Annotated in this window: 41 protein-coding genes and 5 pseudogenes (1 of these 46 running past the window's edge); 18 read left to right on the plus strand and 28 right to left on the minus strand. The window is 65.0% G+C overall.

All coding sequences use genetic code 11. From position 1 onward, the window contains the following. Positions 1-121: 121 nt before the first annotated feature. From B3547_RS02335 to B3547_RS02385, 11 genes and pseudogenes are all read right to left on the minus strand, one after another. Positions 122-583, minus strand: coding sequence for a MucR family transcriptional regulator (locus B3547_RS02335; RefSeq protein ID WP_292959817.1), 462 nt, complete (start codon positions 581-583; stop codon positions 122-124). Positions 584-834: 251 nt separating this feature from the next. Then, positions 835-1,305: pseudogene (locus tag B3547_RS02340) on the minus strand (integrase core domain-containing protein); the annotation flags it as partial. Then, a pseudogene (locus B3547_RS02345) lies at positions 1,298-1,769 on the minus strand (helix-turn-helix domain-containing protein); the annotation flags it as partial. The pseudogenes B3547_RS02340 and B3547_RS02345, both read right to left, overlap by 8 nt. A gap of 238 nt (positions 1,770-2,007) precedes the next feature. Beyond that, positions 2,008-3,774 carry a peptidase M61 gene (locus tag B3547_RS02350; protein WP_292959818.1) on the minus strand — a complete coding sequence of 589 codons (1,767 nt, stop codon included), beginning with the start codon at positions 3,772-3,774 and terminating at the stop codon, positions 2,008-2,010. A 113-nt stretch (positions 3,775-3,887) separates the two neighbouring features. Next, positions 3,888-6,149, minus strand: coding sequence for a TonB-dependent receptor (locus B3547_RS02355; RefSeq protein ID WP_292959819.1), 2,262 nt, complete (start codon positions 6,147-6,149; stop codon positions 3,888-3,890). Between the two features lie 270 nt (positions 6,150-6,419). Further along, complete coding sequence (locus tag B3547_RS02360) at positions 6,420-7,640, minus strand: pyridoxal phosphate-dependent aminotransferase (RefSeq protein ID WP_292959820.1); 1,221 nt, start codon at positions 7,638-7,640, stop codon at positions 6,420-6,422. Between the two features lie 81 nt (positions 7,641-7,721). Further along, complete coding sequence (locus B3547_RS02365; protein WP_292959821.1) at positions 7,722-9,056, minus strand: APC family permease; 1,335 nt, start codon at positions 9,054-9,056, stop codon at positions 7,722-7,724. Then, entirely contained in the window at positions 9,053-10,450 is a 1,398-nt protein-coding gene (locus B3547_RS02370; RefSeq protein ID WP_292959822.1) for a S10 family peptidase, read from the minus strand. The genes B3547_RS02365 and B3547_RS02370 overlap by 4 nt, the downstream gene beginning before the upstream one ends. Before the next feature lie 85 nt (positions 10,451-10,535). Next, positions 10,536-12,644 carry an amidohydrolase family protein gene (locus tag B3547_RS02375; protein ID WP_292959823.1) on the minus strand — a complete coding sequence of 703 codons (2,109 nt, stop codon included), beginning with the start codon at positions 12,642-12,644 and terminating at the stop codon, positions 10,536-10,538. Further along, complete coding sequence (locus B3547_RS02380) at positions 12,641-13,624, minus strand: ornithine cyclodeaminase family protein (RefSeq protein WP_292959825.1); 984 nt, start codon at positions 13,622-13,624, stop codon at positions 12,641-12,643. The genes B3547_RS02375 and B3547_RS02380 overlap by 4 nt, the downstream gene beginning before the upstream one ends. A 17-nt stretch (positions 13,625-13,641) precedes the next feature. After that, positions 13,642-15,171 carry a S10 family peptidase gene (locus tag B3547_RS02385; RefSeq protein ID WP_292959827.1) on the minus strand — a complete coding sequence of 510 codons (1,530 nt, stop codon included), beginning with the start codon at positions 15,169-15,171 and terminating at the stop codon, positions 13,642-13,644. A gap of 301 nt (positions 15,172-15,472) precedes the next feature. On the opposite strand from B3547_RS02385, the gene B3547_RS02390 reads away from it, so the two are divergent. Beyond that, positions 15,473-15,943, plus strand: coding sequence for an Lrp/AsnC family transcriptional regulator (locus B3547_RS02390; RefSeq protein ID WP_292959828.1), 471 nt, complete (start codon positions 15,473-15,475; stop codon positions 15,941-15,943). 705 nt (positions 15,944-16,648) lie between these two features. Here the strand turns inward: B3547_RS02390 and istB are convergent. From istB to B3547_RS02415, 5 genes and pseudogenes are all read right to left on the minus strand, one after another. After that, positions 16,649-17,377: an IS21-like element helper ATPase IstB gene (gene istB / locus B3547_RS02395; protein WP_292959862.1), complete on the minus strand. Its 729-nt coding sequence runs from the start codon at positions 17,375-17,377 to the stop codon at positions 16,649-16,651. A gap of 2 nt (positions 17,378-17,379) precedes the next feature. Next, a pseudogene (gene istA / locus B3547_RS02400) lies at positions 17,380-18,891 on the minus strand (IS21 family transposase). A 261-nt stretch (positions 18,892-19,152) separates the two neighbouring features. Continuing rightward, positions 19,153-20,442 (minus strand): MFS transporter, encoded by a 1,290-nt coding sequence (locus B3547_RS02405; RefSeq protein WP_292959829.1) that lies wholly within the window; start codon positions 20,440-20,442, stop codon positions 19,153-19,155. 82 nt (positions 20,443-20,524) lie between these two features. After that, positions 20,525-21,334: a 2-keto-4-pentenoate hydratase gene (locus B3547_RS02410; protein ID WP_292959830.1), complete on the minus strand. Its 810-nt coding sequence runs from the start codon at positions 21,332-21,334 to the stop codon at positions 20,525-20,527. A gap of 79 nt (positions 21,335-21,413) precedes the next feature. Continuing rightward, complete coding sequence (locus B3547_RS02415; protein WP_292959831.1) at positions 21,414-22,928, minus strand: UxaA family hydrolase; 1,515 nt, start codon at positions 22,926-22,928, stop codon at positions 21,414-21,416. Between the two features lie 160 nt (positions 22,929-23,088). Between B3547_RS02415 and B3547_RS02420 the strand changes: the two genes are divergently transcribed. From B3547_RS02420 to B3547_RS02440, 5 genes are all read left to right on the plus strand, one after another. Continuing rightward, complete coding sequence (locus tag B3547_RS02420) at positions 23,089-24,111, plus strand: LacI family DNA-binding transcriptional regulator (RefSeq protein ID WP_292959833.1); 1,023 nt, start codon at positions 23,089-23,091, stop codon at positions 24,109-24,111. Between the two features lie 112 nt (positions 24,112-24,223). After that, positions 24,224-25,060, plus strand: coding sequence for a 5-dehydro-4-deoxy-D-glucuronate isomerase (gene kduI, locus B3547_RS02425; protein WP_292959834.1), 837 nt, complete (start codon positions 24,224-24,226; stop codon positions 25,058-25,060). 26 nt (positions 25,061-25,086) lie between these two features. Further along, positions 25,087-25,854 carry a 2-dehydro-3-deoxy-D-gluconate 5-dehydrogenase KduD gene (kduD, locus tag B3547_RS02430; protein WP_292959835.1) on the plus strand — a complete coding sequence of 256 codons (768 nt, stop codon included), beginning with the start codon at positions 25,087-25,089 and terminating at the stop codon, positions 25,852-25,854. A 2-nt stretch (positions 25,855-25,856) separates the two neighbouring features. Continuing rightward, positions 25,857-26,867, plus strand: coding sequence for a sugar kinase (locus tag B3547_RS02435; RefSeq protein ID WP_292959863.1), 1,011 nt, complete (start codon positions 25,857-25,859; stop codon positions 26,865-26,867). Next, positions 26,830-28,404 (plus strand): carboxylesterase/lipase family protein, encoded by a 1,575-nt coding sequence (locus tag B3547_RS02440; RefSeq protein WP_292959836.1) that lies wholly within the window; start codon positions 26,830-26,832, stop codon positions 28,402-28,404. The genes B3547_RS02435 and B3547_RS02440 overlap by 38 nt, the downstream gene beginning before the upstream one ends. Positions 28,405-28,416: 12 nt before the next feature. On the opposite strand, the gene B3547_RS02445 is transcribed toward B3547_RS02440, so the two are convergent. Continuing rightward, complete coding sequence (locus B3547_RS02445) at positions 28,417-28,842, minus strand: cupin domain-containing protein (protein ID WP_292959837.1); 426 nt, start codon at positions 28,840-28,842, stop codon at positions 28,417-28,419. Then, complete coding sequence (locus tag B3547_RS02450) at positions 28,839-30,140, minus strand: pectate lyase family protein (RefSeq protein ID WP_292959865.1); 1,302 nt, start codon at positions 30,138-30,140, stop codon at positions 28,839-28,841. The genes B3547_RS02445 and B3547_RS02450 overlap by 4 nt, the downstream gene beginning before the upstream one ends. A gap of 325 nt (positions 30,141-30,465) precedes the next feature. Between B3547_RS02450 and B3547_RS02455 the strand changes: the two genes are divergently transcribed. The 3 genes from B3547_RS02455 to B3547_RS02465 are packed head-to-tail and all read left to right on the plus strand — an operon-like array spanning position 30,466 to position 36,041. Further along, a complete protein-coding gene (locus B3547_RS02455) occupies positions 30,466-33,357 on the plus strand; it encodes a TonB-dependent receptor (protein WP_292959838.1) in 2,892 nt (963 codons plus the stop codon). Between the two features lie 44 nt (positions 33,358-33,401). Then, positions 33,402-34,415: an alpha/beta hydrolase gene (locus B3547_RS02460; RefSeq protein WP_292959839.1), complete on the plus strand. Its 1,014-nt coding sequence runs from the start codon at positions 33,402-33,404 to the stop codon at positions 34,413-34,415. A gap of 15 nt (positions 34,416-34,430) precedes the next feature. Then, positions 34,431-36,041, plus strand: a complete 1,611-nt coding sequence (locus B3547_RS02465; RefSeq protein ID WP_292959840.1) for a family 43 glycosylhydrolase — start codon at positions 34,431-34,433, stop codon at positions 36,039-36,041. A gap of 177 nt (positions 36,042-36,218) precedes the next feature. Here the strand turns inward: B3547_RS02465 and B3547_RS02470 are convergent. Continuing rightward, a pseudogene (locus tag B3547_RS02470) lies at positions 36,219-36,443 on the minus strand (integrase); the annotation flags it as partial. 46 nt (positions 36,444-36,489) lie between these two features. Next, positions 36,490-38,160, minus strand: coding sequence for a M28 family metallopeptidase (locus B3547_RS02475; protein ID WP_414690482.1), 1,671 nt, complete (start codon positions 38,158-38,160; stop codon positions 36,490-36,492). A 169-nt stretch (positions 38,161-38,329) separates the two neighbouring features. On the opposite strand from B3547_RS02475, the gene B3547_RS02480 reads away from it, so the two are divergent. The 4 genes from B3547_RS02480 (at position 38,330) to B3547_RS02495 (ending at position 44,919) form a co-directional block, all read left to right on the plus strand. Further along, on the plus strand, positions 38,330-38,896 hold the full coding sequence (locus B3547_RS02480; RefSeq protein WP_292959842.1) for an RNA polymerase sigma factor: 567 nt from the start codon (positions 38,330-38,332) through the stop codon (positions 38,894-38,896). Beyond that, positions 38,887-39,948: a FecR family protein gene (locus B3547_RS02485; protein ID WP_292959843.1), complete on the plus strand. Its 1,062-nt coding sequence runs from the start codon at positions 38,887-38,889 to the stop codon at positions 39,946-39,948. Before B3547_RS02480 ends, B3547_RS02485 begins: the two co-directional genes overlap by 10 nt. A 111-nt stretch (positions 39,949-40,059) precedes the next feature. Further along, the gene (locus B3547_RS02490; RefSeq protein ID WP_292959844.1) at positions 40,060-43,209 is read left to right on the plus strand and encodes a TonB-dependent receptor; all 3,150 of its coding nucleotides are present in this window, start codon (positions 40,060-40,062) and stop codon (positions 43,207-43,209) included. A 21-nt stretch (positions 43,210-43,230) separates the two neighbouring features. Beyond that, positions 43,231-44,919, plus strand: a complete 1,689-nt coding sequence (locus B3547_RS02495; protein ID WP_292959845.1) for an amidase — start codon at positions 43,231-43,233, stop codon at positions 44,917-44,919. A gap of 41 nt (positions 44,920-44,960) precedes the next feature. On the opposite strand, the gene B3547_RS02500 is transcribed toward B3547_RS02495, so the two are convergent. The 3 genes and pseudogenes from B3547_RS02500 to B3547_RS22025 all read right to left on the minus strand — a co-directional run. Further along, positions 44,961-45,311 (minus strand): hypothetical protein, encoded by a 351-nt coding sequence (locus B3547_RS02500; RefSeq protein WP_292959846.1) that lies wholly within the window; start codon positions 45,309-45,311, stop codon positions 44,961-44,963. A gap of 83 nt (positions 45,312-45,394) precedes the next feature. Next, positions 45,395-45,868, minus strand: coding sequence for an acyl-CoA dehydrogenase family protein (locus B3547_RS02505; RefSeq protein ID WP_292959847.1), 474 nt, complete (start codon positions 45,866-45,868; stop codon positions 45,395-45,397). Between the two features lie 81 nt (positions 45,869-45,949). Further along, a pseudogene (locus B3547_RS22025) lies at positions 45,950-46,507 on the minus strand (acyl-CoA dehydrogenase family protein); the annotation flags it as partial. Positions 46,508-46,643: 136 nt separating this feature from the next. On the opposite strand from B3547_RS22025, the gene B3547_RS02515 reads away from it, so the two are divergent. Beyond that, positions 46,644-47,867: an acyl-CoA dehydrogenase family protein gene (locus tag B3547_RS02515; RefSeq protein ID WP_292959849.1), complete on the plus strand. Its 1,224-nt coding sequence runs from the start codon at positions 46,644-46,646 to the stop codon at positions 47,865-47,867. A gap of 113 nt (positions 47,868-47,980) precedes the next feature. Further along, positions 47,981-48,334 (plus strand): GFA family protein, encoded by a 354-nt coding sequence (locus B3547_RS02520; protein ID WP_292959851.1) that lies wholly within the window; start codon positions 47,981-47,983, stop codon positions 48,332-48,334. Between the two features lie 64 nt (positions 48,335-48,398). Here B3547_RS02520 and B3547_RS02525 read toward each other — a convergent pair whose 3' ends face one another. Next, entirely contained in the window at positions 48,399-49,589 is a 1,191-nt protein-coding gene (locus B3547_RS02525; RefSeq protein WP_292959852.1) for an aromatic ring-hydroxylating oxygenase subunit alpha, read from the minus strand. 157 nt (positions 49,590-49,746) lie between these two features. Between B3547_RS02525 and B3547_RS02530 the strand changes: the two genes are divergently transcribed. Continuing rightward, a complete protein-coding gene (locus tag B3547_RS02530) occupies positions 49,747-51,240 on the plus strand; it encodes an aldehyde dehydrogenase (protein ID WP_292959853.1) in 1,494 nt (497 codons plus the stop codon). A 52-nt stretch (positions 51,241-51,292) separates the two neighbouring features. Here the strand turns inward: B3547_RS02530 and B3547_RS02535 are convergent, their stop codons facing one another. Genes B3547_RS02535 through B3547_RS02550 form a run of 4 tightly spaced genes read right to left on the minus strand, consistent with a single transcriptional unit; the run spans position 51,293 to position 55,607 of the window. After that, entirely contained in the window at positions 51,293-52,462 is a 1,170-nt protein-coding gene (locus B3547_RS02535) for a thiolase C-terminal domain-containing protein (RefSeq protein ID WP_292959854.1), read from the minus strand. Continuing rightward, complete coding sequence (locus B3547_RS02540; protein WP_292959855.1) at positions 52,459-52,863, minus strand: Zn-ribbon domain-containing OB-fold protein; 405 nt, start codon at positions 52,861-52,863, stop codon at positions 52,459-52,461. Before B3547_RS02540 ends, B3547_RS02535 begins: the two co-directional genes overlap by 4 nt. After that, the gene (locus B3547_RS02545; RefSeq protein WP_292959856.1) at positions 52,860-54,083 is read right to left on the minus strand and encodes a cytochrome P450; all 1,224 of its coding nucleotides are present in this window, start codon (positions 54,081-54,083) and stop codon (positions 52,860-52,862) included. Before B3547_RS02545 ends, B3547_RS02540 begins: the two co-directional genes overlap by 4 nt. Positions 54,084-54,107: 24 nt before the next feature. Further along, a complete protein-coding gene (locus B3547_RS02550) occupies positions 54,108-55,607 on the minus strand; it encodes a class I adenylate-forming enzyme family protein (protein WP_292959857.1) in 1,500 nt (499 codons plus the stop codon). Positions 55,608-55,803: 196 nt separating this feature from the next. Between B3547_RS02550 and B3547_RS02555 the strand changes: the two genes are divergently transcribed. Further along, entirely contained in the window at positions 55,804-57,423 is a 1,620-nt protein-coding gene (locus B3547_RS02555) for a GMC family oxidoreductase (RefSeq protein ID WP_292959858.1), read from the plus strand. Positions 57,424-57,573: 150 nt separating this feature from the next. Then, positions 57,574-57,671, plus strand: partial view of a TonB-dependent receptor gene (locus B3547_RS02560; RefSeq protein ID WP_292959859.1) — the beginning only. It continues 2,365 nt past the right edge of the window; 98 of the gene's 2,463 nt are visible here — the first part of the coding sequence; the start codon lies at positions 57,574-57,576; its stop codon lies off the right edge, out of view.

The following is a 57,671-nucleotide window of genomic DNA, read 5'->3' on the forward strand; positions in this document are numbered from 1 at the left end:
TTTCAGGGCCGGCGTTGAACGCGCGAGAGACCCCGGCGTCAAAATCCTCGACGATCTCTTCGAGAGATGGGCGCTCGTAGCGATTGCACATCCCCCTGGCCTTCCCTCGTTGCGCCGGCGATCAGCTCGGCGCTTTGGTGCTCTTGCGCGGCGCCCGCTTCTTCGGCGCCACGGGGGCCGCTGGAGCAGCAGCTTCTGCCTTGGCGACACGCTTGCGGCCCAGACCAATGCTCTTGGCCAGTTCACGGCGACGCTCGCTGTAGCCCGGCGCGGTCATCGGATAGTCCGCCGGCAGTTTCCAGCGCGCACGATACTGATCGGGCGTGAGATCGTACTGGCTCCGGAGATGGCGCGTGAGCATTTTGAGCTTCTTGCCATCCTCGAGACAGACGATGTAGTCCGGCTTCACCGAGGCGCGGATCGATACCGCGGGAACGAGCTCTTCCTCGACCGGCAGCTTTTCCGCTCCGAGGGCGGTCAGCGACGCATAGACCGACTTGATCAGTTCCGGCATGTCCGCGACGGCAACGCTGTTGTTCCCGACATGAGCCGCAACGATATCCGACGTCAGGGTCAGCAGCATTTCATACGGTTGATTTGTTTCCATAGGAGAGCTCTTTTCTAGTTGGCACCGAGTTGACCCCATCAACGTTATCGTACCGTTACAAAGGGGGCTTGTAGACTCTTGAGATCTTCTCGTCGAGTTCAGTTGAGAGGTAGAGTGAGCGCATCCCGTCATTTGGCAATGAGCAGATATCTTTGTCCCTCGTTAGAACATTCGGCACATCTCGCGACGTAAATTAGCGGAGTGCTGAGCTTGTCTAGTGGTTTATGTTAGGCGGCAAGCTTGCGGTGCTGCAAGCGCCGATATTCGATGGTCTGTCGCTTGATCCTTTCGCGCTGTTCGATGATGGCCGGAGCCCTGCCGAAGTAGGTATCGGCGGGCGTCACGTTGGCCAGGCTCTCGTGGTAACGCTGGTGGGTGTAGTGCTCGACGAAGGCCTCGATCTGGGCTTCGAGATCGCCGGACAGGAAGTAGTTTTCCAGCAGGATGCGGTTCTTCAGGGTCTGGTGCCAGCGCTCGATCTTGCCCTAGGTCTGCGGATGGCACGGCGCACCGCGGACATGGCTCATCTTGTTGGCCTCGATGTATTCGGCCAGTTCGGCGGCGATGTAGCTGGGACCGTTGTCGCTGAGTAGCCGCAGCTTGTGCAGCACAGTGGCATGATCGCAGTCGGAAGCCGCGAGCGCGAGGTCCAGCGTGTCGGTGACGTCCTCGGCTCGCATGTTCGTGCACAGCGTCCAATCGCCATGAACATGTACAGTCTACCCTGTTCGGTCCGAACCTCGGCAATGTCGATGTGGAAGTACCCGATAGGATATGAGCGGAACTTGCTCCGCTTTGGCTTGTCGCCTTCGACTTCCGGCAGCCGAGAGACGTCGTGCCGTTGGAAGCAGCGGTGCAGCGACGATCGTGTCAGGTGCAGGATCGTCGCCTGCAGGGCATACAGGCAGTCATCCAGCGACAGCAGCGTATGCCTGCGGAAAGCGACAATGATCGCCTCTTCTTCGACCGACAGCACGGTCGACCTCGGCTCCTTCGGTCCTGTCTTCCGGTCTTCGAGAGATCGACGCTGGCGCCACTTGGCCACTGTCTTGGGGTTGATCCCGTGTCGCTTTGCGAGAGCTCTCAGGCTCTCTTGACCATCTTGTATTGCTCGACGGACTGCCGCTATCGTGCGGGCGCTCCCGTGAAGATATTGACCCATAGTGCATCCTTCCATTCCCGGTCGAATAATGCACAATCAAATCACCAGACCAAACATATAAATCACAACCTCAAATCTTCTTAATTGGCGCCGGCAGCGGAAAATTTACGCCGCGATACGTTATGAAGAAGGGCAAAATAATCAAATAATATTATGAGGATAAATAAATATAATGTCATAAATATTATAGTGTCGGACCACAAATCAGCGAAAAGTACTCGTCCTGCTTGGACGATGTTTACAATGCGCAGGTGGGAGCCTGCGCGCCAGGAATCCGTTCCCATTGCCAGGCGTCAACGGTTTCGCCCCGCGGCAAATAGGTGATCGGAATGACGCGCCCATCGCGGCGCACCCGCAGCGTCAGCAACTGATCCTGTTCGCCCTGGATGCCATCCTGCGGCACCGGGTCTACGATCTCGTCCCCGTCGCGCAATCCGGCCAGCACCGCCGCCGATCCCGGCGCCAGCCCCCGCACCACGCGGCGTGGTTCGGACAGCACGTCGGTCAGGAAGCCAAGCTCATACCGCCGCAGCGGCTTCGCCACGCGCCGGAAGCAGGGGCCGAAAGCATCGGACGCCGGAACCGGCATGGTGCCTTCCAGAAAAGCCCGGAAATCCGTCACCGCCTGTTCACCAAGATGCTGGCGCAGCAGCATTTCCCAGTCCGCGTCGGTTGTCGCCTTACCCTGATGCTCCAGCGCCAGCATGGCCATCACGAGATCATCTAGCGAGGTCTCGCCGGCCGACGCCTTGCGCAATGCGTCATCGACAGTCGCGAAATAGAGCATCCCGCGATCGTAGGGCAGCGTGCGCACGCGCGTATCGGCCCAGAAGCGCGCCGGCACCACGCTGTTGGGCACGCGCGCCATGCTGCTGGTGTAATAGCGCGCGGCGGTCCAGTTGATATCGGCAAGATAATCGTCCGGTGTCAGCATCCCGAAGCGGAATGGCAGGCGCGCCTGATAGAACGTGGCCAGCCCCTCGCCAAACCATGACGATTCCAGCCCCCCCGGCTGGCTGAGGAACGGCTGGAAGGTATGGAACATCTCGTGCGCCAGGGTGATGCGTATCCTGCCGACATCGCTTCCCCTGCCTTTGCCGAAAGTCGTGACGAACGCATGGTAGAGACCTACGCCGCCGCCCGCATTGACAGGATTGTAGCGCAGGAACACGCCATAGGGGGCCGATTGGCGCTGCCCGAAGAAGCGCGCATAGTGATCGTAGAGCGTGCCGGTCCAGCCGAGCAGCTCCGCCGCGTCAAACGCCGGCACGCCTTGCCAAGCCCCGAAGAAGCCGCGCGCGGGTACGGGCGACGGCCAGGTTCCGATACGGCCGCCCATGAAGAAGCTCATGCGCAATTGCGCGCCATCGAGCGGTTCGGCCGCCGTCACGCGCCCCTCGCCAAGCGAGCTGACGCCCCGGCTGCCACTGGGCGCGCGGCTGAGATCCCAGCCATAGGTCGCGCGGTAACGCAGGTCGCCGGGCGGCAGCAACAGGAACACATGGCCCGCCGCCGAAACGCCACCGCCATCGGCGGAGAAGGAAAACGGTGGAGCCGGCCCTCTCGGTGGGAGCGTGGCTTCGGCCGGCACGGTATATGTCACCGTCACCGGCCCGCTGGTGGCGCGATCGGCAATCCATGCGCGCGAAGGACCACCGGCCACGGCATCGCGCATCCCGGCTTCGGGCAAGGTCACGTCCCGTACGGAGAGGTGCAGCGCACCGCGCCCGTCGCGCACGGCCATGCCCGACAGCACCGTGGCTACGGTGTCGACATTGCTGGCGACCAGCGGCAGCAACAGCAGCGGCTCACCGCGCTTTGCCGCAATCCCGTCGAAACGCAGGGTCACGCGCACGGTGCCGATGGCTGCCGGATCACGCGGGGCCACGATCGGCGTCAGCGTGACATCGATCGACGGTTCTGGTGGCGAAGGTTCGGGTGATGCCGCCAGGACCGTGGCCGGCAGAAAGGCCGCGGCAAGCATCGGTATCACCAGACCAGTCATCCGCACCATGCCATGAACCCCAAACCAAAGACGCGCGGGAACATGGCCCGCGCGTCTTCTCATCCGTATATGGCGGCCGCCCATTTTCCTGGGAAATTGGGTGGCCGCATCGATCAGAACGTCCGCGCCAGCGTTATGCCGAACGTGCGCGGCTGAATGAACAGCGCGGTGGGCACGTTCGCCCCATTCCGGTTCTGCGCTGCCGTGATGCCGCGTTCATCGAACAGGTTGCGGATATAGAGGCTCAGGCTCCAGTCCTTGTCATAGACAAGGCCACCGCGCAGATCGAACACCTTGTATCCCGGGATCAGGATGCGCGGGCGGGTGGCGCTGGCGGAGTTGGTCTGGAACGCGGCGGCGCGATCGCCGATATAGGCCAGTGCGAAACCGAAGTTGCCTTCCAGCTTTTCCGCAATATCGAAGTTCTGCTGCGCGGAAAGGCTGGCTGTGACCTTGGCCGTGAAGGGCAGGCGATCGCCGGCATACCCGCGGAACCCGGCCCCGCCCTGCAACGACAGGATATTCTGCGTGATAGTGGCGTCGGTAAAGGTCAGATTGCCGTCGATCGTCATACCCCGCCACGGCGTCAGGCTCGCAGCGAATTCGATGCCACGGCTGCGCGCCTTGCCGCCGTTCGCCACGAACGTCAGCGAGGTCACCGGATCGGTGCCCTGCAACTGCACGTCGCGCCAGTCGATCTGGAACAGCGCGGTATCGATCGTCAGCAGGCCCGGCACGACCTTGCCCTTGAAACCGACTTCGTAGTTGACCACGCGATCGGGACCGAAGGAGGCCGGAGCGCCGGGAGGCGAACCGATGTTGGGACCACCGGGGCGATAACCGCTTGCCACACGCGCATAGGCCATGATGTCCGGCGTGAAATGATAGCTGGGCGAGATCAGCCAGGTGAAGGCATTGTCGTCGGACTTGGCCGAAATCGTCCCCGTCGAACCGAAAACACCTTCGACCTGACTCGATAGCACCAGATTGGTAAAGTTCTGTTGCTTGTTGTGCGCATAACGACCGCCGAACTGGACATCGAGCTTGTCCGTGGCGTGCCATGTCAGATCGGCGAAGCCGGCGTATTCGCGGTAGGTCGACGGACCGGTGCCGACATAGGGCGTGCCAGTCAGGCTGCCGCTGGCGATCAGCGTCTGGTCGGTCGAGGCATGTTCGACGGTGTAGAACCCGCCCACAAGCCAGCTGAAGGCGCCCGTATCACTGCTCAAGCGCAGTTCCTGCGAGAACTTGTGCGTGTGATCGGCATTGGCGATCTGGATGTTCGGCGTCGTGCTCAGCCCGTACCGCGAACGGATCAGCCCCCCGAATACCGCGGTGACATCGCTGGTGATGACGTTATCGGCGCGGCTCCATGCGCTGATCGACGTAACCTTCACACCACCGAGGTCCAGTTCCGCGCGGCCGGTATAGAGCTGAAACTTGGCCGAATTGACCGAATCCAGCGAACGGATGGTGAGATCGCCGTAAACGGGTTCGAAGGTGGTCACGGCGGTTGAGGCATTCGCGCCCGTGTAACACGTCGCGCAGACCGGCACGCCGCCCGACGTGATCGCGAGGTCGCTGTTCAGCGCATCCTGCTTCTGGTTAAGCGCGGAAAAGACGAACCGGAAATTGTCGGTGGGCTTCACCAGCACGGCGCCCCGGAAGCCCCACACATCGCGCGTGTTGACGTCCCTGTGCTTGGTCACGCTGGGGTGGGCGTTGTCGAGATAGGGTGCATCGTCGCGCTTGAAGCCGCTTCCGCTGATCGCCAGCCAGTCGGTGATGGGAATGTTCACCGACCCGCGCAGGGCATAGCCGGTCCCGCCATGCGATACAGCGGTGCCACCGGCCTCAAGTCGACCCGAAAACTTCGCGGTATCGGGCTCCTTCAGCACGTACTTGATCAGACCGCCAAGGCTGGAGGCGCCATAGAGCGTGCCCTGCGGGCCGCGCAGCACTTCCACCCGACTGAGCGCGCTGGCGTCGAAATCCGGCAACGGCGGCTGCCCTGCCCCGGTCGTGCCGCCAAACTGCACATCATCCACCAGCAAGGCGACCGTGGGCGCCGTGGCGCCGCCGGTGGTCACGCCGCGCAGCGATATGGCGGCCACGCGCTGGCCCGAATACTGGAGGCCCGGGATGCGATCGTAGTAGTCCGACAGGCGGTTCATGTTCTGCGTGGTCAAGGCATCCGCGGAAATCGCGGAAATCGCCAGCGGAACGTCGATCAGGCGTTCGCTCTTCTTCTGGGCGGTGACGATGATTTCATCCCCGCCGGACGCATCGGCCTCCGCTTGCGCAAAGGCCGGCATGGCGGTGGCCATGGCGACGACAGCCGTCGAAATCGAAAACGTGCGTTTGAAACTTGTCATGCCTGTGACCTCCACTGAAATTTTCCGGATCGTGGTCCTGTTCGGCCCTGACGTCCGGATTTTGCCTCCGCCGGATCGCGGCACTGCACCCATGCGGAGTGCGGCACCGGACGACGCTTTCCCTCAATCTTGTGCGGAAGAACCTAACCGCAGCCGCGCGCCATATTTATTCTGATTCCTGCCGCGGCGCCGGTTTCCTGCATAAACTTTCGCCAATCCCCCGGTTGGCGAAAGAAGTTTTCCATCGGCTCGCAGTTGCGGGATCACGCCTCAACCAACGCGTGCGGCCCGCGGCGACCGAGCAAAAGCACGCAATCCGCTTTCAAGCCCGCTGAGGCCAGCCTCCAGATGTTCGTCCCGCTGGCAGAAGCCGATCCGTATATGCCCGGGCGCGCCGAAATATTCGCCCGGAGCCACGATCACCCCGGCCTTGCCGATCAGCCATTCGGAAAACGCTCGCGTATCGTCGATGCCCGGCAGGGACGGGAAACAGATACAACCATCCTCGGGCAGCGCCCCGACCATCAGCCCCTCGGCCTTCATCCGGTCAAACCATGCCTCGAAGCGGGGCCGGCAGCGCGCCACCACACTCCGCGTGGCCGCAGTAAAGCTGTCAGCATCAGCCAGCACTTGCGCGGCCACGGCATGCGATAGCGTTGAAACGCCGAATTCGACTTGCCCGCTGAACGCGCGCAGACGCGCAACGGTATCCTGGGCGCCGACAATCCAGCCGCACCGCAAGACGCCGAGGCCGTAAATCTTGGTCAGGCTGGAGATCGAGATCACGGCTGACGATAGGGCCGCCGCCGCGCCGCGCCGACGATCCCCTTCGGCATAGTCGGCATAGACCTCGTCCACAACCAGAAGGAAGCCGCGCCTCTCCGCCAACTGCGCCAAAGCGCGCAGGATCGCTTCATCCAGCTGCATCCCAGAAGGATTGTGGAGATCAGACAACACCACAAGCCGGGTCCGCGGCGTAAGTTGCGCCTCCAGATCGGCAACGTTGATCGCAAAGCGATCACCGTGACGCGCAAACCCGTCCACCGCGACGCCCTGCGCGTGAGCCAGGCAGGTAAACAGATCAAATCCCGGCGCTTCGACCAGAACATGGTCACCAGGCTTCAGAAGCGCGCGATAGATCAGTGAGAGCGCACCGGTCGCACCGGTCGTGCACAGCACCTGCTCGCGCGGCACGCCGTAGCGGTCCGCAAGCGTATCGCGCACAAACGGATTTCCGTCGCCGAAGGCACTGACATAGTGCTCGGAAAACGCAGGTTCGACCGTTTCCAGAACAGCTTGCCGCAACAGCTCGCGCGGTTCCGGGACCGAGCTTTCAAACAGGCTTACCGTTTCGCCGCCCCGCGCACGTGACATGGCGATCGCACGGCGCACCCACTGCGCATAACTATCGGACGCAGGGCTATCGAACACGGCGCTATCGGACACCGGTTGAACGGGCTTGGCCGCCGGATTGCTTTCAGGTCTGGACATCGGCATCTTTCTACCGGCCTCATCCGGCACTTGTTATTCTATATCCGGGGCCGGAAGCGCCGCCGTGCATAATTTGGTCTGCTATCGGGCAGAAGATCGCTTGGCTTCGTCGCCACCGTCGTGACGCCCCTTGAGGAACCAGTAGAGCAATCCCAGCACCATCCAGCCGCCAACCAGCAGATAGGGTCGATAGTCCGCTTCAATCCCGAAGACCGCGATCGACAGCGCACAGACTACCCCGGTATAGCCCACGACCACGATCTTGCCCGGTGCGAGCCGCACGCGCGCACGCGCGTGGATTTCCGGGTGGCGCCGCGCCACCACGGTCGCCGAATAGGAACAGGCCATGTATTTTAACATCGTCGGCACGTTGACCGCGAGCAGCAGGAACACGAGGCTCGGCGGCAGAAACAGTCCCGTCAGCGCACAGACATAGCCCAGCATGATCGCTCTGTGCGGCGTCCCGAAGCGCGGATGCACTTGTGCGATCGCGCGCGGTAAAGCTCCATTGCGCCCCATCGCGAACAGGCTGCGTGAAAACGTAAGCGCGGCGGCGTTCATCGACTTGAAGATCGAGACGCAGGCCGCGCCGACGATCAAGGGGACGGCCAGATCGCCCAGCGCGACTTTCGCCGCATCGAGCAACGGCGCCTTGCTTTTCGCCAGAACATCCGGTCCGACAAGCCCCAGTGCGGTGGCGGCAACGAGACCGTAGACCAGCGCCGTCAGACCGATGGCCAGCGCGATGCCCAGCGGTACGTTACGCTCCGGATCGCGCACTTCCTCCCCGATCTCGACCGCGGATTCGATGCCCAGGAACAAGCTGATCATCAGCGGCACGACCGCCAGGATCGTCAGCGGGGGCGCGGCCAGCGGATGCCCGACCAGCGCCGGATCAAAATGGGGCAGCCCTGTCGCCACAAACACGCCGAGCACCAGCAGCAACAGCGCCATCAGCGCCGACTGCATCTTCGCGGCGATGGCGACGCCCACATAGTTCAACGCAAAGATCGCGGTTATCACGATCGCCATCGCGGGCTTCAGCGGCACGGGCACGACCATGCCCAGGTAGCTCACCATCACTTGCGACAGGATCGTCAGGGCCCCGACGTTGGAAATGATCCGCAACCACGCGATGATGAAGCCGACGCCGGGATGAATGAAGCGCGATGGCCATTCATAGGACGCGCCGGAAAGCGGCAGCGCCGATCCGAGGTAGGAATAGGCCACCGCGAATACCAGCATCGGCAGCGCCGCCACGCCAATCGCCGCGAGCAGCCCCGATCCGGCGACTTCGGCGGTCGGCTGGAGGATCGAGAAGATCGATACGCCTATCGCGGTGCCGGCGCCGAACGTCACCACGCCCAGCAACCCCACGTTCCGGCGCAAGCCGTTGCCTGCAGCCATGTCCGTCATTGCGGTTCCTTCACGAATGCGCGGATATCGCGCACCAGCGCCGTACGGGCTGCCGCGCCGAGGTAGGGCATATGCCCCGATGGATAGGTACGGACGGTCATCGCGCGTTGCGGCACGCCGGCATGCGCCAGCGTGTATTCGGCGGTTCCCGCCGGCGTCACCAGATCGAACAGGCCCGTCCCTACCAGCAGCCGCAGCCCGGAATTGCGCGTCATGGCGATGGCCAGATCCCTGGCGAAGTTGCGGCCCAGCGGAACACCGGGGCCATATCCGTAGTCCCAGCGCGCGTTGACCTCCCGAAAGGCGATCGCCTGATAGGGCCTGTCCATGGCGATCCCCAGGTCTTCGCGCGCATAATCCTGCCACGCCGCCACGAAGCCGGGGACGTACTGGCCCATGGCCGGATCGTCCGCGACGGGATCGTCACCCGTCGGCGCAGCCGGCAACGTGAAGCGTGCATCGTACTGCCCGATGCGCTGCCCCGCGTCGCCCAACAGCAAGCGCCCGAACAGCCCGGCGGAAACCCGCAGGTTGGCCTCCAGAACATCGGCTTCGCGCAATCCGGTCAGTGCCGCCAGTTTCCGGGCGACCGCTGCCTTGCGGTCGGCCGGCAAGGCGTCACCCCGATACAGCGCGCCAAGGTATTCGTCCGCGATGAAGCGCCGCGCGGCATCCGCCTGTCCTTCCGGTGTGCAGTCCGCGGCAACCTTGTGAAAATGACACGCCGTTGCGGCCAGCGATGGCAGCAGGCCGGTATAGGCGCGATCATCCCCTTCCGCACCGCGCGCCATGTCGAGCGCCTGCCCCAGCAGGATCACGCCGTTCAGCGTGATCCCTTCCATGCGGCCGGTCTGCGTCGGGCCACCGGCCAGAAGCCGGGCCACGACTGCCGCCCGGATCGTTCCGTAGCTTTCGGAAAGCAGGTACTTCGGCGAGTTGATGCGGCCATGCCGTTGCAACCATTGCTGGATGACCTCCACCGTTGCCTTGGCATCCTGCTCTACGCCCAGGAACTGCTCGGCCTTGCCACCGGGAAGGATTCGGCTGTACCCGGTGCCCGGCGGATCGATCAGCACGATATCCGCCACATCGAGCGGACTGTCGGGATTGGGAACCATCGCGAAAGGAGCACTGGTGCGCGGAGCGGCAGGATCGTCGAAGTCGATGCGGCGCGGCCCCAGGAAACCCAGATGCAACCAGATCGAGGCCGAGCCGGGGCCGCCGTTGAACGCAAAGATAACCGGGCGCGCGCCGCCATCACGGCGCAGGTAACTGGTGGTGAAGACGCTGGCGGCTTCATGCCCTTCGGCATCGCTCAGAATGAATTCCTCGACCGCCGCGGTATAGGGGACCCGCTGCCCGCCGAAAGTGCCCTGATGTGCGGTCGTGAACACGCGCGGTCGGGCCGGCTCCTGCGCCCGAGCCGCAAACGGCATGGCAATGGCCAGCGCAACCGCCAGCCACCGGCCCAGAAAGCAATCATTCGCCAAGATGTGCCTCGTCGATCTGTCCGGAGCCGAAACCGGCCACCGGGCCGCCGGAAGCGGTGCGCGCCGCAGGCTGCGCCGTATGAACCTGCGGCACGGTCGCAAACGGTGTGATCCCCAGCGCGGTGTAAATTTCCGTCGGAAAGTAGACAACGCCGCCACGCATCACCATGCGCGGCCGGCGAATGGCGGTGATGTCCTGCGTCGGATCGCCGGTCACCAGAACGAGATCGGCCAGCTTGCCGCATGCGATCGTACCGAGACGGTCGGTCCGCCCCAGAAATTCCTCCGCGCCCAAGGTTGCCGAACGCAGGGCTTCCGCCGGTGTCAGCCCTGCCCGGACATAGAGTTCCAGTTCGCGCAGCACTGAAAATCCGGTGGCATCGTCAGTGCCGGGCAGCAGCCGGATACCTTCCCGGTGAAGCAAGCCGATGGTCTCCAGCACCTTGGCGAAACCGGAACGGTAACTCCGGTCGGCGCCCTTGTCCGGCAACGGAACGAACGAACGCTTGCGATAGCGCTGAAAGCCGACCGGCATGTGCCCCAGAAAGTCTTCCTGCCCCGGCGGAACCTCACCGGCCCGGCTGAGCATAAGCTGCTCGAGGATGACCGCCGTCGGATCCAGAGCCACCCCGTGCTGCTTCATCAGCTCCACCGTATGGCGAACCGGCGCCGACGCGAGATCGAGCGTCCCGGCGCGCGCCATGGCCGTCAGCCGCAACGGGGTCCTACTGTCCTCGCCGGGCTGCAGAATCCATCCCAGCATCAACTGGTTGATATGCGCGATGGAATCGTAGCCATCGGCAATGACGCGGTCCGGCGTATCGAACGCGGGGACGTGGCCCGTGACTTTCAGGCCCAGCCGGTGCGCTTCGTCCGCGATCGGCCGCACCCAGTCCGGGTTCATCGAGTTGTAGATCTTGATCTCGGCATAGCCCCGGTCGGCATACCAGCGCACATCCCGCACCGCCTCCTCGATGTTCGCCGGAATGAAGCCGTTGCGTGCCGAATAAGGGCTGCGCCCTTCGATGAAACCATTCGGGGAAATGCGCGGCCAGCCAACCTTGCCTTGATCGATGCGGGAGAGAAGCTCCTGCAGGAAGGCGTTGTCGTTGCCCATGTCGCGCGTGGCCGTCACCCCGGCGGCCAGGTACATCAGACCCGAAGCCAGCGTGGCGTGGGAATGCATATCGTGAAGGCCAGGATAGACCGTGCCCCCTTCCCCATCGATCACCGTCTCGTCGGCCGGCGCCGGCGCGCTGTCATCCAGCAGCACCTGTGTGATCGTATCCCGCATGACGATCACGGTCGATAGCGGAGACAAGGTGCCGCTCGCCGGGTCGAATACCCGGACGTTGCGGATACGGACGGGGGTATCGAAACGGTGCGCCAGCTTCTGCTGAAGCGCGACGGCGCGCGCGATTTCCAGATCGTCGCCCAACTGTGCCAGTACCGGCGCCCATTTTTCGTATCCCTCGCGGATGACGATGCCGCCTTCGGACGGACCGAATACCGCAAACAGCCGTCCGGCGGGATCGATCAGCAGGTAACCGGGGTTGAGTTGCACACCGGTCAGGCGCAGCGCGGTAACCTCCACGGCCGCCGCGCCCTCGCCGATCGTCAGCGTCCGCAAGCGCTCCACCGCAACCTTGCCAGAAGGCAGCGCATCGAGAGCGCTTCCAGGCTGCGCCAGCGCCGCCCGCGCATAGACCCACAGCGCGTAGGGACTTTCATCGTTGACCACGTAGAGCGGCGGCCGGGCCGCCTTCACGGTTCCCGCATCGGCCTGGCTTTTCCATTCCGCCCGGCCTTTGGTCCACACGAACCGTTCGTCCACCGCCCCGCCCATCAGCGAGGTGCCCTTCACCGTCCACGTCACGGGAATGCCGTCCGCTCCGAACGTCACATCCTCGACGTGCTTGGGTCCACGCCCGTTGTTATCGACGCGATAGTCCACGGCCGCATGGTTGCCGTCGGTGGCAATGGCGAGAGAGCCCACGTTTTCGCCATTGGCGATGATCGCCAGCCGCTCGGCCGACGTGGCCAGCGCCGGCTCGCTACTGGCGGCGAACAGGAGAACGGGGGCGAGCAGACGCTTCATGATCCTGTGCTTTCCTGCAAGGCGCGGGCGTGGAGATAGGCAGCGGCGGCGAGGTCCTGAACGACATGGCCCAGCGACTTGTAGAGCGTGACCTGGTCCGCATTCTCGCGGCCCGTCAGCTTCCCCGCAAACACATCGCCGATCGCACCAACGACATGGGCATCGGTCACCATACCGGCGTCGCGCGCGACCGCCAGTTCAGACGCCTGCGCCAGCGCACCGGGGCGATAGTCCGCAATGTAGCGCGCCCGCGTCACCAGAGCGGTATCGACTTCGACCGGCCCCAGCATGCTCGACCCGACGAGATTGACATGGGCGCCGGGCTTGACCCATTCGCCCAGCAAGACCGGCTCGGAAGAACCCGTCACCGTGCAGATCACATCGGCCTCCTGCGCGGCCTGACGCGCCTGGGCGACCGGCACTATCGGCAAATCGAGTTCGGCCGAGAGCCGAGCGGCCAGCGCGGCGGCGCTTTCCGGCGAGCGCCCCCACAGCAGGACACGATGAAACGCGCGCACATGGCGCAGGGCGCGGAGATGCGCTTCGGCCTGCGTGCCGGTGCCGAAAATCGCCAGCACATCCGCGTCGGCGCGCGCCAGGACATCGGTTGCGGCAGCGGTGGCGCAGGCCGTGCGGATGCCGGTCACCGCCTCGGCATCGGCCAGGCAGGCGACTTCACCCGTACCGGCATCATAGGCAACGACCACGCCGCGGTGGCGCGACCGGCCGGGTCGCGCCGGATCTTCGGCCACGCTGACCAGCTTGGCCCCGAACGATCCGGCCCCGAGCGATCCGACAGCGGCCAGATCGCCGGGCATGACGCCGAACAGCACTTGATCCGACACTTTCACGATCTGGCGCAATGGCTGTGCTCGCGCGGCCTGCGAAAGACTGCGCATCGCGTCCCGCACTGCGACGATGCATCCGGGATAGTCGAGCAGCCGCTCCACGTCGGCCGCATCGTAGAAGGGAGGTTTCATGCCGCCACGTTCCTCGCTCACCGCACCAGAGCGCGGATATCGTCGCCGATTGCTTTCGCGGTGGCGGCCACCGAATAACCGGTATGGCCCCCGTCGTAATAGCGCAGCGTGACGCGCGCCGGATCCCATCCGGACTGGGTGACCAGCAGTTCGGCAGCCCCCATCGTGGTCTGCGTATCGTAGAACCCGTTGCCGACGACGAGCCGGAAGGCGGGATTTCGGTCCATCATCCGGGCGATGCCGCTGTAATAGGGCCAATCGCCGAACGGGCTGGTGCTTGCGCCCCAGCCCCATTGTTCCAGGCTCGCAATGGCAACAGCAGGCACATAGGGTTCGGACCAGTCAACCTTAAGATCGTCCCGAACGTAAGCGGGAAACAAGTGCTGCACCGCGTCGCCGATCACTTCGGATGGATCGGGCGCACCGCCCTTGTCGGTCACTGGCGCGACATAGCGCGCGTCCATCCGGCCTAGCAGAAGCCTCCGGTCCTTGAGCAGTTCGACGCGATAGCGTTCCTTGGTGATCCTGAGCGCGTTCGCCATGTACCAGTCTGCGGGAATGCCTGTGAATTCCGCCAGCTTCTCCGCGACACGGCGACGATCCCCCTCGGGCGCGGCATTGCCCTGGTAGAGCGTGGCGAGATAGTCGCCCTTCGCGAACGCTCGCACATCGGCGAGAAAGGCATCGAGCAATCGGCCCTTGCGCATGGCACGACCGTGATACCAGCCGATCGCGGCCAGCGTTGGCAGCGAGGCGACATAGCTCGTAAGGTTGGCCGGGCGCTGGGCATATTCGATGATGTTGACCGCCTGTCCGTACAGGAACATGCCGGCCAGCGGCAGGGGATCGGGGCCTTCGGCCAACTGCCCGGCAATTTCGGCAGCACGGTTGGTGCCGTAGCTTTCACCGAAGAGATAGACGGGGGACTTCTCCCGTCCGTGCGCCTTCAACCAGGCGCGGATAAACGCGGCAAACTGGCGCGCATCGTCCTTCACGGAAAAGTAGGCCGAGGGTCGAGTACCCGCCATGACCCGGCTGAAGCCGGTGGAGGCAGGATCGACGAAAACCAGATCGGTCCTGTCGAGCGGCGAGAACGCATTGTCGACCAGACGCAACGTGGCCGGATCGGCCGCAAGATCATCGGGAAAAGCCACCCGGCGCGGCCCGATCCCGCCGATATGCAGGTACTGCGAAGCAACGATCGGGCCACCGTTGAAGAGGAACATCACAGGCCGCTTCGCGCGAAGCGCATCATCCCCGTCAGGCAGATCACGCGTGTAGGCGAAGCTGACGATCCGCGCGCCTTCGCCTGCAGGCCCTGTGCGCACATCCAGCCCTTCCACGGTGGCGGTATAGGCAACCCGCTCCCCCGCAAAGACGCCCACGTGCCGCGTCACCGCCGGCGCCGTACCGGAGCTCGTGCGGACAGCAGCTCCGGCACCCCTGGAACCCCCGCTGTCCGCCGCGAAGGAAGCGGACGAAAGCGCCAGCAGCACCATCGCCAGGGTATGGCGCAGAGCAAGGGAACGCGATGCCGGAAACCTCATGTCGGGAACATGCTCCTCACTTTCGGGACGGGATCAGTTTACGGATGAGGCCGGGAAATGATTATGCGAATGTAAGGACTTGATCGAAACCACTGCATAGAAATGCCCGCCTTGTGGCATGTGCGCGAAATGCCGCTGAGAACCACAGCTATTCGGACAATGCCCCAGGCGCCGATCCTGTGCGCAAGATATGCCGATATGGTGACAGCTTCGCGCCCGATTTGAGCGTCACTCTGCATCATTTATGTTGAAACAGGTGCCGACGGCGTTCACATGATTTCTTCCTGGAACGGAGTGGACCATGACCGACGCGCTTACCCCGATAGACATCAGGATTCTCGAGCAGGTCCAGAAGGATGCAACGCTCTCCACCACCGAACTGGCGGAGCGCGTGGGTTTGTCGCAATCGCCATGCTGGCGGCGGCTCCAGCGTCTGCGCGACGATGGCTATATCACCGGGCAGGTCGCCGTGCTCGACCGGAAGAAGTTCGGCAGCAACCTCTACATCTTCGCCACGCTCAAGATGGCGACGCTGACAGACGAACAGCGCGCCGAATTTCGCCGCAAGGTGGAACTGACGCCCGAAATCATGGAATGCCACACCGCTTTTGGCGAACGCGACATCCTGCTGAAAATTATCGCGCAATCGCTCGAATGGTATCAGAACTTCATTTTCCGTGTGATCCTGAAGCTGCCAGGCGTCGTAGATATCCAGTCGGTCGTCACCCTGTCCGAAATCAAGCACACTACAGCCATACCGGTGCGTCCTTAAACCAGCGCCCCCGACATACCTGAGCAATCATTCGCAGCCGCTCGCCTCTTTCATATCCTTTTTCGGTGTCGTAAACGCTCTTTCAGTTACTTACCCAACCAGCGGGCCGCTACCAGCGCGGCCATCGACCGATAAGTCAATGCTGCAATAAAAGCCTCGTCTGCCGCATCGTATGTACAGAGACACGGGTGATTTTTTCGGTATTATATGTTTGGTTCCGGGATTTGATGCTGCGATTCATCCGCTCAACCTAGCCATTATCCGGCATGAAAGCATTGGCGCTTCAAGACTCGGCCGATTTTCGGATCTGCGCTATGGTGAGACCATCCGGGTTTTGGGGCGCTGGAAGCACGTGAGTGCGGGCAGGCCGACTTAAGACCATGGGCTGTGAGCCCGAGCCGTTATTTGGCCGCCCCTGCGGTCCGCCCGGATGCGCTGCGAGCGCGAATCCGTAGTTGCCGTGTTGCCCGCACGCTTCCGATCTGAACGAGGAGGAAGATCATGCGAGTCATAGGAATGGATATCCACCGCACTGTCAATCGGCGTCCAAACGGGACCCCCGATCGGCGCGCAAAAGGGACCCCCTCTCAACGATGGCAGGACAGTCGAGGAACGCGCCTTGCGCTGCTCGCGGCGTAGGGAGGGCGGAGCCCGACCGGAGGCGCGCGCAGCGCAAAGCATCTTAATCCCGGCGTGCGGCGGGGATCAGTTTCGGTTCTTGAAGCGCCAGCTGTCATTGCCGGTCTCGATGATGTCGCAATGATGGGTGACGCGATCGAGGAGAGCGGTGGTCATCTTGGGGTCGCCGAACACTGTCGGCCATTCCCCGAACGCCAGGTTGGTCGTGATGATGACGCTGGTTTGCTCGTAAAGTTTGCTGACCAGATGGAACAGCAACTGCCCGCCTGAACGGGCGAAGGGAAGATAGCCAAGCTCATCGAGCACGACGAGGTCGAGGCGAGAGAGCTGGGCGGCAAGCGCGCCGCTTTTGCCGATCCGGGCTTCCTCTTCGAGGCGGGTCACCAGATCAACGGTGTTGAAGTAACGCCCCCGCGCTCCAGCGCGGACGACATTGGCGGTGATGGCGATGGCCAGATGGGTCTTGCCGGTGCCGGTGCCACCGACCAGGACGACATTGCGCCGTGCGGGCAGGAACGCCCCGCCGTGCAGCGAACGGACCAGCCCCTCGTTGATCGGTGTCCCCTCAAAGTGGAAGGCATCGAGGTCCTTCACCACCGGCAGCTTGGAAGCGGTCATCTGGTACTTGATGGAACGGGCGTGTTTCTCGGCGACCTCAGCCTTCAGCAGGTCGCCAACGACATGCTGGACGGGGTGCTGGCGCTTGAGGGCGTCGGCAATGACCTCATCATAGGCGTGACGCATGCCGGCGAGCTTCAACTCGGCCATCAAGTCGATGATCTCATGGCGCTCCATCATCATGCTGCCCTCCGCACGGGCAGCAGCCGATCATAGCGGCCAGCATCGGCGATTGGTTCGATCTTGAGCTGCAGATGCTCGGGCGTGGCGATGCTGGGCTCCATCGGCGCCGATCAGGACCGGGCCAGGATATTGAGCACGACATCGGCGCTCGTAACCCCCTGGGCCAACGCTTCGGCGGCGGCGGCTTCCAGCGCGTCGAGACCGTCGACCGTGGCCGCCGTCAGGATCTTGACCATCTGCCGGTCGCCATCGTCGCTGCCCTTCAGCTTGCCGCGGAGACGCTCCAGTGCTGGGGGCAGCGCAAGCTGCTTGAACGGCGCGCCGTTCCTCAGCGCCCCAGGCTTCTTCGCCAGCACCGGCACATAGTGCCAGGGATCATAAACGGTCTGCTCGCGGCCGAAGCGGCGATCGTGCTCGGCGACGATATCGTCGCCCTGGCGGATGACGATGCGGCCGGCATAGGCATGGACCTCAACCGGCCGCCCGAGAGCCCGGGCCGCCACCGAGTACTTGTTGTAATCGAACCGCACCAGGAGCGTCTTGGAGACCGAGGCGGTGACGGAGTGGAAGCCATCGAACGGGGCCGTCGGCATGCGCATCAGCGCCGGCTTCTCGTCCTCGAACACGTCAGCGATGGTACGGTCACGACACTCGGGATGCCGATGGGCACTGGCATGTTCCAGGCAGCGGTCGAGCAGCCAGGCGTTCAACTCCTCGTAGCTGGCAAAGCGCAGCCGGGGCGTGAAGAAACGTTCGCGCACTACACCCACCTGGTTCTCGACTTGCCCCTTCTCCCATCCCGCCGCCGGCGTGCACGCGGTCGGCTCGACCAGATAATGGTTGCACATCTGCAGGAAGCGGCGGTTGAACTTGCGCTCCTTGCCCAGGAACACCGCATCCACCGCGGTGGTCATGTTGTCGTAAATCCCCCGCGTGCAGACGCCGCCAAAGAAGGCGAAGGCTCGAGCATGGGCGTCGAACACCATCTCCTGCGTCTCGCGGGGATAGGCACGTACGAAGAACATCCGGCTATGGCACAGCCGCATATGCCCGACCTTCACCGTCGTCGTCACGCCCGCCAGCACAACGACCTCATGACTCCAGTCGAACTGGTAGGCCTCGCCGGGCTCGAAGCTCAGCGGCACGAACGCGGTCGCCGTGCGACCAACTTCCTCACGCTGCCAGCGACGTGCATGGCGGCGAACCGTATCGTAGCCACCCTCATATCCTTGCGCCCGCAGCGCCTCGAACAGCCGGATCAGCGTCAGCCGTTCACGCCGCGGCTTGCGCTCGTTCTCCGCCAGCAACCGCTCGAGCTCGGCAACGTGGGCGCCGAGCTTGGGCTTCGGCTGAACCGTGCGATCGTAGCCGAACTTGCCGTCCTCCGCTTCGATCGCCTTCCTGACCGTCTTCCTCGAAACATGCAGCCGCCGCGCGATCTCCCGCACCCATTGCCGCTGCACGAAATACGCACGCCTGATCCGTCCAATCGTCTCCACCGTCGTCATCCTCCGCCTCGTCGCCAACCACAAAAGCTGACGACCATAGATGACCCGGGGGTGGTCCCCGATTAGGCGCCGATCTCCGAGTCAGGTGGGCACCACTTGCACGCCGAAACACATCCGCCCAATACACCACAGCTGCGTACCGAGAAATCCCGGTCGCAAACGGCATCGTCGGCACAATGAGCTGGCGGAGAAATCCGTACGACAACGCCTAGGCCGAGAGCTTCATGAAAACGCTCAAGGCCGAGGCGGGCTCCCGCCAGATCACACCCGCACCGGCGCGAGGCGCGGGCTGAGCAGGTGCACGGCGGCAAGCGCGAGCAAATATGCGCTGGCGCAGATCGCGAAGAGCACCTCGTAGCTGTGCGTGGCATCGAGGATATAGCCGGTGAAAAGCGCCATTCCCATGCCACCGAACGCCCCCACGGTGCCACCAATGCCCACCACCGAGCCGACCGCGCCGCGCGGGAACATATCCGACGGCACGGTATAGAGGTTGGCGGAGAACGCCTGATGCGCCGCCGTCGCCAGCCCGATCACCAGCACCGCACCCCACACGCTGTCGATCGACTGCGCGAACCAGATCGGCAGCACGAGCAGCGCACAGAGCAGCATCGTCGCCTTGCGGGCGAAGTTGACGCTGCGCCCCGCCTTGATCAGCCGCGACGACATCCAGCCGCCGGCAATGCTGCCGAGGTCTGATATCAGGTAGATCGCCGCCAGTGGCAGGCCGAAGCTCTTGAGATCGAGGTGGTAGCGTTCGAACAGGTAGCCCGGCAGCCAGAACAGGAAGAACCACCAGATCGGGTCGATCAGGAACTTGCCCAGCGCATAGGCCCAGGTCTCGCGCACCACCACCAGCTTGCCCCAGCCGATCTTCGCGACCGGATCGGCGGGGTCCTGCTGGATCCAGGCCAGTTCGGCCTTGCTGACGCGCGGATGTTCAGCCGGGTGGCGGTAGACAAGCCACCACGCCACCAGCCAGGCCGCGCCGAACACGCCGGTGATGAAGAACGCCGCCCGCCAGCCGAACCACAGCACTAGCGCGGGCACGAGCAGCGGCGTGATGATCGCGCCCACGTTGGCGCCGGCGTTGAACAGGCCGATCGCGAAGGCGCGCTCGCGCTGCGGGAACCAGTCGGTGACCGCGCGGATGCCGGCGGGGAAATTGCCGGATTCGCCCACGCCCAGCCCAAACCGGGCGGCCGCGAAGGAGCCGACGCCCAACGCGAAGCCGTGCGCCATGTGGCTGATCGTCCAGATGATGATCGCGATGGTATAGCCCAGCCGCGCGCCCAGCGCGTCGACGATCCGGCCAAAGCCGATATAGCCGACCGCATAGGCCATCTGGAACCAGAACACGATCGTGGCGAAATCGCTTTCGGTCCATCCGAATTCCGCCACCAGCGTCGGCTTCAGAACGCCAATCATCTGGCGGTCGATGTAGTTCACCGCCGTGGCGGCGAACAACAGGCTGACGATCACCCAGCGATACCGTCCGGCGCGGGCGCCCGCCTGCGCGATCCCGTCTGCTTCCGCCGAAGAACCGACCATGCCCATCTCTCCCCAAGCACCCGCGCCCTCAAGGAACGGTGCGCCGTTCATGCCGGTGCCGGAGCACTGGCGACTGATGCGATCAACGCGGCGTGGCCGCCACGATCCCGCACGATACCGTGCCATGCGTGCCGAACACGGCACGGAAATGCTGCCCCACGGCGATTTCGTGGACGCCGGTAATCGCGCCGGACGAAACCCACAGCCCGCGCGAAACGTCGAACCCGCGCGCGATCAGGTTGGCCAGGAGGAACCGCACCGCGCCGAAAGGGCCATCCAGCATCGTCGCGGCCGTCGCTTCGCCTACCACCTTGCCATCGATTTCGGCGCGCACCGGGATCGCACAGAGGTCCAGCGTCCGCCAGCCTTCCAGCACCGCGCCGCGCACCAGCCCGGCGTTGTTGCCGAAATCGGACACGGTGACGGCAGGGCCGCCGGCATTGATCCCCGGGTAAGGCGAGCTGGCGATCTCGATACCGATGCGCACATCGTCCAGAACGGCGATCGTCTCGGCATCGTCCGTCGGGACCGGCCCGGCAAAGCCGGGCGCGACATGGAGCAGGATTTCCGCCTCGGCCGCGGCGAACCCTTCGGCGAAGACGGGCATCTGCGGCGCGCTGCCGGCAACCGCATCGACCACGGAATCCGCGAAGATCGGGCCGGACAGCCGGTTGCTGCCCAGTTCGCCGTCCAGCGGCGGGTTGATGCGGCCGACTTTCCAGCCGACGATGTCACGCCCATCGAGCCCGATCGCGCGATCCTGGATGCCATAGGCGCCCGCCAGATCGCCCGGCGCGATGCCGGGATAGTCCGGCAAGCCGCGCGCTTCGCGCCGGGCTTGCACGAAAGCCCGGGCCACCGTTGTCGCTTGGTCGTTCAATTCCGTCCCCATCCCAAAATCCGTCCTGTGCCGGGTTGCCTATAGGAAACCGGTGTCATCGGCAAGTATCCTCGTCTTTCCCGTGGCGCTCTCAGAGCGTGACGCCGCGTTTCCAGATCGCCATCGCCCGCTGGCCATGGCTTTCCGCAACCGTTTTCCGGCCGCTGGCCACGGCAAGCAGCGCCGACAGGAAGGCCGCATCCGCCGCCTCTGCCCCCTGGTCGAGCGCGATCGAGGCGTCGAAATCGATCCAGTGGGGCTTCGCTTCGGCCAGCCGCCGATTCGAGGCGACCTTGACCGTCGGCACGGGGAAGCCCAGCGGCGTGCCACGTCCGGTCGTGAACAGGACCATGGTCGCGCCCGCCGCCGCCAGCGCGGTCGATGATACCGCATCGTTCCCCGGCGCTTCCAGCAGCGCCAGCCCGGCCACGGAAGCCTGCGCGCCATAGTCCAGCACCGAGGCCAGCGGCGCATGCCCGGCCTTCTGCACCGCACCGGCGGACTTCTCCTCCAGCGTGGTGATTCCTCCGGCGATATTGCCAGGCGAAGGATTCTCGGAAACGGGCAGTCCCTGATCGAGATAATACCGCTTGAACCGGTTCACCAGCGCCGCGCCGGCGGCAAAGGTCGCTTCATCGACCGCGCGTTCCAGCAGGGCCTGTTCTGCGCCGAATATCTCGGGAATTTCCGTCAGCACGGGGATGCCGCCCGCTGCGGCCAGCCGATCGGCGAAGCGGCCCAGCAGCGGGTTCGCGGTCAGGCCGGAAAAGCCGTCTGAACCGCCGCACTTGAGCCCCACGGTCAGTGCCGAAAGCGGCAGCTCCTCGCGTTCCGCCCGCGCCGCTTCGGCCACCATGGCGTCCACCAGCGCGGCCGCTTCCGCCAGTTCATCGCCGGCGCTTTGCGACGAGAGTTGCCGCACCTTGCCGCGCGCATGGTCCGGGATGGCCGCGATCAGCGCATCGAGCTGGTTCGATTCGCACCCCAGCCCCAACAGCAGCACACCCGCCGCGTTGGGATTGGCGGCAAGGCCCGCCAGCGCCGCGCGCGTGCCGTCCAGATCATCGCCAAGCTGCGAACAGCCGTGCGGATGGGCAAAGGCATGAATCCCGTCGATCCGCCCCGCCGCGATCAGGCCGCCGTGGCGATCCATGGCGGTGCGCGCGACCTGCTCTGCGGTAAGCCCCACGCAGCCGACCGTCGGCAGAATCCAGATCTCGTTGCGCGTCGCGGCGCGTCCGTCACTTCGGCGATACCCCTGCCAGCGCGGCCCGCTTCCATCCGCGTCGGGCATCGAGGCCGCACTGTCGGCGGGACGAGCCTCGTAAGCCACTTCGCCCGCCAGAGCGGTCGCTAGGTTATGGGCGTGGACATGATCGCCCGGCGCTATCGCCGCCGTCGCACGGCCGATCGGCAGCCCATACTTCACCACCGGGTCACCTACGCGATGCCCCGCCAGCGCGATCTTGTGCCCCTGCGCGATGACAATGCCGGCAACGACGGTCTGCCCATCGACCGTCACGACCTCGCCCGCCGCGATCGGGCGCAGCGCCACGGCGACGGTATCGGCGGCATGGACGCGCAAGACGGCAGAGCTTTCGGACATGGAACATCCTGCTGGTGTGGATCGAAGCGCATAACGGTTGGAAACCGGTGTCAACAACCGTACCATTGCAATCTTGCCGCGCGGAAGGCAAGGCTTCGGCGATCCCGATCCGGTTCCGTACACAGCGCGGCACCGATGATATCGGCGGGAAGGATCAAGCGTGAGCAGGCAGCGGGACGTCAAGCCAACCATCAACGACGTGGCGCGAATCGCCGGCGTTTCCAAGAAGACCGTCAGCCGGGTCATCAACCGCTCTCCCCTGCTCAACCAGGCCACGCGCGAGAAGGTAGAGGCGGTGATCGCCGAACTCGGTTACGTGCCCAATCCACAGGCCCGCGCACTGGCGCTGCGGCGCAACTTCCTGATCGGGCTGATCCACGACAACCCCAACGCCCAGATGGTGCTGAACTTCCAGGAAGGCGTGCTCGAAACGATTCGCGATACCGAATTCGCGCTGGTCGTGCGGCCGGTCAACCGCAAGTCGCCGCGCCTGCTCGACGACATCCGCACCTTCATCGAGAAGCAGCGCCCCTATGGCATCCTGCTGCTGCCGCCGCTGTCCGAGAACGACGCGATCGCCACGCTGTGCCGCGAACTGGGCTGCAACTACGTGCGGATGGGTTCGGCCCGGCTCGACGCGGAGGAGCATCTGGTCGAATCGAACGACCGGCAGGCCGTGCGCCGCGCGATCGAATATCTCGCCGGCATGGGCCATCGCCGCGTCGCGCTCGTCACCGGGCCGGAGGGGTTCCGCTCCGCCAGCGAGCGCGAGGCCGGTTTTGACGAGGCCGTGGCGGAATTCGGGCTGGAGCAGGACCGGATGCTCAAGGCGCAGGGCAACTACACGTTCGAATCGGGGCGCGCCGCCGGCGAGCGGCTGCTCGATGCTCCGTCGCGCCCCACCGCGATCTTCGCCAGCAATGACGAAATGGCGGCCGGCGTGCTGCACGCCGCGCGCGAACGCGAAATCGCGGTGCCGGAAGAACTCTCGATCGTGGGCTTCGACGATACCGCCATTGCCGCGCATATCTGGCCGCCACTGACCACGGTGCGCTGGCCGATCGTGGCCATGGCGCGCGCCGCCGCGCTCAAGCTGGTCCACCCGGAGGCGGCCTCGCAGCAGCCGTCGCTGTTCCTGTCGGACCTTATTCCGCGCGCTTCCACCACCGCGCCGCGCGGCTAGGCCACCGACCCACCCCAGCGCGTGTGTTCGCACGATTGACACCGGTTACCAATACCGGTTACGGGGACGCAACAGACCGCCTGATCGGCCCTCACACGCGGGAGAGCGCACCATGTTCGCCAAGACTTATCACGCCACGCATCCTGACATGATGGACAGCGTCTCGAACGATGACCTGCGCGCGCGCTATCTCGTTTCGGACATGTTCGTGGACGGGCAGGTCGTGCTCAATTACTCGCACAACGAACGCTTCGTGATCGGCGGCGCGGTGCCGGCAGGTCAGGCGATCCGGCTCCCCGACCAGACCGTACCCGCAAGCGCGGCGGGCCATCCGTTCCTGGAACGGCGCGAAGCGGGCATCGTCAATATCGGCGGCCCCGGTGCGATCACCGTGGACGGCCAGCGCTTCGCCATGGGCAACAAGGAATGCCTCTACGTGCCGATGGGCGCCAGGGAAGTGGTGTTCGAAGGCGAAACCGCGCGCTTCTACATTGCTTCGGTGCCCGCACACAAAACCTTGCCGATCAAGCACATCACGCTGGACCAGGCCAACCCGCTGGCCCGGGGCGACCTGGCCAATTCCAACCAGCGCACGATCTACCAGCTTGTCATCCCCGGCGTCTGCGACAGCGCGCAGCTGCTGCTCGGCCTCACCGTGCTGGAGGAAGGCAGCGTGTGGAACACGATGCCGCCGCACCTGCACGACCGCCGCAGCGAGATCTACCTCTACTTCGAGCTGCCCGAACCGACCGACCGCGTGTTCCACTACATGGGCGAGCCGGATTCGATGCGCCACATCGTGATCGCCAACGAAGAAGCGGTGATCAGCCCGCCGTGGTCGATCCACATGGGTTCGGGCACCAAGAAGTATGCGTTCATCTGGGCGATGGGCGGGGAAAACCTCGACTATACCGACATGAACGTGCTCGACATCTGCCAGCTCAAGTAAGCCCGCGCCGCGCGAGAGGATACGCCATGTCCGCCTTCGACCTCACCGGCCGCGTCGCGGTCGTCACCGGCGCCAATACCGGCATCGGCCAGGGCATCGCCGTGGCGCTGGCGCAGGCCGGCGCGGACGTCGCCGCCGTTGGTCGCACGCCGGCCGAGGAAACCGCCGCCAAGGTCCGCGCGCTTGGCCGCCGCTGCGAACTCGTGAGCGCGGACTTGTCCTCGATCGCGCCGGTCGGGGATGTCGTTGCCACGGTCGTTGCGGCGCTGGGCGGGGTGGACATCCTGGTCAACAACGCCGGCATCATCCGGCGGGCCGATGCGGTCGACTTCACCGAGGAAGACTGGGACGCGGTGGTCGATACCAACCTCAAGTCCGTGTTCTTCCTGAGCCAGGCGGCGGGCCGCCACATGATCGCGCGGCATCGGGAAACCGGCCGGCGCGGCAAGATCATCAACATCGCCTCGATGCTCAGTTTCCAGGGCGGCATCCGCGTGCCAAGCTATACCGCCTCGAAAAGCGGTGTCGCGGGCCTCACCAAACTGCTGGCGAACGAGTGGGCCGCCAAAGGCGTGAACGTCAACGCGATCGCGCCGGGCTATATCGCCACCAACAACACCGCCGCGCTACAATCGGACGAGACGCGCAACCGCCAGATCATGGAGCGCATCCCCGAAGGCCGCTGGGGCAGCCCGGAGGACATCGGCGGGGCCGCCGTGTTCCTGTCGAGCCGCGCGGCCGATTATGTGCAGGGCCATGTTCTGGCCGTCGATGGCGGGTGGCTGGCCCGGTGACCATGGCCGGTCCGGTGGTATGCTTCGGCGAGCTGCTGCTGCGGCTTTCGCCACCCGGCGCCAGGCTGGTTGCGCAATCCGATACGCTGGACATGGCCGTCGGCGGCGCGGAAGCGAACGTGGCCGCGGCCCTTGCCTCGCTGGGGCACGATACCCGTTTCGTGGGGCTGGTGCCCGACAGCCCGCTGGGCGACAAGGCACGGGCGGCGCTGGCGGCGGCAGGGGTCGATACCCGCTTCCTGGCCCGCGGCCCCGGCCGGATGGGACTCTATTTCCTCGAAGCGGGGGCCGGTCTGCGCCCTTCGGCGATCACCTATGATCGCGCCGGCAGCGCCTTTGCGCTGGCCGCTCCGGAAAGCCTGCCGTTGGCCCCGGCGCTCGATCACGCCGGGTTGCTGCACATCTCCGGCATCACCCCCGCGCTTGGCCCCAACGGCGTCGCACTGACGCGCGCCGCCGTCTCCGCCGCAGCCGACGCCGGCGTACCGGTATGCTTCGACGGCAATTACCGTGCGCAGCTCTGGGAAAGCTGGGACAGCGATCCACGCGGCGTGCTGAGCGAACTGGTCGGCGCGGCGACGATCCTGATCGGCAACCATCGTGATATCTCGCTGCTGCTGGGCAAGGCCTTTTCGGGCGATGGCGCGGAACGCCGGCGCGAAGCGGTGGACGCCGCCTTCGCGGCCTTCCCGAGCCTCCAGGTCGTGGCTTCCACCGCGCGCCATCTCGTCACCGCCGATCATCACCGCATCGCCACGCGCGTCGATACGCGCGCGGCGCGGCACCAGACCGACGAAATCGACGTGACCGGCATCGTCGACCGCATCGGCACTGGCGACGCCTTTGCCGCCGGCGTGCTGCACCAGTGGCTCGAAGGCGGCGACGTGCAAGCGATGGCGGAGGCCGGCCTCGCGCTGGCCGCGCTCAAGCATTCGCTGCCCGGCGACATGACCCTGATCCGAAAGGCCGAACTCGATGCCTTTTCCCCGCACACCGGCGACGTCCGCCGCTGAATTTTCCCGGCGCACGGTACTGAAAGGCGCGAGCACCGGGCTTGCGCTGGCCGCCTCTCCGGCACTGGCCGCCGCCGGCGCCCCGCGCGTCGGGCGCTTCACGGGCCTGCGCGAAGACGGGGTTCTCGCCTTCAAGGGCATCCGCTATGGCCGGGCGGCCCGCTTCGCGCGCGCCATCGCCGAGCCGTGGGAGGGGCCCGCGCAACGCGCCGACCGCTTCGGCCCCATCGCCCCCCAGCGCGGCATGCAGGGCGAACGGCAAAGCGAGGATTGCCTGTTCCTCAACGTCTGGACGCCGGAAGCGAACCCGGCCGCGAAACGCGCGGTCATGGTCTATTTCCACGGCGGCGCGTACAACAACGGGTCGGTCACCGATCCGCTGACCCATGGCGGCAAGCTGGCGGCACAAGGCGATGTGGTGGTGGTCACCGTCAACCATCGCCTGAACGCGCTCGGCTATGCCTGGCTCAAGCCGTTTGGCGCGCGCTTTGCCGACAGTGGCAACCTTGGCCAGCTCGACCTGATTTTGGCGCTGCGCTGGGTGCGCGATCATGTCGCGGCCTTCGGCGGCGATCCGACGCGGGTGATGGTGTTCGGCCAGTCAGGCGGCGGCGCCAAGATCGCCACGCTGATGGCGATGCCCGATGCCAAGGGCCTGTTCCATGCCGCCGCCACGATGAGCGGGCAGCAGGTGGTCGCCAGCGGCCCCGGCCATGCCTGGCAACGCACGCGGGCGCTGTTCGCGGCGCTGAAGCTCCAGCCCGGCGATATCGAAACGCTGCGCACGACGCCGCTCGAACGGCTGGTGGAGGGCCTCGCCGCCGCCGATCCGGTGATGGGCGGCGCGCTCTATTTCGGCCCGGTGCTCGATATGACCAACCTGCCACGCCATCCGTTCTGGCCGGATGCCGCGCCGCAATCGCGCGCCATTCCGATGATTCTTGGCAACGCCCGCAGCGAGACGCGCGCCTTCATCGATCCACGCGGACCGAAGCTGCAAGGGCTGGACTGGGGCAACCTCGCAGCCCGCATCGCGCCCGAAGTGAAAGTCGATCTCGATATCGACTGGGTGACCGAACAGTACCGCGTGAAGTTCCCCGACTGGGCACCCGAACAGGTATTCTACGCCGCGACCACGGCAGGGCGGAGCTGGCCGGGCCAGGTGATCGAGGCGGATGCGCGCGCCGCGGCGGGCGCCGGGGCGACCTGGGTCTACCAGCTCGATCGCCCCTCGCCGATCGATCCCTTGCGCGGTGCCGCCCACACCGACGACATTCCCTACGTGTTCGGCACGCTCGATGCGCCCGGCAGCATGAGCGGCACCGACGCCGGCGCGCTGGCTACGCGGGACGCGATGATGAAGGCGTTCACGGGGCTGGCGAAGACCGGCCGGCCGAGCCTCACCGACTGGACGCCCTACCGCCTTCCGGACCGCGCCACGCTGGTGGTGGGCGATCGGATCGCGATGATGGACGATCCCCGCCGCTGGGAGCGCGAACTGTGGGCGAGAGCGCCCTATGTGCAGCCGGGAAGCTGAGGGGGGTTCGGCTCAATCCCTTTCCGGCACCGGATAGGCCACGATCAGCGCCAGCGGCTTGTCGCCGCGCTGCCATATCCCCACCACCGCGCCATCGTAGAGATAGGCCGCCATGCCCGCCTTCAATACCGCCCGCCGGCCGTCCGAAACCACCTCGCCCTCGCCATCGAGCACGTAATAGACCTCATCGTGCGCGATCGGGTGTTCGCCGATCGCCGCCCCGACGTCGAGCGTGCGGCGGCGGAATTCCATGCGGCGCGGCTGGGGCACCGCATCGCTGATCCGCCAGGCCGTGCTCATGCCGATCGCGCCGTGCGGCGGTGGCTCGCGCCGCATGGTATCGTTCTCGTCGACCACCGCCATCGGCGGCGCGGCGGCGATCAGCAACGGCGCGAACGCCAGCGTCGCTTTCCCTGCCGCGCCTACCAGCGGGTTCATTGCGGCGCCTGCCGCATGGCCGCATCGCGCCCGGAAAGCTTTTCCTGCGCCCCCGCCTTTTCACCCGGATAGAGGCCGGACTTCGGCGTCATCGTATCGAGATTCCAGTCGGCCTCGACGAACGGCGCGGCGGTCGCCGCCGGATGCGGGTAACCGCCAACCTGCTTCTCGTCGTCGATGATGTCGCCACGCCCCTCGGCAACGAAGAACAGCACGCGAATGTCGTCGGGCGCGCGATCCCATGGGCGCGCGCCGACGGTCTGGAGCACGCTCGTCTCGACCTCGCCCGAGGGCAGCACGGTATAGCCGGCGACATTGCCGAGCGGCGCCTTGGCGGTGATGAGCTTCGCCCTGGTCTCACCATAGCGCCCGAACATCGGCAGCGGATTGCCGTGGCGATCAACCGCGCGATTGTCCCGGCCGTAGAATTCGAGATCGCCGTCACCCCCCAGCATCAGGAACGGCAGCCCGGCATCGGTGCTGTTGCCGCCGCGCATGACGTTGCCGATCGCAGTGATCTGGCCGGTGACATAGGGGTGCCCGGTCCATTCGAGATTCATCAGGTTGTAGTGCACCGCGCGATGGCCGGGATCGTAGATCACGTTGTTGACCATCGTCACCTGCGCCCCACCCTTGACCAGCGGGGACCGTTCGACGTTGTGCGCCCAGACATTGCGGTAGAAGCTGATGTTGGTGGTGTTGTCGTGGATCAGCGAGCCCTTGGAGTGCTCGCCCTTGGGGTGGCTGGCGTTGGCGAGACCCTCGGCGGCGAGATTTTCGCGGAAGACCACGTCATGACTGGTATTGGCGCGCCATTCGGCCACGGTGTTTCCGTTGAAGCGCGGACCTGACGCCGACATGTTCTCGTCGATCGCCCACAGGAAGCTGCAGTGTTCGACCACCACGTTGTGCGCGGCGACGGTGGAGAACGCATCCGCCTCCCAGTCGGACAGGTGCGGCTGCCCGTCGGCCCCGGTCATCACGCGCAGGTGGCTGAGGATCACGTCATGACCATGCAGGTCGATCCCGCCCTTGACGATGGTGATGCCCGGCGAAGGCGCGGTCTGCCCGGCGATGGTGAGGTAGGGCTCCCTGATCTCCAGCACCGACCGGCCGAGGTCGATCGCCCCGCCCACTTCAAACACCACGATGCGCGGCCCCTTGGCTTCGATCGCGGCCTTCAGCGAACCCGGGCCATCCTTCGCCAGCGTGGTCACGCGGATGATTCGCCCGCCGGCACCGCCCTTCGTCGGGTCCGCCGGGTGGTCGGCGGCCAGCGCGGCGACGCTGCAGCTCATCGCGAGAACGGCGGAAATCGTGAGGTTGCGAACCCTTGCAAGCATCGATCATCTCCCTTTGTCGCGGTTATTGACAGAGCCGCGACAGCACGGCAATAACTAATGACACCGGTTACCTAAAGCTGCAAGGGCACTCGACCTTCTTTGCAGTGGCAAGGTCAAGAAGCCGGGGTACAGGTTTTGCCATGACCAATGGCAAAACGGGTGTGGGAGTTCAGGGTGCCGGAGAAAGGTCTCGCCATTGCGCGCAGCCCTCTTTGACACCGGTAGCATCACCCGTCGGAAACGGCGGAGCATTTGCCTTCGGGCCATGAGGGGATGGATAATGCGCAAGGATTTTTCACGGGTCTCGCTGTTCAGGCTGGCGCTGGTCGCGGGCAGCGCCATCGTCGTCCCGACCATGGCGTTCGCGCAGGATGCCGCGCCGGCGGAAGCCGCGGCACAGGCGGATGCGGCGGACGGGAACCCTGACGTCGCCGCCAGCGAGATCATCGTCACCGGTTTCCGCAAGTCGCTGGAAGCGGCGCTGAACGTGAAGAAGAACTCGGTCAGCGCGGTCGACGCCGTCGTGGCGGAAGACATCGCCAAGTTCCCCGACCAGAACCTCGCGGAATCGCTCCAGCGCATCCCCGGCATCTCGATCCAGCGTGACGGCGGCGAAGGCCGCGCGATCACCGTGCGCGGCCTTGGCGCGCAGTTCACCCGCGTTCGCGTCAACGGGCTGGAAACGGTGGCGACCTCGTCCGATGGCGCCAGCGCCAACCGCGACCGCGCGTTCGATTTCAACGTCTTCGCCTCGGAACTGTTCAGCAGCCTTGTCGTCCACAAGACCGCCGAAGCCTCGCTCGACGAAGGTTCGCTCGGCGCGGTGGTCGATCTCAACACCGGCAACCCGCTGGCGGGCAAGGCCGGCGTGACCGCCGTCGCCAATATCCAGGGTTCGTACAACGATCTGTCCAAGAACGTCGGCCCACGCCTTGCCGGCCTGCTGAGCTGGCGCAACGATGCGGGCACGTTCGGCGTCAATGTTTCGGCCGCCTATTCAAAGACCGATACGCTGGAACTGGGCAACAACACCGTGCGCTGGGCGCAGGCCTATTTCAACTCGGTCAACGGCACCAACTGCTTCTACTCGGTGCCTGGCGCCACCGGTGGCACGCCGGTCAACTACAGCGGCAAGAACTATCGCCCCAGCGCGGCCTGCGACGCCGCATCCCTTTCTTTCCACCCGCGCATCCCGCGCTATGGCGTGATCCGCCACGATCGCGAACGCCTTGGCCTCACCGGATCGGTCCAGTGGGCGCCGACCGACCGCACCAAGGTTTCGATCGACGGCCTCTATTCGCGCTTCAAGGAGACGCGCGAGGAACAATGGCTCGAAGTACTGGCGCGCTCGAACGAAAAGCAGATGGATGTCGTCAACCCGGTCTATGACGGCAACGGCAACATGGTGTCGGCAACGTGGAACAACGCCTACGTGCGCTCCGAACACTATCTGCGCAAGAGCTCGACCGAGTTCTATCAGCTCGGCGGAACCTGGGATCAGGACGTCACGGACAAGCTGCGCTTCACGCTGGTCGGCGGCCTTTCCAAGTCCGACGCGGACATCCCCGTCGAAACGACCATGCTGCTCGACAACCGCAACGCCAACGGCTTCTTCTACGACTATTCCAACATGGCCAGCCCGGTCATCAAGTTCGGCGACAGCGTAACCGATCCTTCAAAGTTCCAGCTCGCCGAAATCCGCGATCGCCCGTCGAATGTCACCAACCGCTTCAAGACGGTGCAACTGCGCACGGAATGGGACGTCGCCGAAGGCTTCCAGATCAAGGCCGGCGGCGTGTGGCGCCGTTTCAACTTCGACAGCCGCGCCTATCAACGCGACACCGCCGTCTGCGGATCGAGCGGCAAGGATCTCGTGCTCGGCACGCTCGACTGCTCGTCGACGGTCTATGGTTTCCCGGTCACCTCGTCGATGGTCGATACGGTGAATCTCGGCAATGCCGGTCAGGCCGCCGGCACCACGACATCCTGGATTGTCGCGAACCTGCCGGCGACGACCTCGTTCACCGGCCTGTACAACCGCACCGCCACGCCCGATGTCGGCAATACCCGCAGCGTGCAGGAAACGACCTCGGGCGGGTATCTGCAATTCGACGTCAAGGGTGAACTGTTCGGGCTGGAATATGCCGGCAATGCCGGGATGCGCTATGCGCACACCGATCAGCGTTCGACCGGCATTCTTTCCGGCACCACGGTAACCGTGAACCGCAGCTACGACGACTGGCTGCCATCGATGAACATCGCGCTCTATCCCCGCCATGATGTGATCGTGCGCGGCGCCATCGCCAGGGTCATCACCCGCCCGACGCTGGGCAATCTGACGCCGGGCGGCTCGATCGACGGCTTCAACTACAAGGTCAGCTACGGCAATCCGCTGCTCGATCCCTACCGCGCGACCAATTACGATCTCGCGGTCGAATGGTACTTCGCGCCGCAATCGGTGTTCTCGGTCGCACTGTTCCAGAAGAACATCGCCAGTTTCCCGATCTCGCAGACCTATACGACGACCTTCGCCGCCACGGGCCTGCCCAAGGAAGCGCTGCCGACCAGTTCGCCCGCCTATATCAACTTCGATCCCAACCAGCTCTACACCGTCAGCGCCAACGTCAATGGCACGGGCGCAAAGCTCCAGGGCATCGAAATCGCCCTGCAACTGCCCTTCACGTTCCTGCCCGGCCTGCTCAGCCACACCGGCTTCCAGGGCAACGCCACTTTCATCAAATCGGACGCGACCTATACGATCACCGGGCCTGCGGTAAACGCCTGCACGCGGGCTTCGGCCACCGCAGCCTGCACGCTGACGGGCGTGGCCAAGGCCTATTCCAACACGCTGCTCAATGTCTCCAAGCGCGCCTGGAACGCCACGCTCTACTATGACGACGGCAAGTTCAGCCTGCGCGGCTCGGTCAGCTATCGCGGGCCATTCGATGACGGCACCAGCGGCACCGGCAACGTGTTCGAGGGCTATGGTTCGTACACCAGCGTCGATGCCTCGCTGCGCTACAAGCTGTTCAGTTGGGTGGAGCTTTCGGTCGATGGCAACAACCTGACCGACGCCTATCGCTATCGCTATGCGGATACTTCCGCAGAGAGGAACTACGAGAACAACCACTTCGGCCGCACGATCCTGTTCGGCGCGCGGTTCAAGTATTGATGGAGCTGCCCCCCGGCGGGGCTTAGGGTCAGGAAACCGTTGCCATGAAGTTCCCCGCGAAATGCGACCGCCGGTCCTTGATGGTGGCGGGCCTGGCCGCCGGAATGGCAACACGGGGGGCGGCGTCTGCACAGACGCCGCCCCCCGTTGCGTTGAAGGGTTTGCCGCCGGGCCTTCCCCAGCCGGTCGAGACCATCGACCTCTGGCCCAGGGGTGCCCCCGGCGCGCCGGCCGCGCCGCTGGTCGAAACGGTAGAGGAACGCTCGACCGACGCACTCGTCACCGATCGCGCGGTCTGGGGCATCACCCGCCCGCGCATGGCGGTGTTCCGACCGGATCGCGTCAATGGCGCGGCGGTGCTGATCACGCCCGGCGGCGGCTATCGCTGGGTGGTGGTGGACAAGGAAGGGTACGAAATGGGCCGCTGGCTGGCGGCGCGCGGCTTCACCGCCTTTGTCCTGTTCTATCGCCTGCCCGGCGAAGGCTGGGCCTCCGGGCCGGACGCGCCGCTGGCCGACGCGCAGCGCGCCATGCGCCTGATCCGCCACCGCGCGCGCGATTTCGCGATCGATCCGGAGCGCGTCTCCGCCATGGGTTTTTCCGCCGGCGGCCACGTTTGCGCCAGCCTGTCCACGCGCTTTGCCGATACCGTCTATGCGCCGGTCGACGCCGCCGACGGGCTTTCCGCGCGCCCGCACTCGGCCGCGCCGCTCTATCCCGTGATTTCCATGAGCCTGCCCGATGCCCACACCGGGTCGCGTGAAAAGATGCTGGGGACCAACCCCACGCCGGCCATGGAGGCGGCGCATTCGCCCGACCGGACCGTTCCGGGCGATGCGCCGCCGCATTTCCTGCTCCATGCCGAGGATGACGATGCCGTTCCGGTCAGCAACACGCTGCTGCTGCGCACGGCACTGAAGGCGCGCCAGGCGCGCGTCGAAACCCATCTGTTCGAACACGGCGGCCACGGCTTCGGCCTACGCAAGGCCATCGACAAGCCGGTGGAGGCCTGGCCCGACCTGTGGCGCGCCTGGGCGCGCACCACAGGCCTTGCCTGACGGGAAGAACCGCACATGACCATCATCGACCGGCGCGATGCGCTGAAGTCGGGCGCTCTGGCGGCCCTTGGCCTGTCGCTGCCCGCTCCGGCCCAGCCCGCATCGGCCCCGGTCGCCTCCCCTGCCCTGCCCGTCATCCGCAGGGGCTTCGACAACCAGCGGATCGCCGACCAGGGCGACGGCACGTTCCTCAATCCCGTGCTCTCGGGCGACCGCCCGGATCCCGCGATCCTCAAGGACGGGGCGGACTATTACCTCACGTTCTCCAGCTTCGATTCCTATCCCGGCCTCACCATATGGCATTCGCGCGATCTGGTGAACTGGAGCCCGCGCAAGCCGGCGCTGACGCGGAACATCGGCGCGGTCTGGGCGGTCAGCCTCGAAAAGCACCGGGGACGCTATTTTCTCTACATCCCGGTCAAGGCCGATCCCAACCATATCCACGTGGCGTGGGCAGACCATATCGACGGGCCGTGGAGCGATCCCGTCCCGCTCGGCCTGCACAACCATATCGACCCCTGCCACGCCGTGGGCGAGGACGGTTCGCGCTGGCTGTTCCTTTCGGGCGGGGACCGCGTGCGCCTGTCCGATGACGGGCTCAGCCTCGCCGGCCCGGTCGAGCATGTCTACGATCCCTGGCGCTACCCCGAGGAATGGGACGTGGAAGGCTTTTCGCCCGAAGGCCCCAAGATCCATCGCCACGGCGGCTGGTTCTACATGCTGACGGCAGTGGGCGGCACCGCGGGGCCGCCTACCGGCCACATGGTCATCGCCGCAAGGTCGCGTTCCATCCACGGCCCGTGGCAACAGCATCCCGGCAATCCGCTGGTGCGCACCGTGGACCGTCGGGAGGCTTGGTGGTCGCGCGGCCATGCCTCGCTCGTCGAGGCGCCCGACGGCTCGTGGTGGGCGCTCTACCACGGCTTCGAGGCCGGATACTGGACGCTTGGCCGCCAGTGCCTGCTCGATCCCGTGGAATGGACAGCCGACGGCTGGTTCCACATGACCGGCGGCGACCTTTCGCGCCCCATCGCCAAGCCGAAGGGCGGCACGGCGCTGCCGCACGGCATGCTCCTGACCGACGATTTCACGCGGCTTGCGCTGGGCAGCAAGTGGTCATTCTTCCGCCCCGCCCCCGACGAGGCGGTGCGTGCGCGGGTGGCGGAGAACACGCTGTTCCTCAAGGGCAAGGGCCTTTCCCCGGCAAGCGGATCGCCGCTGCTGCTGATTGCGGGCGACCCTTCGTACCAGTTCGAATGCGATATCGAACTGGCGCCCGGTGGCACCGCCGGCCTCGTGCTGTTCTACGACGACAGGCTCTATTGCGGGCTCGGCTTCGATGCCGAACGCTTCGTCACGCACCAGTACGGCATGGAACGCGGCCGCCCCGCCAATCCGCATGGCAACCGGATGCGCATCCGCGTGACCAACCGCCGGCACATCGTGGCGTTCCATACCAGCGGCGACGGCGGGAAGACCTGGCACAAGTTCGACCGCGGCATGGAAGTGTCAGGCTATCACCACAACGTGCGCGGCGGCTTCCTGATGCTGCGCCCCGGCCTCTATGCCGCCGGCCCCGGCGAAGCGCGCTTTCGCGATTTCCGCTTCACCGCGCTGGAAGACTGATTCCTATCCGTCCGCCAAGAACCCCTAATCACAATCTCAGTTGCTACGCCGATGTTTGAAAGTTCTCGTCACCTGCGCAGTCCAGCGCATTGCATGTGCGTGAGGCGGATGCCGAAGCCGGGCACCTCGCATTTCTCACGTCACGCCCATTCGGTTCGATGGACAGGCTAAGCGACTCTACCCCCTGACCTTGCGCAACATCCGCGCGGCGGCGTTGGACGAGGGCGCCGGCTTGCGGCCGTAGCGCAGGGCGGTCGCGGTGGAGGGCCAGCGCAGAACCTGGCGATCGGCCCGACGTCCTCGCCACTGACGAACAGACCTTGCGGTGAGCCCGACGCGCAACGAATGCGTGCTCAGCGCGGCGATCGCCACGTCGAGATCGGCCCCGAACAGGTTCACCAGGTGCTCGCCCGTTGCCGGAATCGTTCCTTCCGCTTAGTCGCCAATCTCAAGGCCTCAGGCTCCTGAATTCCGATCCATCCTTCCAGACGGGAGCTTTCCGTCCGAAGGCATATTTTCGGCCCACGTCGTAGGCCAGGCTCACGTCCTGGGCCGCGCCTGTGAAATCCCATTCCGGGCTCCAGGCATCGCAGGTCTGGTGATAGCACCGCGCGGTGAAGTCGCTTACCCACGCTTCACCCGCGGCCCGTCCACCACGAACCAGATCCACGCCCCCACCCAGGGCCATGAACAACAGCGAGGGGACGCCACGCTTGACGAAGGAGAAGTGATCGGCCCGATAGAACAAGCCGCGTTCGGGCCTTGCATCCGGCGTCACGGTCCGCCCCTGGTCCGCCGCAAGAACCCGCAGATCGTCCTCCAGCGAATTCTGGCCCTGCCCGATCAGGACGATGTCCCGCGCGGGACCATTGGGCTGCAGGGTGTCGAGCGTCAGGTTCGCGACCATCCTGGAAGCGGGATAGAGACCTGACCGCGCGAAGGCTTCGGAACCCAGCAGGCCGCGTTCCTCGGCGGTCCAGATGCCGAAAACCACGGTCCTGTCAGGTCTTGGCCCAGCCTTGAACAACCGCGCGATTTCGAGAACGCCGGCAACACCCACGCCGTCGTCAAGCGCGCCGGGGCGAATGCGGCTGCCATTCTGGCCCGGCGCCTCTCCAATGCCATAGGCATCCCAGTGCGCCCCGAACGACACCGTTTCCGTGGGGCGGGTTTTTCCGGTGATCCTTGCGATCACATTCTGGCTTTGGACATGGTCGCGGTTCACCGGCACGCTTGCATCAAGCGCCAATCCATCCAGCGCGACGGGGCGGAAGGCAGGCTGGCGGGCTGCAGCAATCAGCGCGTCCAGATCCAGACCCGCCAGCTTGAACAGACGCCGGGCGGCCTCGCCCGAGAGCCATCCCTGAAGCATCAGGCGGTCATTGGCGGCACCGCCTTGCGCCAGATCGAAGTTCTCGCCCTGCGGAGCGACCACCGTGTTCCAGCCATAGCCCGCCGCGTCGGTCTGGTGGACGATCAGGGCGCCAATCGCGCCACGCCGGGCCGCCTCCTCGAACTTGTAGGACCAGCGGCCATAGTACGTCATGGCCCTGCCGCCGAAACGGCCGGCGACAGCGTCCTCCCCGGTCGCCGCGAAATCGGGATCGTTCACCAGAAAGACCGCGATCTTGCCCTTGAGATCGACGCCCTTGAAATCGTCCCAACCCTTTTCAGGCGCGTTCACGCCATACCCCACGAACACCAGCGGAGCGGATGTCACGCTGACACGATCAACGTTGCGCTGCGTGCTGATATAGACATCGCGCCCCTGCACCAGTTCGCTTGTCACCCCACCTTGATGCAGGGACAGGGGAACGGTGCGATCAACGCGAGTGCGCAGCAGCGGCACCGGTTGCGTCCAGCGTCCCCCGGGTCCACCCGGTTCCAGCCCAAGCGCGCGCAGGCGATCGACCAGATAGGCGATCGTGCGGGTTTCGCCCTCAGTACCCGGCGCACGCCCCTCGAAGCGATCGGACGCCAGTTCCCGGGTTATGGCCGATAGCGTCCGGGCATCGATTTCAGCGCGCGGAGCGACCGGCCTTGCGTGCAGCGGAGCGGCGAGAAAGGCAGCCCAAAACCAGAGGGCAAGAGGTGCGGCGAAGCGGCTGGATGGGGCCAAAACAGGTCTCCGAAATGTGTCGTTCTTGACAGCCAAGGATAACGACGCGCACTTTCCTCTGCCAAGGGCTTCTCTTGTCGCCCGTCGATCCAAACCACACTATTGTTCGAAATCAGCGAGTTAAACCTTGCCGGATGATGATCGATCACAGGCCCGTGCCGATTCGGCGATGCCGGCTTCCGGCGCGGCACCGCGCGCCAACCACGATCTTGCACGGTTTCTCTTCGAGAATTTCCACGCCGAACTGACATCCTTCCTGCGCCGCGCGCTCGACGGCAACGCCGCCCTGGCCGAGGACATGGCGCAGGACGCAATCACCCGGATCGCCGCGGCTGACAGGCGCTATTCGCACGAACGGGCGCGGAGCCTGCTTTACAGCATCGCCCGCAACATCCTCATCGATCATTTCCGCAGCGAGCGATCGCGCACCGCCAGCATGATGTCGCTGCGCGTGATCGAACATGACGTCGATGCGATCAGCCCCCTTGAAACATTACTGTGGCGCGAGGACCTCACCCGTGTTCGCGCAGCGATACTGGCCCTTCCGCCGCGTTGCCGCCAGGTGTTCGTGCTCAGCCGGTTCGAAGGCATGAATTACACCTCGATCGCGCGTCATTGCGAAATTAGCGTTTCGATGGTGGAAAAACATCTCTACAAGGCGCTGCGTCTGATCGCCAAGGCGATCGAAGAGCCCATGCAAGACAAGGCGAACGACGGGAACCCGACATGCCGCTGAAGAGATCGCACGATGCGACCGACGCAGCAGCGCGCAGGTTCCTGCTGCGCAGGTCGGTCGAAAACGATGACGAACCGTCATCGGCCGCTGCAGGGGCGAAGGCGGTCGGCGACGACGATCCCTCCGCGATGCATGTGGCCTACGCCTGGGATCTGGCGGGCGCGCTGGCAGAAGATCCGGCCATCATCGAATTGCGCGCCGCCGCGCTGGCGGGCGGAAGACGGGATGATGCCATGGAACCGGCGCCCGAGGCGTTCAGCGAACGTGCGGTGCCCAAGCTCGAAAACGCATGGCCCCGGATCACCGCAGGCCTGATCACCACCGCGGCCGCGGCCGCGTCGATCGTGATGATGACGCCAGGGCTACGGGGCTGGCTCCCGGCGGCAGTTACCGGCGGCGGCACGGCGGCGATTCCGGCGGGAACCGTCTATGGCGATGCCTCGGGCGCCCAGCAGCAGATCAATCTGGCCGATGGCAGCGTGATCAGGCTCGACGCGCGATCGCGGGTGCGGGTCAACTTTACCGGGCAATCGCGCGAAGTGACCATGCTGGAAGGGCGGGCCTATTTCACCGTCCAGCATGGCCCGCGTCCGTTTGTGGTGCGCTCCCCGGGCGGCGAGACGATCGATCTGGGCACGCGTTTCGTCATCGAGCTCGGCGGAGGCCTGACCCGTGTCTCGCTGGTCGAGGGGAAGATTGCGATCAGGCCGGCGGGTAGCGCCAGGGAACTGCCCCTCGAGCCGGGCGAGGTCTCCGGCTATACCGATAAGGGCGCGATCCTGGCCAAGGCACCAGCACGCAACGACCCGATCGACTGGACAAGCGGCCGCCTGAAATTCGAGGACACTCCGCTTGCCGAAGCCGTGGCCCGCCTTTCGCGCTATTCCGACAAGCCGATCTTGCTGGCACCCGACGTCGCCGCCAGCAACAGGCGCGTTACCGGCGTATTCTTCATCGGTGACAGCGAAAACTTCGCGGCCACGCTGGCCAGCGCGCTCGATCTCAAGGTCGTCAGCGATGAAGATGGCAGGCGGCATCTGATCCAGCCCTGAAGCTGGCCCGGTATTTTTTTGAGAAGGAGGGTGTGGGTTCCTCAACGCCCTCCGTTTTCCCTGTAGAAGGAGCGAAAGGCGCTCCTCGCACAGCCTTTCAGGGGGGCTACTATGTTCAAGCGCATCCGCACCCGTCATGGTATCGGCAACCGCCTCATGGCCGGTGTCGCGGCAGCGGCCATAACGGTGATCGCACCGTCGGCCAGCGCCACGGCCCAGTCGACGGTCGTTACGTTTTCGATTGCCCGGCAAAGCCTGGCCGGCGCGCTCAACGAGGTGGCGCTTCAATCGGGGCGGCAACTGGTGCTCGATGGAGCCCTGGTCCGTGACCGGCAGACCACCGGCCTGCGCGGCGCCTACACGCTTGAGAGCGCGCTCGACCACTTGTTGCGCGGAACGGAGCTGACCTACAGCGTTCGCGGGAACACCGTGGTCATTCGCAGGGGGCGCAATGCCGTGGACCCGGCGCACCGCATGCCGGCGGCGCTGACCCAGGCGGTGCCGTCCGCAGGCGGGCAGGTATCGGAACCCGCCGCCGGGGTGGAAACCGGGACCGGTTCCGAAACACCCATCGTCGTCACCGGCTCGCGCATCGCGCGCAAGGGCTATGACACGCCGCAGCCCGTCGCGGCCCTTGGCGAAACGGCGATACAGGCCACCGGCGTCAGCAATGTCGGGGACATTCTCAACCGGATGCCGCAAGTCGGCGTGGGGCTGGGACAGGCCAACAGCTATTACAACGGCGATGCCGGCGCCGCCTTCGTCAACCTGCGCGGACTGGGCGCCAACCGGACGCTGGTGCTGGTGAACGGCCGGCGCCGCGTGTCGGGCACGGAACTGTCATCCGCCGTCGATCTCACGACCATTCCGGCCAACATGATCGACAAGATCGAGGTCATCACCGGCGGCGCGGCCGCCGTCTATGGCGCCGATGCGGTGACGGGCGTGGTGAACGTCACGCTGAAATCGAACGTGCAAGGCATCCAGCTGACGGGCCGCAGCGGCATTTCCAGCCGGGGAGACGCGGCTTCCTATTCGCTGGGCGCGCTGGTGGGCTCGAAGTTCGCCGACGATCGCGGTTCGGTGGTACTCGGCTTTTCCTACAACAAAGAACAACCGCTGCAGGCCAACCAGCGCAAGTTCGGGCTCAACCAGGTCGATCTTTTCAGCAACCCCGCCAACACCGGACCGGCTGACGGCATCTTCGATTCGATCGCGGTGGCGAACTATCGCTACCCCGGCACCAGCTATGGTGGCGCTTTCGTCATCGGCGGCACGCGCTACACTTACGATCAGGGCGGTGTTCGGCCGACCCGGAACGACGCGACGCCCTACGGCCCGACCGGCTTCCTGGGCGTGGGCGGCGATGGCTTCAACGATGCCGACTTCGCGCCGCTGCGCAACCAGACCGAGGTGTTCGCGGGCACCGCGCATCTCGAATACCAGGCCAGCGACGCGGTTCGCGTGTTCGTGGACGCGCAATATGCCAGGACCAAGACGGTGGCACGGCTGCAACCCACGTTCGACCTGGGCGTGACCATCACCGCCGACAATCCGCTGATCCCGGCGGACGTACGCGCGCTTATGAACGCGGCGGGCCAGACCAGCCTCAGCATCGGCCGCACGAACATCGATCAGGGCATCAACGTCCGCTATATCGATCGCGATACGGTGACCGGCGTGGCCGGGATCGAGGGCGACCTGGGCAGCCGGTTCCACTGGATGGGCTTCTACCAGTACGGCCGCTACCAGTCCGACGCCACGCGCACGCACAACCGAATCACCGATCGCTTCAACCAGGCGGTGGACGTGATTCAGGGACCGAACGGCCCGATGTGCCGCGATGCCGCCGCGCGGGCGGCGGGGTGCCAGCCGCTGAGCCTGTTCGGCCCGAACGCCGCGACACCCCAGGCGCTCGCCTATTTCGACTACACCTCGCACCGCAAGGTCGTGAACACGCAGCAGGTCGCCGGGCTGCAGTTCACCAGCAAGCCGTTCGATCTGCCGGCCGGCCCGCTGCAACTGGCGGGAGGCGTGGAATATCGTCGCGAAACCACCGATGTCACGCCCGATCCTTTGCAGGCGGCGGGACAACTGATCTATCTGACTGATGCGGCCCTGTCCGCGCGGTTCAGCGTCAAGGAAGTATTCGGCGAGGTGCTCGTCCCGATCCTCGCGGATCGCCCGTTCGCGAAGGAACTGTCGCTGGAAGGCGCGGTCCGGTATTCCGACTACAGCTCGATCGGCGGAACCACAGCCTGGAAGGTCGGCGGGCAGTGGGCACCGGTGCGCGACGTGCGCTTCCGGGTGACCCGTTCGCGCAGCGTCCGCGCGCCGAACCTTTCCGAACTCTACAATCCCGGTGCTTCGAGCAACGCTTTCATTCTCGATCCCTGCGATTCCACGCGGGTCAACCTCACCACCAACCGGCGGGCCAATTGCGCGGCGCTGGGCGTTGCCGCCAACTATACCGATCCCTTCGCCGGGGTCGCGAAAACCGTGATCACCGGCGGCAATCCCGGCCTTTCGGCGGAAACATCGAACAGCTGGACGGCGGGCACGGTGTTCACGCCCGGCTTCATTCCGGGCGTGGCCGTTTCGGTGGACTGGTGGAAAATCGATCTGAAAGGCGCGATCAACACGGTGCCGCTACAACGTGCCGTGGATAATTGCGTGGATGCCGCCACCACCAGCAATCCGTTCTGCCAGCTGGTGCGCCGCCGCGCGGACGGGGCGATCACGCAAGTCAACGTATCGCCGATCAACGTCGGCAGCCTGAATGCCGAGGGGATCGATTTCCAGGCGAACTATCGGCGCGCATTCGGCGCGACCGAGGGACGCCTTGCCGTGTCCGGCACCTACCTGATCCGCAACGAGCTGCAGGTCGTCGCCGGGGACCCGACCACGCGCGACAATAATCTTGGCGAAGTGGACAATCCGCGCTGGCGCTTCAATGTCGCGCCCGGTGTCACGATGGGCAGGTTCAGTCTGGACTGGACGGTGCGCTTCATCTCCGCAACCAAGGTGGACAGCCAGGCAACGGCGGAAGGACGCAGCGACAACAATGTCTCGTCGCGGCTCTACAACGACCTCTACGCCTCGGTCGCGGTGAACGATCGCTTCCGGCTCTATGGTGGCGTCAACAACCTGTTCGATGTCGATCCGCCGTTCAGCGCCGTCACGTTTCAGGGTACAGGTCGCGGCGCGCTGTTCGACAACATCGGTCGCTACTTGTTCGTTGGCGTGAACACGACGTTCTGACGGCATTTGCGGAGGCACGGGATGGCCAGCGGCAGGAGGGAAATTCTCAAGGGGCTGGCCATCACCGGCGCTTTTGCATCGACCAGGGCGAACGCCGCGCCCGCCGCGACGAAAACGGGCTTTTCCCCGGCAAGCTGCCAGGGATTGACCGGCCTTTCGTTCGACGCGGCCGAGCAAAAACAGATGCTGGGCGCGCTCGAGGAGAACGTGGAGCGGGCACGGGCCATCGCGCAACTGCGGCTGGACAATGCCCTCCCGCCCGCCGAACTGTTCAACCCGTGCCTTCCCGGTTGGCAACCCCGGCCACCGGCCGGGTCCATCGCCGCGACGCCGCACCTGCCCCAGCGGCCGGACACCGGCGAGGCGATCGCGTTCGCGCCCGCGTGGCAGCAGGCCGGCTGGATCGCCGCGCGGCGGCTTGGCGCGCGCGAACTCGTCGATATTTATCTGGGCCGGATCGCCGACCGCGCCCCTCGCCTGCAATGCATCGCAACGCTGACGGCGGACCAGGCCCGCGCAGAAGCCACGGCGCTCGATCGCGAGACCGCCGCCGGCAAGAGCCGGGGGCCGCTCCATGGCCTTCCCTATGGCTTGAAGGACCTGATCGACACCGCCGGGATACGCACGGCCTGGGGGGCGGAGCCATACCGCGACCGCGTTCCCGCCCACGACGCCACGATCGTCCAGCGGTTGCGGGAAGCGGGCGCGGTGCTGATCGCGAAAACCACCTGCGGCGCGCTGGCCTATGGCGATATCTGGTATGGCGGGCGGACCCGCAATCCCTGGAATATCGAGGAAGGGTCATCCGGGTCTTCCGCCGGCAGCGCCGCCGCCGTTGCCGATGGCCTGTGCTCGTTCGCGATCGGTACGGAAACCATGGGTTCGATCATCGCCCCCGCCGCACGGTGCGGAACGGTGGGGTTACGGCCCACGTTCGGACACGTGCCGCGCACCGGTGCCATGGCCCTGTGCTGGTCGCTCGACAAGATCGGTGTGCTGGCGCGTGACACCATCGACACTCACGCGGTTCTTTCGGCGATCCACGGCCAAGATGGCGAGGACCCCTGCGCGGTCGATCAGCGCGTGTCGCCGCTGCCTGCGGTCGACCCTGCCGCCGTGGCTATCGGTTATCGTCCCGAATGGTTCATCGATGGCCCGCCAACGGATCGGCGCGCACTCGAAGCGGCCCGCCGCGCGGGCTTCCGTCTCGTCGAAATCGATCTGCCCGCCACGGACGTTGCTCTCCTGGGCGGGATCGTGGCGCTGGAATCCGCCGCCGCGTTCCGCGAACTGACCGCCGACGGCAGGGACGCCATGCTCGCCTGGCAGGATGATACCGCCTGGCCCAATACCTGGCGTGCCGCGCAATTCGAAACGGCCGTCAACTATATCCAGGCGCAACGGGTGCGTCGCAAGCTGATGGTGGAATTCGCGCACGCGATGCAGGGGGTCGACGCGATCCTGCACCCCAATGAGGCCGGCCACCTGCTCCCGATCGGCAATTTTTGCGGATATCCGGCGCTGATCGTGCCCGCCGGCACGATCGAACAGCCGACGCGCGAGGGTTTCACCGACTATATCGCACCAGAGCACGTCGCGCCGGGGGCCAAGCTTCACAAGGTTCCTTTCGGGATCACCTTGACCGGCCACCTGTTTGATGAAGCGCGCCTGATCGGGATCGGCAGCACCATTGCAAGCGGTCTCGGCTGAATTGTTCCCATTCTTGTGAGTATCGAAACTCTCCACAGCCTTTACCCCCTGACCTCGCGCAACATCCGCGCGGCGGCATTGGACGAGGGCGCCAGCTTGCGGCCGTAGCGCAGGGCGGTCGCGGTGGAGGTCCAGCGCAGGGCTTCGGCGATCGGCCCAGCGTCTTCGTCGCTGGCGAACAGATGTTGCGTGAGCCCGGCCCGCAACGAATGCGTGCTCAGCGCGGCGAGCGCGGCCTCGAGGTCCGTCCCGAACAGGTTGACCAGATGCTCGTCCGCCGCGCGGCGCGCGGTGCGCTTGATAATCAGCCGCACCGCCGCCGGGGTCAACGCCTCCTCGCCGACGATATAGGTCGTCGTGACGCCGTCGATGTGCTGGCGGCAACCCGCCATGCGTGCCCTGGCTGCGCCACGAGCTCGCTAGCAATGCCTATTATGAAATTTTCGGTTATTGACGTGATTTATATTCACGTCGATTAAAGCATCAAAGTTGCAAGCCGCGCCGCGTGCCAAAGTTCGCTGCCGTGCTCCTGCTCAATCCGCGTTGCGCGCTTGAAACAGTGTCCGATCGCGAGTTCGTCCGTCATCCCCATCCCGCCATGGAGTTGCACGGCGTTCTGCCCGACAAAGCGGCAGGCACGCGCCACGACCACCTTGGCGGAAGACGCGGCGCGCGCGCGCTCCCGCGCCGGCGCATCCAGTTTGCAGGCTGCAAGCACCGCGGCCGCACGGACCTGCTCCACCTCGATATGCATATCGACCATGCGGTGCTGCAGCGCTTGAAAGGAGGCGATAGGCTGGCCAAACTGCTTGCGTTCCTTGCAATACGCCACGGTATCGCCAACCATGCGTTCGAGCAGACCCGCCGCTTCCGCTGCCTGCGCCGCGACCGCCCTGTCCCGCCATTCTTCGAGCAACTCCAACCCCTCCGGGCCATGGCTGATCGCCATGCCGCTCCCGACGCGGACGTTGTCGAGCGCAACGTCGGCGGCACGCCGCTCGTCGATCGTGGGGTAGCACGCCATCGTCAGGCCTGGCGCATCGGCCGGAACGACAAACAGGCCCACGCCACCATCGCACCGGGCCGCCACAATCAGCCAGTCGGCCCATGGAGCTGCGACAACCATCGCCTTGCGTCCGGAAAGGACCCAGTCTTCTCCATCGCGATCCGCCTGCGTCGCGATGCCGGCGAAATCGTACCGCATCTGCGGTTCGCCAACCGCCACGGCGAGGATCGCTTCACCGGCCAACGCCTGTCGCAGAACGGCCTGCGCACCCGCGCCGCCCCTGGCGAGGAGGGGAATGGCCTGAAACGCCGTTTCGGGCAGCGGCTCAAGGCAAAGGTGGCTGCCCCATTCCTCCATCACCACCATTTGCTCGGCGCCGCCACCGCCCATTCCGCCCGCCTGCGTCGGCGCGACTATTCCGAGCAATCCCAGATCGTGCGCAAAGGCGCGCCACATCGCGGGCTGGTAGCCGGGTTCCGCGCGGGATGCCGCAACACGTTCCCGGAAACCATAGCGCTGCCCCAGAAACTGCCGCAGCGTTGCCTTGAGCAACGACTGCTCATCGCTGAGATCAAAATCCATATCGCCCAATCTGTACCATGTGCAGAGGCCGACACACGAAGGCGGCCTGCTTCCTCTCGTTCGCGATGCGCCTTAATCTAATGATATAAGATTATTGACATTGCAACCCTCCGGGTGCTGAAACGAGACCATGGATATGGACTGGACACAAGAGGATCGCCACTTCACCGACGACGTGCGCGCATTCCTTTCGGCCGAACTGACCCCTGAACTCCGCGCCGCCGGCCGCTGGATGACCAGTGTTTATGGCGATCACGAACTGTCGCTCGAATGGCAGCGCAAACTGCACGCCAGAGGATGGGCCGCTCCATCCTGGCCCAAGGCTTACGGCGGAGCCGAATGGTCCGTTACGCAGCGCTACATCTTCGCGCGGGAACGGATACTGGCCGGAGCACCGCCGGTGTCGCCAATGGGCATCAGCATGTGCGGCCCGGCTTTGCTGGGCCACGGCAGCGAGGAACAGAAGCAATGGTTCCTGCCCCGTATGCTCACAGGCGAACATTTCTGGTGCCAGGGATATTCCGAACCGCATGCCGGCAGCGATCTTGCGCCGTTGCGGATGAGCGCCGAGCGCGAAGGCGACGTGCTGGTGTGCAACGGCACCAAGATCTGGACCACGCACGCCAATGTCGCCAACTGGATATTCTGTCTCGTGCGCACCGGTAAATATGACCGGCCGCAACAGGGCATAACCTTCCTGCTCATCCCGATGGACAGTGCGGGTATTTCGGTGACGCCCATCGTGATGACATCTGGCGAGCATATCCAGAACCAGATCTTCTTCGACAACGTCAAGGTCCCCCTATCCAACGTGGTCGGCCGCATCGACGAAGGGTGGACGGTCGCCAAATACCTTCTGGAATTCGAACGCGGCGGCAGCGCCTATGCTCCCGAACTGCAGGTGCGGCTCGGCCGAGTGCGCGAACTGGCCATCGAAGCGGGCGGCGGCCTGGCCGAAGATCCCGTATTTCTGGGGAAACTGGCCACGGCACAGGCGCGCATCGACGTGCTGGAAACCTATGAATTCCAGACCATGGCCAACGCGGCAAAGGGCGGGCGGCCGGGCCTTTCGGGCTCGATCATGAAAATTCTCGGCACGGAACTCAGCCAGCACATAACCGAACTCGCGATGGAAGCTGCCGGCCCTTACGGCCTGGCATTTCAACCCCAAGCCGGGATGGCTGGCGGACCCAACCGGATCCCGCATTCCGCCGGACCGGCGATCGGCCCGCGCGCCGCGTCGATCGCTCCACTACGCTATTTCAACGACCGGGCCGGCTCCATCTATGCGGGATCGAACGAGATCCAGCGCAACATCATCGCGAAGGCGGGGCTCGGCTTGCCCACCGCAACCGCATAGCGCGCGCTCTACCGCACGAAAATCGCCAAGCGCTGTAACAACAGCCTGAAAGGAAAACGAAAATGATTGAGGGCGGCTGCAATTGCGGAAGTGTCCGCTATCAGATAGCCGGAATGCCGTTGCTGGTGGCGCAATGCCATTGCCGCAACTGCCGCCGCCAATCCGGCAGCGCCTTTTCGGTAAACCTGCTGGTACCGGCGAAGGCGCTCGCGGTGTCGGGCAAGGTGTCTGTCTATGCCGATCCGGAGACCGAATCCGGCGAACCCGTACTGCGCAAATTCTGTCCGGAATGCGGTTCCCCGCTGTTTTCGGAATCACGGTCCATGGGCGGGCTTGCGGTCGTGAAAGCGGGGACGCTCGACGATCCGGCCCCCTTCCCGCCTTCGGTCAGCGTCTGGACCGAAAGCCGCCTGCCATGGGTCGACTTTCCGGAAGGCCAGAAAACCTTCCCGCGCAACGCCAGCTAGCACACGTTTCGATCCGGCAGGCAGCACCGCATCGCACGATGCTTCCCGTCGCTTTGGGGGGGCGTTACTCCGGCAGGAATTGCCGCATGACCCCGTAGTAAGTGGCGATCGATGCTTCCAGGCCGGAATAGACGCAGGATTGCAGTGCTCCGGTCGTAAGGCCGGCGTGGCTGATCTCGGCCGCCCTGAAATCCTCATTGCCAAAGACATTGAGGATCATGTCGTAGGATCGCGCGTAAAGTTCCTCGGCCTTCGGATTGTCAGGCGCCGCCCGGGTCAGCATGTGGTACTCGACCGTTGTATGCGCAGCGCTGCGCGGATGCAGCATCATCACCGAAATGTACCACGGGCTGGTAATCACCACGCAATTGGGGAACATGTTGTAAACGGTGGTGACCGTCTTGTGGACGTTTTCGCCCACGATAGCGAGATCCTCGGGCACGAAATTGGCCTTGCCCGAAATCTGGCGTATCGTGGGGCCGAGCAGATCGACCACGTTGGGAACATCGGCGAACATTGGCCCCACGGTCTGCGCGTGCAGGCGCTGCACATGATAGCCTTCCAGGAAAGGTTCGAGAACCAGTTTCCAGTTTGCGGCAATCTCGAACCGCTTGCGGCCATAGACATGCAGGCGCGGAAGATCGAGCGCTTCCAGATCCTCGGCCAGTTCGGGCACGAGCGGCGAAAAGTCTGGCTCGGCGTTGCGGTCGAGCATGACCCAGATGATCCCGCCGTGCTCGCGCGCCGGCAGTTCAGCAAGATTGCGCGAAGCCTTGTCGAGGTTCGCGAACGTTTCCGGCCGGGCAACTGCGAGCAGCTTTCCGTCAAGACCGAAGCTCCACGCATGGTAGGGACAGGTCATGCGGGCGGCCTTCAGCGGCTCGCAGGTTTCAAGCAGCTTCGCCCCCTTGTGCTGGCAGGCATTGAGGAAGACGTGGATCTGGCCCTGCTTGTCGCGCGCTATGATAAGCGGAATGCCCAGCGCATCGTGCCCCATCGCGGTGCCGGGTTCCGCAACCAGCGCTGAAACGGCGAGCGGGATTGCCCGCGCACGAAACAGGTGCGCCTGTTCCAGCGCGAAACGTTCGTCCGAAATGAACATGGACGCCGGCGTCGTGAATTCGATCTGCGGAACGATCGCCTGATCGTGGCGGGCGATGCGCTTCATCGCCGTGCGCTGGCCCTCGCTCATCATGTCGAAAGTCTGGATCCGCTGAAGCGCGGGACCCCCTGCGAGTGCGGCGGGAGCGTTCATGGTGTCATCCTCTTCCGTATTCGATTCGGCGCAAGGCGTATCATCCGTCAAATCTACTGACAATAGATTTTACTGCTGTACACCCTTGCGGTCGAATAAATCTTATGTTCTTAGATTAAATGGCGCATGCTTCGCGATGCCCCATTGGGAGAGATCAATGACCCAGATTGCCGCCGCCCTCGCGCGCGTATCCAACCCGGACAAGTTGTTCATCGACGGCGAATGGATCGCTGTGGAGGGCAAGGCACGGTTGCAACCGGTGAATCCCGCGACCGAGCAAGCGCTGCAGGACGTTGCCGCCGCAGGCCCCGTAGAGCTGGAAAAAGCCGTCGCCGCCGCCCGCCGCGCCTTCGACCACGGCCCCTGGCCGCGCCTTTCCCCGGCCGATCGCTCCGCCGCGATGCGACGCCTCGCGGCCGCTTTGCGAGAGCGTGGAGCCACGGCGGACGCCTGTTGGCTGGGCCAGGTGGGCGTTCCCCGGTGGATGGCGAACGGCGCCAGCGCCGGTGCGGCTGGTCTGCTCGATATGTACGCGGCAATGGCCGAAACCTACCCTTTCGAGCGCGTGGCGCCGGCACACGGCGCAACGTGTTCGACCGCCGTCGTCGTGCGGGAGGCCGCCGGCGTCGTCGCGGCGATAGCGCCGTGGAACGGCCCGCTGGCCTCGCTTCTGGTCAAGCTCGCGCCAGCCCTGGCAGCCGGCTGCACGGTCATTCTCAAGCCTTCGCCCGAAACCCCGCTGGAAGCCTTCCTGCTGGCGGAAGCGGTGCAGGAAGCGGACTTGCCGGCTGGCGTCATCAATCTGCTGCCGGCCGATCGCGAGGTGTCCGATCTTCTTGTGCGGCATCCCGGCGTCGACAAGGTCGCTTTCACCGGATCGACGGCGGTCGGCCTGCATATTGCGCAGATCTGCGCCGGGCGGATGGCGCGCTACACCATGGAACTGGGCGGCAAATCGGCGGCGATCGTTCTTGATGACTACGATCCCGCCGCCCTCGGGCCGGCTCTGGCGCCGCTGATCACGTTGCTGTGCGGCCAGGTCTGCATCAACTTCAGCCGGATACTCGTCCCCCGCGCCCGGCATGATGCCTGTGTCGAAAGCCTGGTCGCGGCGATGAAGGCTGTTGTCGTCGGCAATCCCGAAGCCGACACGACCATGATGGGACCGCTGGCCATGGCGCGGCATCATCGCAAGGTCCTGTCGTATGTGGAACAGGGGATTGCCGAAGGCGCGCGTCTGGCAACGGGCGGGGGCCGCCCGCCGGCGCTCGATCGCGGATATTTCATCGAACCGACGGTCTTCGACCACGCCACCAACGACATGGCGATCGCGCGGGAAGAGATCTTCGGGCCTGTCGCGGCGGTCATCCCCTATGACAGCGAGGAAGAAGCCATCGCGATCGCCAACGCCAGCGAGTTCGGTCTGTCAGGCGGCGTGTTCACGCAGGATACCGAACGCGCCTATGCCATGGCGCGACGGATCCGGACCGGGACCTTCACCCAGAACGGGCGCGAGTTTGATCTCACCAATCCGTTCGGGGGCTTCAAGAAGTCGGGCGTCGGCCGCGAAGGTGGCGTGGAGGGACTGGAGGCTTTCTGCGAAACCAAGACGGTGTTTCTGCCTGCGGTTCCGCGCGGCTTGCAACCGTAAGGTCGACCGCCCCGGCATCGCCTCCCATGTTCGGGAAGCGATGCCGGGAAGTTCAGGGGATTTCGTTGGCGAAAATGGCCGAACTGACGGTCGGCGCCCCCGGTCCGCCCGCGAGCAGGCAGGTGCGTGCGCCGGCAACAGGGTTGGAGCTTTCCCCGCGCAATTGCCGCACCGCCTCAATGGGAAGGCCGATGCCATGAATGAAGCCCTGGGCGAGATTGCCGCCGGCGGTATTGACGGGCAGCTTGCCTCCCTGCGCGATCAGGTTTTCGAAACGGATCACCTCCGCCGCATTCTCGTACGTGCAGAAGCCATGGTCGATCAATGACATCACGCCCTGCGCGTCGAAATTCTCATAGAGTTGCACGCAATCGATATCGGACGGCGCCAGGCCGGTCTGGGCATAGAGATCGCGCGCCACCGCGCGGAAACCGCCTGTGGCATAAAGATCGTCCGCATCGTTCTCCAGCAGATCACCCCAACCGGCTTCGGTGCCTTGCGAACAGCCGAGCAGGTAAACCGGCTTCCGCGCCAGATCGCGCGCGCGCTCCGCCGAAACCATCAACAACGCGCCCGCGCCATCGTTTTCCCGGCTGCAATCGTAAAGACGGAAGGGCTCTGCAATCCAGCGGCTGCCACGCAGCGTCTCGATATCGAAGTCCTGCCCATAGGCCACGGCCTGCGGGTTGTTGCGCCCGTGATGATAGGAGGCTCGAACCAGATCCTCGACAAGATGCGGCGGCACGCCATGGTGTTCGAACAGGCGCTGGGCGCGAATGGCGCACATCTGCGCGGGCGCCACCAGCCCGGCGGCAAGCAGGTGATCGTTGAGGTGATGCGCCATCACCGCGGCGGACATGCGCCCGCTTGCCCCTTCGGCCAGCGCGCGGAACACCACCACGGCGGTGGCCTGCCCGCTGAGAATCGCTGCCGCGGCGAGACCAAACGCCCCGGCGATACCGCCACCGCCGCCGCCCCATACCGCGGCAGACCACGACAGGCGGCGGGTGCGAAGATCGCTCATCAGCCGGACCGGCTCGTTCTTGTCATCGCCATAGGAGACAAAGCCATCGATCTCGGAAGTATCCAGTCCGGCCTCGTCGCAGGCATCGCCGATCGCTTCGATCAGCAGGCTGCGCTCGGGCATCGGCGCCGCGCCCCGCTTGAACTGGCGCAGACCGACGCCGGCTATGGCGGTTGTGCCGTAGAGAGGGTGAGTCATGCCGCGCGGCTCCAGACGATCGTGGGAATGCGGTCCTGTCCTACGACCGTCTCATCCACCCGGCCGATCAGCGCTTCGCCGATCCGGGGGTTGGCGGGCGCCGGATCGTCCATCCTCCCCATCAGGCGCACGGCACAATCCTCCAGTTCCGCGACGACGGTCACATAGGGCAGATCGAGGCTTTCCGTATAACCGAAGCGGTGCCAGGTGCGTGTCCAGGAATAAACCTTCGCGCGCAACGGCCGCTCCTCCCACACCATGCCCGTCGATCCGCAAGCCGAACAGCGATGCCCGGCCGGCCAGCACCAGTGCGCGCAGGTGCGGCAGCGGGGCAGCAGCAACAGCCCCCTTTCCAGGCCCTGCCAGTAAGGCGCATCGGCGCCGTCGAGGCGATGATTCATGCCGCGCTCCAGGCGATCGGCAGCGCTTCCAGCGCCATGACCGTCCCAGTCCGGAACGGGCGGGGGGCATCCGTGGCGAGCCGGAAACGCTTCACCCGCTTGAACCATTCCTCGGTCAGCACGCGGATCTCGGCACGGCCAAGAACGTGGCCGATGCAAAGATGCGGACCGGTCGAAAAGGTGACGTGCGCGGTCTTCTTGCGATCGATGTCCAGCAGGTTCGGCTCTTCGAACTTGCGATCATCGCGGCTCCCGCACGGCAACAGGTTCAGCACCATGTCCCCTTCGCGGAACGGCACGTCCAGGAGATCGATGTCCTTGATCACCAGCCGGGGTGTGTTGACCACGCCGAAAAGACGCACCGCTTCGTCGGCAAAGGCGGTGGACAATCCTTCGGGATCGGCGGCGAGGCGTTCCTGGAGTTCGGGCATCTGCGCAAGCTGTTGATAGGCGAACCCGGTCACGTTGGTCACCGTATCCATTCCGCCAAGGAACAGCACGAAGCTCATGGCGAGGATTTCCTGCTCGCTCATGCGCCGCCCGTCACCCATGTCGGCCTCGATGAAGTGGGCCATCAGCTTGCCGTCGGGATTCGCGCGCTTTTCATCGATCAGCGCTTTCATGATGCCCAGGATCTGCGCGCTCAGCGCTTCGATCTGCCCGGCATCGTTCTGGTTCTCGAAGAAGCGCTCCGCCAGATCCCGGAATTCCCTGAGGCGCGTCAGGTCCATGCCCATCAATTCCATGAACACGCTGACGGGAAAGACCTTCGCCACATCCACCATGAAATCGAACTCGCCCTTGGCAAGAGCGGAATCGATGATCTGCCCCGCCCATTCGCGCAGGCGCGGCTCGATCGCCTTGACTGCGACAGGGCCGAACATCGGCGCCATGGCGCGGCGGTACGGGAGGTTTTCCGGGGGATCGAGGCTCAGGGGAATGAAGAACGGGGGGTTGGGCACGCGCGGAATCTGCATCTCGCGCACCGAAAAATGTTCGGGATCGCTGGCGACCGCCGCGATGGCGTCCATCCTGCGCACCATCCAATGCCCGCCGTTCAGCGGAGTCCAGAAGATGTCGGGCGCATCGGCTATGGCCGCAGTGTAAGTACCCTGCACATCGCTGCCGACACGCTCATCGGCATAGATATCGAAATCGAACACCAGGTGCTGCGGCACATGGGGCGGGATAACCCGCGGGAGCGCGAGATTCTGGGGCATGGATTCATGTCCTCTGGAAGAAGGTCAACGAACTTTGGGCAAACGCTCGTGCGCACCGGCATAGGCTTCACGCACGGCAACCTTGGACAGCTTGCCGGTCGCAAGCCGGGGCAGCGGCTCCGGCGAGAAGGCAACGTAGCGGGGCACCTTGTAGTTGGAGAGATTGGCGTCGCAGTGGCCGATCAACGCCGTGACATCCAGCTCCACCGGTCCATGATAGACCAGCAATGGAGTTTCGCCGAACTTTGGATCGGGTGCGGCGATGGCCAGCGCTTCCGCAACGCCGGGAAACTCGCAAGCCACCGCTTCGATCTCGGCCGCCGAGATGTTGAGGCCGCCCGAAATGATCAGATCCTTGAGGCGGTCGATAAACGTCAGCAAGCCGTTCTCGTCCATCACGCCGACATCGCCGGAATAGAGCCAGCCATCCCGCAAGACTTTCGCCGTCTCCTCCGGGTTGCGCCAGTATCCCACCATCATGCCGGGCGATCGCATCACGATTTCGCCCTGCTCACCCGCCGCGCAATCCGAACCATCGGGCCGAACCACGCGAATGTCGATAAACGCACCGCCCCAGCCGCATTTGTCGGGACTGGCCAGCGCCAGATGCTCGGGCATGATAGTCGCGTTGCCGCCCACCTCGGTCTGGCCGTATATCTGGCGTATAACGACCCCCCTCTCCCGCCAGGCATCGAGCAGCTGCCTGCTGACGCGCGATCCGCCCGATGTGGCCAGGCGCAACGAGGACAAGTCCGCCGACGCGAATTCCGGCAGGGCCGCGATGAACTCGAAAAAGGCCGGTACGGCGGCGAAGCAGGCAATGCGCTCGTGCTGGATCAGGTTCAAGGCCCGCAGCGGGTCGAACTGCGGCTCCATATACAGGCTGCAGCCCAGCACCGTGTAGTGCACAAGCTGCACGAACCCGGCGGACGTGTTGAGCGGAGCGAGCGTTATGACGCGCGAGCCCGGCCCAACCGCGGATTCCTCGACTGCCCAGTTGGCCGCGTAAGCGGTCATGGTGCGATTGGTATAGACGACGCCCTTGGGCTTTGCCGTGGAGCCGGACGTCGCGATGATGACCACGGCGGCATCGCTGGCCGGGTCGTGCGCCACGGATACCCGCGCGCCAGCCCGAAGGGCGACGATGTCATCCATGAGCCTGACGGTCAGGCCGGCCTGGCGCACGACCTCGGACTGCTCCGGCGCCGCGAAGACGATTCTTGGTTCCGTGGTTTCGCATAGCTCGGCGATCTCGCGGGCCTTGTAGCGGAAATTCACCGGGCTCACGATGCCACCCGCCCTGATCGTGCCAAAGATCAGCGCTACATAGGCCAGGCTGTTGGTTGAACAGATCGCCACTCTGTCACCCGGCTGCAGCCCGGCATCGGCCAGCATGGCAGCGATGCGTTCCGACCAATCGCGCAGGTCGCGGTACGTCAGGACATCGCCGGCAAGGACGACGGCGGGCTGATCGCCACGCATACGCGCCCACCAGGCAATCGCACCGGATATTGTCTGCGACATCGACTCCCCTTTCCACAGCCGGCCAGCTGCGAGCGCATCCTGCGCCTGTTGCGCCACAGCTAGCGCGACGCATACCTAATGACAATAGATTTCTAATCGAGCGCTTAAACCCGCTTGCGCAACGCTCCTCAAGCTGTCAATCTATGCATGTTAGATAGATCGCACGAAGGTGCGACGTTCAGGGTGAGATGATCGCGTGAACAGCTTTGACTATATCATAGCAGGAGCGGGTGCGGCAGGATGCGTTCTCGCCAACCGCCTGTCGGCGGACCCGGCGAACCGGGTGTGCCTGATCGAAGCCGGCCCCCGCGACAATCACCCCTTCATTTCCATGCCCAAGGGCCTTGCCAAGGTGATGGCGGACCCCCGGCATCTGTGGGCCTATGCGAGCAAGGAGGACGCCTGCACGGGCGGCGTCTCGGAAACATGGGTCCGGGGGCGGGTGCTGGGCGGATCGAGTTCGGTCAACGGGATGATGTATGTCCGCGGCCAACCCGCCGATTTCGACGCCATCGCCGAACTCACGAGCGAGGACTGGTCATGGGCGCATATCGGCAAGGCCTATGCCGCCATCGAGAATCACGAACTGGGCGCGGCCGAGACGCGGGGGGCAGCCGGCCCGCTCAAAATCTCGATGCCGACGCTGAAAGACGTTCTGTCCGATGCCCAGATCGCGGCCGGCACGGCAATGGGCTGGCCGCTGAAGGATGACATCAATGCTCCGGACAACGACGAAGGTGTCGGGCGTACGCCGCGCACGATTCACAAGGGCAAACGGCAGAGTGCCGCAACCGCCTTTCTGCATCCCGTCGAATCCCGTCCCAATCTGACCATCCTTACGGAATGCACCGTCGATCGCGTGATATTCCAGGGCCGGCGCGCCTGCGGCGTCGAAGTGCTGCGTGAGGGCAGGCGGGAAACGATCCCCTGCCACGGCGAGGTCATCCTGTGCGGGGGTGCCATGGCAAGCCCGGCGATTCTCGAACGGTCCGGCATTGGCGATCCGGTGCGGCTTGCGGCCCTGGGCATCGACCTCGTCCACCAGAGCGCGGAGGTGGGAGAGAACCTGATCGAGCATCGGGGACTGATCGTGCAATGGAAGCTCCGGCGCAACATCTCCCAGAACAGGGAGTTCAAGGGCTGGCGCCTATTGCGCTCCGTGTTGCGGTACTATCTCACACGCAACGGCCCGATGGCGGCGGCGGCCTACGAACTGGGCGCTTGGTTCCGCACACGCCCGGGACTGAATCGCCCCGACGCGCAAATGCTGATCGCCCCGTTCTCGTTCGATTTCGACAAGAACCGGCAGGATGTGGAACGGCACCCGGGGATGCACGTGGTGGTCTATGCACTGCGCCCTACCTCGCGCGGGAGGATCCACATCTCCACGCGCGATCCTGATGCGGCCGCGTCCTTCGAACCGAACTACCGTGCAAACGCCGTCGATCGGGAGGCGATGACAGGGGCGGTGCGCATCGTGCGGGCATGGGCCGCACAAGCTCCGCTCGCGGACCTGATCGAGGAGGAGACGATGCCGGGGCCACAGTATGCGACCGATGACGAAATCCTTGCCGCGTATGACCGGTACGGGACATGCGGATACCATGCCGTCGGCTCCTGCAGGATGGGGCACGACGCAAGTTCCGTGGTCGATCCGCGAACGCGGGTGCGCGGCGTGGATTGTCTGCGCGTGGTCGATACCTCGATCTTGCCGATGATTCCAGCCGGCAACACCCAAGGCCCCGTCATGGCCATCGCCTGGCGCGCCGCGGACCTGATTCTTTCAGACCGGGAGAGTTTTTCCAGAGCGGCATGAAATAGCGCCCCCGCGCTGTTCATCCAGCGCAGGGGCGCATCGCACACTAAAATCTATCATTATTAGTTTTAACAGTGGCAGTTTCTTCGACTTCGACCACGGAAGCTGCCCGCAAACGGCGAAAGCCGCCAAACACATGGGGAGGAAATGATGATCCGTCGGAATAACTCGCGCGCGCTGTACCTTTGCTCGGCGCTGTCTTCGTCACTCGCGGTAATGGCGGCAACGCCCGCGCTTGCGGCAGACGA

The sequence above is a fragment of the Novosphingobium sp. UBA1939 genome, from assembly GCF_002336885.1.
Taxonomy (GTDB): Bacteria; Pseudomonadota; Alphaproteobacteria; order Sphingomonadales; family Sphingomonadaceae; genus Novosphingobium.

Coding starts and splice junctions, on each gene's coding strand:
- B3547_RS02450 (WP_292959865.1), bottom strand. CDS start 30,140: ATGAGCTGCAGCGTCGCCGCGCTGGCCGCCGACCACCCGGCGGACCCG.
- B3547_RS02550 (WP_292959857.1), bottom strand. CDS start 55,607: ATGTCGCAGACAATATCCGGTGCGATTGCCTGGTGGGCGCGTATGCGT.
- B3547_RS02415 (WP_292959831.1), bottom strand. CDS start 22,928: ATGTCCGAAAGCTCTGCCGTCTTGCGCGTCCATGCCGCCGATACCGTC.
- B3547_RS02405 (WP_292959829.1), bottom strand. CDS start 20,442: ATGGTCGGTTCTTCGGCGGAAGCAGACGGGATCGCGCAGGCGGGCGCC.
- B3547_RS02515 (WP_292959849.1), top strand. CDS start 46,644: ATGGACTGGACACAAGAGGATCGCCACTTCACCGACGACGTGCGCGCA.
- B3547_RS02355 (WP_292959819.1), bottom strand. CDS start 6,149: ATGACAAGTTTCAAACGCACGTTTTCGATTTCGACGGCTGTCGTCGCC.
- kduI (WP_292959834.1), top strand. CDS start 24,224: ATGTTCGCCAAGACTTATCACGCCACGCATCCTGACATGATGGACAGC.
- B3547_RS02490 (WP_292959844.1), top strand. CDS start 40,060: ATGTTCAAGCGCATCCGCACCCGTCATGGTATCGGCAACCGCCTCATG.
- B3547_RS02505 (WP_292959847.1), bottom strand. CDS start 45,868: ATGGCGATCAGCCATGGCCCGGAGGGGTTGGAGTTGCTCGAAGAATGG.
- B3547_RS02460 (WP_292959839.1), top strand. CDS start 33,402: ATGAAGTTCCCCGCGAAATGCGACCGCCGGTCCTTGATGGTGGCGGGC.
- B3547_RS02380 (WP_292959825.1), bottom strand. CDS start 13,624: ATGAAACCTCCCTTCTACGATGCGGCCGACGTGGAGCGGCTGCTCGAC.
- B3547_RS02485 (WP_292959843.1), top strand. CDS start 38,887: ATGCCGCTGAAGAGATCGCACGATGCGACCGACGCAGCAGCGCGCAGG.
- B3547_RS02465 (WP_292959840.1), top strand. CDS start 34,431: ATGACCATCATCGACCGGCGCGATGCGCTGAAGTCGGGCGCTCTGGCG.
- B3547_RS02535 (WP_292959854.1), bottom strand. CDS start 52,462: ATGACTCACCCTCTCTACGGCACAACCGCCATAGCCGGCGTCGGTCTG.
- B3547_RS02525 (WP_292959852.1), bottom strand. CDS start 49,589: ATGAACGCTCCCGCCGCACTCGCAGGGGGTCCCGCGCTTCAGCGGATC.
- B3547_RS02440 (WP_292959836.1), top strand. CDS start 26,830: ATGCCTTTTCCCCGCACACCGGCGACGTCCGCCGCTGAATTTTCCCGG.
- B3547_RS02530 (WP_292959853.1), top strand. CDS start 49,747: ATGACCCAGATTGCCGCCGCCCTCGCGCGCGTATCCAACCCGGACAAG.
- B3547_RS02545 (WP_292959856.1), bottom strand. CDS start 54,083: ATGCCCCAGAATCTCGCGCTCCCGCGGGTTATCCCGCCCCATGTGCCG.
- B3547_RS02410 (WP_292959830.1), bottom strand. CDS start 21,334: ATGGGGACGGAATTGAACGACCAAGCGACAACGGTGGCCCGGGCTTTC.
- B3547_RS02435 (WP_292959863.1), top strand. CDS start 25,857: ATGGCCGGTCCGGTGGTATGCTTCGGCGAGCTGCTGCTGCGGCTTTCG.
- B3547_RS02480 (WP_292959842.1), top strand. CDS start 38,330: ATGCCGGCTTCCGGCGCGGCACCGCGCGCCAACCACGATCTTGCACGG.
- B3547_RS02520 (WP_292959851.1), top strand. CDS start 47,981: ATGCCGTTGCTGGTGGCGCAATGCCATTGCCGCAACTGCCGCCGCCAA.
- kduD (WP_292959835.1), top strand. CDS start 25,087: ATGTCCGCCTTCGACCTCACCGGCCGCGTCGCGGTCGTCACCGGCGCC.
- B3547_RS02365 (WP_292959821.1), bottom strand. CDS start 9,056: ATGACGGACATGGCTGCAGGCAACGGCTTGCGCCGGAACGTGGGGTTG.
- B3547_RS02540 (WP_292959855.1), bottom strand. CDS start 52,863: ATGAATCATCGCCTCGACGGCGCCGATGCGCCTTACTGGCAGGGCCTG.
- istB (WP_292959862.1), bottom strand. CDS start 17,377: ATGGAGCGCCATGAGATCATCGACTTGATGGCCGAGTTGAAGCTCGCC.
- B3547_RS02455 (WP_292959838.1), top strand. CDS start 30,466: ATGCGCAAGGATTTTTCACGGGTCTCGCTGTTCAGGCTGGCGCTGGTC.
- B3547_RS02335 (WP_292959817.1), bottom strand. CDS start 583: ATGCTGCTGACCCTGACGTCGGATATCGTTGCGGCTCATGTCGGGAAC.
- B3547_RS02350 (WP_292959818.1), bottom strand. CDS start 3,774: ATGACTGGTCTGGTGATACCGATGCTTGCCGCGGCCTTTCTGCCGGCC.
- B3547_RS02445 (WP_292959837.1), bottom strand. CDS start 28,842: ATGAACCCGCTGGTAGGCGCGGCAGGGAAAGCGACGCTGGCGTTCGCG.
- B3547_RS02495 (WP_292959845.1), top strand. CDS start 43,231: ATGGCCAGCGGCAGGAGGGAAATTCTCAAGGGGCTGGCCATCACCGGC.
- B3547_RS02385 (WP_292959827.1), bottom strand. CDS start 15,171: ATGAGGTTTCCGGCATCGCGTTCCCTTGCTCTGCGCCATACCCTGGCG.
- B3547_RS02360 (WP_292959820.1), bottom strand. CDS start 7,640: ATGTCCAGACCTGAAAGCAATCCGGCGGCCAAGCCCGTTCAACCGGTG.
- B3547_RS02390 (WP_292959828.1), top strand. CDS start 15,473: ATGACCGACGCGCTTACCCCGATAGACATCAGGATTCTCGAGCAGGTC.
- B3547_RS02500 (WP_292959846.1), bottom strand. CDS start 45,311: ATGGCGGGTTGCCGCCAGCACATCGACGGCGTCACGACGACCTATATC.
- B3547_RS02375 (WP_292959823.1), bottom strand. CDS start 12,644: ATGAAGCGTCTGCTCGCCCCCGTTCTCCTGTTCGCCGCCAGTAGCGAG.